This is a genomic window from Melghirimyces thermohalophilus (assembly GCF_900102685.1).
Classification (GTDB): Bacteria; Bacillota; Bacilli; order Thermoactinomycetales; family DSM-45169; genus Melghirimyces; species Melghirimyces thermohalophilus.
The window spans coordinates 1-55,863 of record NZ_FMZA01000022.1; the positions used below are offsets into that span (position 1 = coordinate 1).

Annotated in this window: 56 protein-coding genes and 3 pseudogenes; 38 read left to right on the forward strand and 21 right to left on the reverse strand. The window is 51.4% G+C overall.

Annotation, left to right across the window (positions count from 1 at the left end):
- The coding region (locus tag BLP91_RS14220; RefSeq protein ID WP_143003524.1) for an IS3 family transposase at positions 1-205 on the forward strand (205 nt) is incomplete at its 5' end.
- A gap of 190 nt (positions 206-395) precedes the next feature.
- Here BLP91_RS14220 and BLP91_RS14225 read toward each other — a convergent pair.
- The 3 genes from BLP91_RS14225 to BLP91_RS14235 all read right to left on the reverse strand — a co-directional run bounded on the left by BLP91_RS14225 (position 396) and on the right by BLP91_RS14235 (position 3,599).
- A complete protein-coding gene (locus BLP91_RS14225; protein ID WP_091572643.1) occupies positions 396-1,625 on the reverse strand; it encodes an aminopeptidase in 1,230 nt (409 codons plus the stop codon).
- Positions 1,626-1,695: 70 nt separating this feature from the next.
- On the reverse strand, positions 1,696-3,162 hold the full coding sequence (locus tag BLP91_RS14230) for a nicotinate phosphoribosyltransferase (RefSeq protein ID WP_091572511.1): 1,467 nt from the start codon (positions 3,160-3,162) through the stop codon (positions 1,696-1,698).
- A 5-nt stretch (positions 3,163-3,167) separates the two neighbouring features.
- Entirely contained in the window at positions 3,168-3,599 is a 432-nt protein-coding gene (locus BLP91_RS14235; protein WP_176758001.1) for a M67 family metallopeptidase, read from the reverse strand.
- Between the two features lie 151 nt (positions 3,600-3,750).
- Between BLP91_RS14235 and BLP91_RS14240 the strand changes: the two genes are divergently transcribed.
- From BLP91_RS14240 to BLP91_RS14285, 11 genes and pseudogenes are all read left to right on the forward strand, one after another.
- A complete protein-coding gene (locus tag BLP91_RS14240; RefSeq protein ID WP_245662284.1) occupies positions 3,751-4,629 on the forward strand; it encodes a DUF72 domain-containing protein in 879 nt (292 codons plus the stop codon).
- Between the two features lie 120 nt (positions 4,630-4,749).
- Positions 4,750-5,142 (forward strand): NUDIX domain-containing protein, encoded by a 393-nt coding sequence (locus BLP91_RS14245; protein WP_176758002.1) that lies wholly within the window; start codon positions 4,750-4,752, stop codon positions 5,140-5,142.
- Between the two features lie 169 nt (positions 5,143-5,311).
- On the forward strand, positions 5,312-6,136 hold the full coding sequence (locus tag BLP91_RS14250) for a sulfite exporter TauE/SafE family protein (RefSeq protein WP_091572521.1): 825 nt from the start codon (positions 5,312-5,314) through the stop codon (positions 6,134-6,136).
- Positions 6,137-6,149: 13 nt separating this feature from the next.
- Positions 6,150-7,619 (forward strand): bifunctional metallophosphatase/5'-nucleotidase, encoded by a 1,470-nt coding sequence (locus tag BLP91_RS14255; RefSeq protein WP_176758003.1) that lies wholly within the window; start codon positions 6,150-6,152, stop codon positions 7,617-7,619.
- Positions 7,620-7,720: 101 nt separating this feature from the next.
- Entirely contained in the window at positions 7,721-7,978 is a 258-nt protein-coding gene (locus BLP91_RS14260; protein WP_091572526.1) for a DUF6154 family protein, read from the forward strand.
- A gap of 133 nt (positions 7,979-8,111) precedes the next feature.
- Positions 8,112-8,414 carry a YunC family protein gene (locus BLP91_RS14265; RefSeq protein WP_091572529.1) on the forward strand — a complete coding sequence of 101 codons (303 nt, stop codon included), beginning with the start codon at positions 8,112-8,114 and terminating at the stop codon, positions 8,412-8,414.
- A 135-nt stretch (positions 8,415-8,549) separates the two neighbouring features.
- The gene (locus tag BLP91_RS14270; RefSeq protein WP_091572532.1) at positions 8,550-9,365 is read left to right on the forward strand and encodes a ZIP family metal transporter; all 816 of its coding nucleotides are present in this window, start codon (positions 8,550-8,552) and stop codon (positions 9,363-9,365) included.
- Between the two features lie 43 nt (positions 9,366-9,408).
- Positions 9,409-9,573: a hypothetical protein gene (locus BLP91_RS16815; RefSeq protein WP_176758004.1), complete on the forward strand. Its 165-nt coding sequence runs from the start codon at positions 9,409-9,411 to the stop codon at positions 9,571-9,573.
- Positions 9,574-9,611: 38 nt separating this feature from the next.
- The gene (locus tag BLP91_RS16820) at positions 9,612-9,788 is read left to right on the forward strand and encodes a hypothetical protein (protein WP_176758005.1); all 177 of its coding nucleotides are present in this window, start codon (positions 9,612-9,614) and stop codon (positions 9,786-9,788) included.
- 323 nt (positions 9,789-10,111) lie between these two features.
- Positions 10,112-11,578 (forward strand): annotated as a pseudogene (locus BLP91_RS14275) (amidohydrolase).
- A gap of 164 nt (positions 11,579-11,742) precedes the next feature.
- Positions 11,743-13,083, forward strand: a complete 1,341-nt coding sequence (locus tag BLP91_RS14285) for a helix-turn-helix transcriptional regulator (RefSeq protein ID WP_091572540.1) — start codon at positions 11,743-11,745, stop codon at positions 13,081-13,083.
- A gap of 55 nt (positions 13,084-13,138) precedes the next feature.
- Here BLP91_RS14285 and BLP91_RS14290 read toward each other — a convergent pair.
- From BLP91_RS14290 to BLP91_RS14295, 3 genes and pseudogenes are all read right to left on the reverse strand, one after another.
- Positions 13,139-13,885: pseudogene (locus BLP91_RS14290) on the reverse strand (RluA family pseudouridine synthase); the annotation flags it as partial.
- A 15-nt stretch (positions 13,886-13,900) separates the two neighbouring features.
- Positions 13,901-14,062, reverse strand: coding sequence for a hypothetical protein (locus tag BLP91_RS16825; RefSeq protein ID WP_176758007.1), 162 nt, complete (start codon positions 14,060-14,062; stop codon positions 13,901-13,903).
- Positions 14,063-14,154: 92 nt separating this feature from the next.
- A complete protein-coding gene (locus BLP91_RS14295; protein WP_091572546.1) occupies positions 14,155-14,706 on the reverse strand; it encodes an MOSC domain-containing protein in 552 nt (183 codons plus the stop codon).
- A 155-nt stretch (positions 14,707-14,861) separates the two neighbouring features.
- Between BLP91_RS14295 and BLP91_RS14300 the strand changes: the two genes are divergently transcribed.
- From BLP91_RS14300 to BLP91_RS14320, 5 genes are all read left to right on the forward strand, one after another.
- A complete protein-coding gene (locus BLP91_RS14300; RefSeq protein ID WP_176758008.1) occupies positions 14,862-15,611 on the forward strand; it encodes a DsbA family protein in 750 nt (249 codons plus the stop codon).
- 15 nt (positions 15,612-15,626) lie between these two features.
- Positions 15,627-16,043: a disulfide oxidoreductase gene (locus BLP91_RS14305; RefSeq protein ID WP_091572551.1), complete on the forward strand. Its 417-nt coding sequence runs from the start codon at positions 15,627-15,629 to the stop codon at positions 16,041-16,043.
- 187 nt (positions 16,044-16,230) lie between these two features.
- Positions 16,231-17,283: a VOC family protein gene (locus BLP91_RS14310; protein WP_091572553.1), complete on the forward strand. Its 1,053-nt coding sequence runs from the start codon at positions 16,231-16,233 to the stop codon at positions 17,281-17,283.
- A 472-nt stretch (positions 17,284-17,755) separates the two neighbouring features.
- The gene (locus tag BLP91_RS14315) at positions 17,756-18,307 is read left to right on the forward strand and encodes a GNAT family N-acetyltransferase (protein ID WP_245662285.1); all 552 of its coding nucleotides are present in this window, start codon (positions 17,756-17,758) and stop codon (positions 18,305-18,307) included.
- 140 nt (positions 18,308-18,447) lie between these two features.
- A complete protein-coding gene (locus BLP91_RS14320; protein ID WP_425412235.1) occupies positions 18,448-20,142 on the forward strand; it encodes an alkaline phosphatase D family protein in 1,695 nt (564 codons plus the stop codon).
- Between the two features lie 122 nt (positions 20,143-20,264).
- On the opposite strand, the gene BLP91_RS16830 is transcribed toward BLP91_RS14320, so the two are convergent.
- The 4 genes from BLP91_RS16830 to BLP91_RS14340 all read right to left on the reverse strand — a co-directional run bounded on the left by BLP91_RS16830 (position 20,265) and on the right by BLP91_RS14340 (position 24,497).
- Complete coding sequence (locus BLP91_RS16830) at positions 20,265-20,411, reverse strand: hypothetical protein (RefSeq protein WP_176758009.1); 147 nt, start codon at positions 20,409-20,411, stop codon at positions 20,265-20,267.
- Positions 20,412-20,607: 196 nt separating this feature from the next.
- Positions 20,608-21,468 carry a formyltetrahydrofolate deformylase gene (gene purU, locus BLP91_RS14325; RefSeq protein WP_091572556.1) on the reverse strand — a complete coding sequence of 287 codons (861 nt, stop codon included), beginning with the start codon at positions 21,466-21,468 and terminating at the stop codon, positions 20,608-20,610.
- Between the two features lie 141 nt (positions 21,469-21,609).
- Entirely contained in the window at positions 21,610-23,070 is a 1,461-nt protein-coding gene (locus tag BLP91_RS14330) for a catalase (RefSeq protein WP_091572558.1), read from the reverse strand.
- A gap of 365 nt (positions 23,071-23,435) precedes the next feature.
- The gene (locus BLP91_RS14340; protein WP_091572565.1) at positions 23,436-24,497 is read right to left on the reverse strand and encodes a tartrate dehydrogenase; all 1,062 of its coding nucleotides are present in this window, start codon (positions 24,495-24,497) and stop codon (positions 23,436-23,438) included.
- A gap of 209 nt (positions 24,498-24,706) precedes the next feature.
- Here BLP91_RS14340 and BLP91_RS14345 point away from each other — a divergent pair, with 209 nt between their 5' ends.
- Entirely contained in the window at positions 24,707-24,898 is a 192-nt protein-coding gene (locus BLP91_RS14345; RefSeq protein WP_091572568.1) for a PspC domain-containing protein, read from the forward strand.
- Between the two features lie 104 nt (positions 24,899-25,002).
- Here the strand turns inward: BLP91_RS14345 and BLP91_RS14350 are convergent, their stop codons facing one another.
- Positions 25,003-25,506 carry a hypothetical protein gene (locus BLP91_RS14350; protein ID WP_091572571.1) on the reverse strand — a complete coding sequence of 168 codons (504 nt, stop codon included), beginning with the start codon at positions 25,504-25,506 and terminating at the stop codon, positions 25,003-25,005.
- Positions 25,507-25,697: 191 nt separating this feature from the next.
- Between BLP91_RS14350 and BLP91_RS14355 the strand changes: the two genes are divergently transcribed.
- The 5 genes from BLP91_RS14355 to BLP91_RS14375 all read left to right on the forward strand — a co-directional run bounded on the left by BLP91_RS14355 (position 25,698) and on the right by BLP91_RS14375 (position 29,530).
- Positions 25,698-26,387 (forward strand): DUF3891 family protein, encoded by a 690-nt coding sequence (locus tag BLP91_RS14355; RefSeq protein WP_091572575.1) that lies wholly within the window; start codon positions 25,698-25,700, stop codon positions 26,385-26,387.
- Positions 26,388-26,968: 581 nt separating this feature from the next.
- Positions 26,969-27,646 carry an HAD family hydrolase gene (locus BLP91_RS14360; protein ID WP_091572578.1) on the forward strand — a complete coding sequence of 226 codons (678 nt, stop codon included), beginning with the start codon at positions 26,969-26,971 and terminating at the stop codon, positions 27,644-27,646.
- A complete protein-coding gene (locus tag BLP91_RS14365; RefSeq protein WP_091572580.1) occupies positions 27,646-28,032 on the forward strand; it encodes a VOC family protein in 387 nt (128 codons plus the stop codon). The genes BLP91_RS14360 and BLP91_RS14365 overlap by 1 nt, the downstream gene beginning before the upstream one ends.
- A gap of 86 nt (positions 28,033-28,118) precedes the next feature.
- Entirely contained in the window at positions 28,119-29,030 is a 912-nt protein-coding gene (locus BLP91_RS14370; protein WP_091572583.1) for a TIGR01777 family oxidoreductase, read from the forward strand.
- Positions 29,031-29,059: 29 nt separating this feature from the next.
- On the forward strand, positions 29,060-29,530 hold the full coding sequence (locus tag BLP91_RS14375; protein WP_091572586.1) for a TspO/MBR family protein: 471 nt from the start codon (positions 29,060-29,062) through the stop codon (positions 29,528-29,530).
- Positions 29,531-29,597: 67 nt separating this feature from the next.
- On the opposite strand, the gene BLP91_RS14380 is transcribed toward BLP91_RS14375, so the two are convergent.
- Complete coding sequence (locus BLP91_RS14380) at positions 29,598-29,831, reverse strand: hypothetical protein (protein ID WP_143003566.1); 234 nt, start codon at positions 29,829-29,831, stop codon at positions 29,598-29,600.
- Positions 29,832-30,062: 231 nt separating this feature from the next.
- Here BLP91_RS14380 and BLP91_RS14385 point away from each other — a divergent pair, with 231 nt between their 5' ends.
- The 4 genes from BLP91_RS14385 (at position 30,063) to BLP91_RS16835 (ending at position 31,717) form a co-directional block, all read left to right on the forward strand.
- Positions 30,063-30,497 (forward strand): GNAT family N-acetyltransferase, encoded by a 435-nt coding sequence (locus tag BLP91_RS14385; protein WP_091572591.1) that lies wholly within the window; start codon positions 30,063-30,065, stop codon positions 30,495-30,497.
- Positions 30,498-30,610: 113 nt separating this feature from the next.
- Positions 30,611-30,838 carry a DUF3179 domain-containing (seleno)protein gene (locus BLP91_RS14390; protein WP_091572594.1) on the forward strand — a complete coding sequence of 76 codons (228 nt, stop codon included), beginning with the start codon at positions 30,611-30,613 and terminating at the stop codon, positions 30,836-30,838.
- 3 nt (positions 30,839-30,841) lie between these two features.
- Positions 30,842-31,486 carry a DUF3179 domain-containing (seleno)protein gene (locus BLP91_RS14395; protein WP_342670312.1) on the forward strand — a complete coding sequence of 215 codons (645 nt, stop codon included), beginning with the start codon at positions 30,842-30,844 and terminating at the stop codon, positions 31,484-31,486.
- A gap of 84 nt (positions 31,487-31,570) precedes the next feature.
- Positions 31,571-31,717, forward strand: a complete 147-nt coding sequence (locus BLP91_RS16835) for a hypothetical protein (RefSeq protein ID WP_176758011.1) — start codon at positions 31,571-31,573, stop codon at positions 31,715-31,717.
- Between the two features lie 169 nt (positions 31,718-31,886).
- Here the strand turns inward: BLP91_RS16835 and BLP91_RS14400 are convergent, their stop codons facing one another.
- Positions 31,887-33,503, reverse strand: a complete 1,617-nt coding sequence (locus BLP91_RS14400) for a M14 family metallopeptidase (RefSeq protein WP_245662286.1) — start codon at positions 33,501-33,503, stop codon at positions 31,887-31,889.
- A 246-nt stretch (positions 33,504-33,749) separates the two neighbouring features.
- Between BLP91_RS14400 and BLP91_RS14405 the strand changes: the two genes are divergently transcribed.
- Entirely contained in the window at positions 33,750-34,721 is a 972-nt protein-coding gene (locus tag BLP91_RS14405) for an LLM class flavin-dependent oxidoreductase (RefSeq protein ID WP_425412236.1), read from the forward strand.
- Between the two features lie 415 nt (positions 34,722-35,136).
- On the opposite strand, the pseudogene BLP91_RS17580 reads toward BLP91_RS14405, so the two are convergent.
- Positions 35,137-35,436: pseudogene (locus BLP91_RS17580) on the reverse strand (phosphoheptose isomerase family protein); the annotation flags it as partial.
- A 199-nt stretch (positions 35,437-35,635) separates the two neighbouring features.
- On the opposite strand from BLP91_RS17580, the gene BLP91_RS14415 reads away from it, so the two are divergent.
- From BLP91_RS14415 to BLP91_RS14430, 4 genes are all read left to right on the forward strand, one after another.
- On the forward strand, positions 35,636-36,007 hold the full coding sequence (locus BLP91_RS14415) for an iron chaperone (protein WP_091572605.1): 372 nt from the start codon (positions 35,636-35,638) through the stop codon (positions 36,005-36,007).
- A 395-nt stretch (positions 36,008-36,402) separates the two neighbouring features.
- Entirely contained in the window at positions 36,403-38,547 is a 2,145-nt protein-coding gene (locus BLP91_RS14420; RefSeq protein WP_091572607.1) for a BglG family transcription antiterminator, read from the forward strand.
- A gap of 16 nt (positions 38,548-38,563) precedes the next feature.
- The gene (locus BLP91_RS14425; RefSeq protein WP_176758012.1) at positions 38,564-38,836 is read left to right on the forward strand and encodes a PTS sugar transporter subunit IIB; all 273 of its coding nucleotides are present in this window, start codon (positions 38,564-38,566) and stop codon (positions 38,834-38,836) included.
- A 37-nt stretch (positions 38,837-38,873) separates the two neighbouring features.
- On the forward strand, positions 38,874-40,130 hold the full coding sequence (locus BLP91_RS14430; RefSeq protein WP_091572653.1) for a PTS ascorbate transporter subunit IIC: 1,257 nt from the start codon (positions 38,874-38,876) through the stop codon (positions 40,128-40,130).
- A 135-nt stretch (positions 40,131-40,265) separates the two neighbouring features.
- Here BLP91_RS14430 and BLP91_RS14435 read toward each other — a convergent pair whose 3' ends face one another.
- Entirely contained in the window at positions 40,266-40,622 is a 357-nt protein-coding gene (locus tag BLP91_RS14435) for a YmaF family protein (protein ID WP_245662287.1), read from the reverse strand.
- A 494-nt stretch (positions 40,623-41,116) separates the two neighbouring features.
- Between BLP91_RS14435 and BLP91_RS14440 the strand changes: the two genes are divergently transcribed.
- From BLP91_RS14440 to BLP91_RS14455, 4 genes are read left to right on the forward strand one after another with little or no spacing between them, the layout of a single operon-like run.
- Positions 41,117-42,355 (forward strand): ABC transporter substrate-binding protein, encoded by a 1,239-nt coding sequence (locus BLP91_RS14440; protein ID WP_091572612.1) that lies wholly within the window; start codon positions 41,117-41,119, stop codon positions 42,353-42,355.
- 47 nt (positions 42,356-42,402) lie between these two features.
- Positions 42,403-43,302, forward strand: a complete 900-nt coding sequence (locus BLP91_RS14445; protein ID WP_176758013.1) for a carbohydrate ABC transporter permease — start codon at positions 42,403-42,405, stop codon at positions 43,300-43,302.
- A 16-nt stretch (positions 43,303-43,318) separates the two neighbouring features.
- A complete protein-coding gene (locus BLP91_RS14450; RefSeq protein WP_091572618.1) occupies positions 43,319-44,149 on the forward strand; it encodes a carbohydrate ABC transporter permease in 831 nt (276 codons plus the stop codon).
- A gap of 26 nt (positions 44,150-44,175) precedes the next feature.
- Positions 44,176-45,438, forward strand: coding sequence for a Gfo/Idh/MocA family protein (locus BLP91_RS14455; RefSeq protein WP_091572620.1), 1,263 nt, complete (start codon positions 44,176-44,178; stop codon positions 45,436-45,438).
- A gap of 413 nt (positions 45,439-45,851) precedes the next feature.
- Here BLP91_RS14455 and ppsA read toward each other — a convergent pair whose 3' ends face one another.
- On the reverse strand, positions 45,852-48,464 hold the full coding sequence (gene ppsA, locus BLP91_RS14460) for a phosphoenolpyruvate synthase (protein WP_091572622.1): 2,613 nt from the start codon (positions 48,462-48,464) through the stop codon (positions 45,852-45,854).
- Between the two features lie 96 nt (positions 48,465-48,560).
- Positions 48,561-48,749, reverse strand: coding sequence for a hypothetical protein (locus tag BLP91_RS16440; RefSeq protein WP_143003568.1), 189 nt, complete (start codon positions 48,747-48,749; stop codon positions 48,561-48,563).
- 376 nt (positions 48,750-49,125) lie between these two features.
- On the opposite strand from BLP91_RS16440, the gene BLP91_RS14465 reads away from it, so the two are divergent.
- Complete coding sequence (locus tag BLP91_RS14465; RefSeq protein WP_176758014.1) at positions 49,126-50,241, forward strand: esterase/lipase family protein; 1,116 nt, start codon at positions 49,126-49,128, stop codon at positions 50,239-50,241.
- Positions 50,242-50,638: 397 nt separating this feature from the next.
- On the opposite strand, the gene BLP91_RS14475 is transcribed toward BLP91_RS14465, so the two are convergent.
- The 3 genes from BLP91_RS14475 to adhP form a co-directional block, all read right to left on the reverse strand.
- Entirely contained in the window at positions 50,639-50,959 is a 321-nt protein-coding gene (locus tag BLP91_RS14475) for a hypothetical protein (RefSeq protein ID WP_091572630.1), read from the reverse strand.
- Between the two features lie 4 nt (positions 50,960-50,963).
- Positions 50,964-51,167 (reverse strand): helix-turn-helix transcriptional regulator, encoded by a 204-nt coding sequence (locus BLP91_RS14480; RefSeq protein ID WP_091572634.1) that lies wholly within the window; start codon positions 51,165-51,167, stop codon positions 50,964-50,966.
- 965 nt (positions 51,168-52,132) lie between these two features.
- A complete protein-coding gene (adhP, locus tag BLP91_RS14490; protein WP_091572659.1) occupies positions 52,133-53,146 on the reverse strand; it encodes an alcohol dehydrogenase AdhP in 1,014 nt (337 codons plus the stop codon).
- 201 nt (positions 53,147-53,347) lie between these two features.
- On the opposite strand from adhP, the gene BLP91_RS14495 reads away from it, so the two are divergent.
- Positions 53,348-55,219 carry a sigma-54-dependent Fis family transcriptional regulator gene (locus BLP91_RS14495; protein WP_091572639.1) on the forward strand — a complete coding sequence of 624 codons (1,872 nt, stop codon included), beginning with the start codon at positions 53,348-53,350 and terminating at the stop codon, positions 55,217-55,219.
- A gap of 160 nt (positions 55,220-55,379) precedes the next feature.
- On the opposite strand, the gene BLP91_RS14500 is transcribed toward BLP91_RS14495, so the two are convergent.
- Positions 55,380-55,863 (reverse strand): aldehyde dehydrogenase family protein (locus BLP91_RS14500; protein WP_143003558.1); only part of this gene is annotated, 484 nt, incomplete at its 5' end.

Genomic DNA, 55,863 nt, shown 5'->3' on the forward strand with positions numbered 1-55,863 from the left:
GAGAGGCAATTGCTTTGACAATGCCTGCATCGAGAGCTTCTTTTCCCACTTGAAAGCAGAAGCTCTGTACCTCCATGGTATCCAAGATATTACTGAAACGCAAAGGTGTATTGAGGAGTACATTCAATTTTACAATGAACAACGGATTCAACGGAGATTAAAAAAGTTGACGCCTGTGGAATACAGACGCCAACTTGTCGCTTAATCCGGGTTTTTTCCAAGAGTCTACAAAATGGGGGCTTGACCAACTGTGAGGTGTCGGAGTTTTTTGCGGAAGGGTCTTACCGGATGCGAGCTTCCAGTTTGGCCCGGTCAGAACGAACCCGGTACAATGTGGCAAGGTGTTTCAGGTTAAAAAATCCCCTCCCGGTCGTTATGAACTGGGAGGGGATTTTTTAAAAGGCCCAGTTACCCTGTCGGAAGATCGGTATCCGGGATCCGTCGGCGGTTTCGCCGTCGATGTCCAGCTGGTCGCTGCCGATCATGAAGTCCACATGGGTGATGCTGTCATTCAGTCCTATCTCGGCCAATTCTTCCTCTTTCATAGAGGAGCTGCCCTCGACGCAGAAGGAGAAAGCTTTTCCGAGGGCCAAGTGGCAGGAGGCATTCTCGTCGAACAAAGTGTTCAAAAAGATGAGATTGGTATTGGAGATGGGGGAGTCGTGGGGGACCAGGGCGATTTCACCCAGGTAACGGGCCCCTTCATCGGATTCCAGCAGGTTTTTCAGGGTATCGTAACCTTTTTCTGCTTGGAAGTCGACCACCCGTCCTTCTTCAAACCGCAGGGTGAAGTTCTCGATCAGGTTGCCCTGGTAGCTTAAGGGTTTGGTGCTGGTCACCACCCCGTGGGTTCCGCTTTTTACCGGGGAGGTGTATACCTCCTCGGTGGGGATATTGGCGTTAAACGGGACACCTTGGTCGTTTTCGGAGGCACCGCCGCTCCAGAGATGACGGTCTGGCAGTTCGACGGTCAGATCGGTGCCGGGAGCCCGGTAATGAAGTTTCTTCAAGCGTTTGCGGTTGAGCAGAGAGACCTTCTCATGGAGGGTGGCGTTATGCTGACGCCAGTTGTCCACAGGGTTTTCCCGGTTGACCCGGGTCGCTTGGAAAATGGCGTTCCAAAGGGCGTCCACCGCTTCCGACACCTCTTTATCCGGGAACACTTTTTGAGCCCATGCCGGGGAGGCGGCACCGATGATCGACCAGCTGATTTTGTCGGAGACGATGTAGGACTGCCACTTTTTCATCGCTTGCCCTGCCGTTTTAGAGGCAGCGGAGATCCGTTTGGGATCAACGCCTGCGAGCAGCTCCGGATCGTTGGAATCCACATGGAGAAAAGCGCCTCCCTCTTCAGCCACCTTCTCCCTGGCTTGCACCTTCCATTGGGGAAATTCCGAAAAAGCTTCATCTGGAGCCAAGTCGTACTTCAGACGGGTGACGGTTTCATCGTTCCAGTCGACATAGACGTGTTTCGCACCGGCCAGATACGCTTTTTTAACAATCAGCCGGACCAGCTCGGCGGTTTGGATGGAGGCAGTGACCACCAGCGTCTGTCCGGGTTGCACATTGACCCCTGTTTTGACGGCCAACTCCGCATACTTTTCAAGTTCGGATTGAAAAGACATAAGCCCCTCCTTTGATTCGTTTTCTCTTTTCTTTTGATCATATGAAGCACTTTCCTGCTTGCCGGGTTTTTCACTTTCCGTTTTCTTCACGGATTTGCCGATAGATGTTCTGAATCAGCTCCTGTTTGGTTTCCCACAAATCCTTGGAGAGGTCGACAGGATACTCCTCGGGATTTAATAGACGCAAATATTCTTCCCAAAACAGGGAACGTTGCTGTTGGTGATAACGACGGGCTTCCTCCAGTGTGGGCAGATCCTTCTGCCGTTGTCCCTTTTGGATCACAGGGGTCAAAAGCTCCACCGCTCGGAAGTGGTGCACCTTTTTCTTGCGGTAGGTGTGGACCGGGTGAAACAGGGTTAAGGGCCGTTTCTCGTCCAGCCCTTTGTGGGCGGGAGTGATCAGATCGCCTCTGGCTTTGCCGGTGTCCCGGTCGATGATACGATGCACCGTTTTGACTCCGGGAGTGGTCACCTTTTCAGGATTGGAGGAGATTTTGATGGTCGGCTGCCATTGGCCATCGACGTCTCTGGCGACCAGCTTATAGACCGCCCCCAAGGATGGCTGGTCATAAGCGGTGATCAGCCGGGTTCCGACTCCCCAGGAGTCGACGCGGGCCCCCTGGGATTTAAGATTGAGCAATGTGTCTTCATCCAGATCGCTGGAGGCAACGATCTTGGTATCCGTCAGACCGGCTTCGTCCAGCATTTTACGGGCCTTCTTAGAGAGAAACGCCAGATCTCCGCTATCCAGCCGGATACCCGCCAGGTTGTGGCCTTGTTTCTTCAGTTCTAGTCCGACCTGAATGGCGTGAGGGACACCGCTTTTCAGTGTGTCATAGGTATCTACCAAAAGTATGGCGTTATCGGGAAAAGCTTTTGCGAAGGCTCTAAAAGCGTCTAGCTCACTCTCAAAGTCCTGAACCCAGGCGTGGGAGTGGGTGCCGCTGGTTGGGATACCGAATTGCTCGCCTGCTTTCAGATTGGAGGTTCCGTCAAATCCGGCCAGGTAAGCGGCACGGGCTCCCCAGAGTGCAGCATCGGTCTCCTGGGCACGGCGGCTACCGAATTCCAACAAGAGGTCGTTCTCCGCCACGGTGCGCATCCGGGCGGCTTTGGTGGCGATCAGGGTTTGATAACCGATAAAATTCAACAGAGCGGTCTCAACCAGCTGCAATTCCATGACCGTTCCCTCCAAGCGCAAAAGCGGCTCATTGGGAAAGGCCAAGGTTCCTTCCTGCATGCTGTATACATCCCCTGTAAAGCGGAACTCCCGGAGCAGATCCAGGAAGGAAGGGTCGTAGTGCTCCGGTTGGTCGGCGAGATACCGGATATCCTCTTCGGTGAACCGGAGGTTCTCCAGGTATTGGATGGCTCGCTCCAAGCCGGCAAATACAGCGAAGCCGTTTCCAAAGGGAAGTTTGCGAAAATAAAGGTCGAAGGCTTTTCGCTTGAGGTGGGATCCATTTTTCCAGTGAGCGTACATCATGGTAATCTGATATTTATCGGTGTGGAGTGCCCACCCCTGGTTGGTTTGCATCAACTTCACTCCATTCGGTCTGAGGAACCGTCTTTGACAAGGTAGATCACCGGGATAACCTGTCCATCCCGAATATAATAGGCGGAAAGCCTGGGCTGGTCTCCTTTGAGAGACAGGATCCAACTGATCAATTGCGGATAATGCCATTCCCGGATATCCCGTGTAGACGGGTGTGGATCAGTGCAGGGATGGGAATGGACGATTCCCAGCAACTCCAGTTGCTCCTGCCGAACCTGTTTCAAAGTGCTCAGATAAGCCCGCGGTTCAAATGAGAAGGAATGGGGACTCCGATCACGGTTGGGAATGGGAAAAAAACGGGTGATCCGATTCCCTGAACCGGCCAATATCCCGCATCCTTCAAAGGGTTTTTCACGCAGACAGTGAGCTTCCAGCTCACGGATCACATCGGCGCCGATGGTGATCGTCGGTATAGCCACCGCTTCCACCTCTTGGTTTCAATCTGGAAGTCCGGTTCCTCCAGTTGGGTTTTGGACTTCGAATCGAGGGATTTCTTTTTTATTGTACTCTCCCCACCCGGATTTGTCAGCTTCTGTGATACAATGTCGGCAATGTAAGGGGGGATATGCGTTGACCCAATCAGCGGGGTCGGCTAATCCAATTCAAATCGGTGTCTGCGGTTGGGGGGATCATGATCTCTACCCGCCCGGTACGGCGTCCAAGGATAAGTTGAATCTTTACGCTGGGCATTTCCCGGTGGTGGAAGTGGACAGCACCTATCACGCGATCCAGCCCCGCGAGCGAATGGCTCGGTGGGTGGAGGCGACGCCGGCTTCCTTTCGGTTTGTGGTGAAAGCCTACCGGGAGATGACTGGACACGGGCGCCGGGAGGGGGCGCCAGTCCGGTCCATGAAAGAGATCCTTCGTGATTTTGTCGAGTCAGTGACACCGATGGCGGAGGCGGGAAAACTGACCGCCGTTCTGTTTCAATTTCCACCTTGGTATGACTGTACTCAAAAACATGTCCGGTATATCCGAAGCTGTCGCCAGGCGATCCCCGATCTTCCCCTGGCAGTGGAATTTAGGAATCGCACCTGGTTTGAACCCCGGTATCGGGAGGGAAGTTTACGTTTTTTGGAGGAGGAGAAGCTGATCCATGTGGTGTGTGACGAACCCCAGGCAGGCATGGGCTCCGTTCCTGCCGTTCCCGTCGTCACCCATCCGGAACAATCACTGATTCGCTTTCACGGCCGCAACACTTCCGGTTGGCGCAAAGTGGGGCGTTCCAATGCCCATTGGCGGGATGTCCGCTATGCTTACCGTTATTCGGAAGAGGAACTGACGGAATGGGTGGAGCGGGTTCGCCAAATGAAGCGATCCGCCAAACAGATTACCCTGCTCTTCAACAATAATTCGCGCGGGGATGCGGCGGATAATGCTAAACAGATGGCCCGTCTGTTGGGAGTGGAGTCGACCGGATTGGCCCCGCGTCAGATGGAGATGTTCTGATCCTTTTATACCACTCTCCTTTGTACAAAAAAAGGTGGCGGATGAGCTGGTGAGAAAATAAGAATGGTAATAGGGGGCCGAAGGCAGATCAATACGGATCTTATTGTTCAGGAGGGTCTCATGGGGATTTATCGTTTGCCGGTATCGGTGAAAGGTGTCTTGCTCGATGCGGCGGATCGGGTATGCCTGTTGAAAAATGATCGAAATGAATGGGAACTACCCGGAGGCAGGCTGGAACCCAGAGAATCGCCGGAGCAGACCCTGGTCAGAGAGGCCGGGGAGGAACTGGGGATTCAGGTGTTGGTCGGCTCTCTGCTGGATGCCCAGGTGGCGGAAGTGATTCCCGGTCGGGAGGTGTTTCTGGTCACCTATCGCTGTTTTTGGGATGGGGAAGGTCAAATTAGAAAGAGCAGCGAACACGAGGATGTGGGATGGTTCTCAGCGGAGGTACTCTGTTCCCTCAAAATCTCCGCTTGTTACACTCGGGCGATCAAGCGCAGTCTGGACGATTGATCAACCGGTTGACGCATGAAAAAGGGAAGTCCGCAAGGTCCGGGGCCGACAAGGAGGTCCCGGATTTTTTGACCTTTTTTCCACAGCTTCTGTTGCTGCCGGTTCTTTGGTAGGATAATAAAATAGAATACATAACGGCTGGTGTTGTTGCCGTTTGCGGGAGGGTAACATGTTATCGGAGTGGTTGTTGTTCTTACTGATCGGTCTGGTGTCGGGAACCGTAGGAAGTTTGGTCGGTCTGGGCGGCGGAATCGTCACCGTGCCGTCGCTGCTATTCATCGCTTCCTTATTTCCGGACTTAAGCCATATCACCCCGCAAGTGGCAGTGGGAACCTCTTTGGTCGTGGTCATGATCACCGGCCTATCATCCACCCTTTCCTTTTCCCGGCAAAAACGGGTTGATTGGCACAGCGGTCTTATCTTCTTCCTCGCCAGTGGACCAGGAGCGATCTTTGGGGCATACCTGACCCGCTTTTTTGAAGTGGAAGGGTTTTTTGTCGGTTTTGGTTTGCTGATGATCCTGGTGTCAGGATTGCTTACCTTTCGCGATCGTTTGCAGAGCCGAACGGTAAAATGGACTGTCAAGAGGGAAATTATCGGCCCCGATGGGAATTCATACCGATATGGTTACAAACGTTCCACCGCATGGGCCGGTTCCTTCGCCGTCGGCATCATTTCCGGGTTGTTCGGGATTGGCGGAGGGGCGTTACTGGTGCCGATGATGGTTTTACCCTTCCGCTTTCCGCCCCATGTGGCGACAGCCACCTCCATGTTTGTGATTCTGCTGTCGGCAGTACTGGGTTCCATGACGCATCTAGCACAGGGAAATATCGATTGGCTAGCGGTGTTGCTGATCGCACCGGGAGCCTGGATTGGAGCGAAAACAGGTGCCTGGATTTCCCGGAGGATGAGCAGCCGTGTGCTTCTGATCGCACTGCGGTTGGCGATCGTCGTCGTCGCTATTCGCATGATTGTTGAAGGTTTTCCGGGTTAGGGGGAGGATGGAGTTGAACCGAGCCAAACGGATACATCTTTTACATACCAACGATCTCCATAGCCACTTTGAAGCCATGCCCCGGGTTCATCGGGTTTTGCACGAGCTTCAACAGCGGCTGGAAGACTCCGGTGAAACGGTCATCCCTGTCGATCTCGGCGACCATATGGACCGTTTCAGTGTGGAGACAGAAGGGACGCAGGGATTGGCCAACCGGGCGGTGATGGAAGCGGCGGGTTACCAATTGATCACCCTCGGCAACAACGAACTGCTCACCTTCTCTAAGGAGGAGCTTCACCGCCTGTATATCGACGCGCCCTTTGAAGTATTGGCCACCAATGTAGCCGATGCTGACGGAGGCCGCCCTTCCTGGATCCAAACGGAGTCCATTCGGGAGGTCCAGGGGTTTCGCATCGGTTTTCTCGGGGTGACCATCCCTTTCCAAAACTTTTACCGCCTGTTGGGTTGGCATGTCTCCGATCCCTTTGAGGAACTGACATTGGCGGTGCCCCGATTGCGGAAAAAAGCGGATGCGGTCGTGATCCTGTCCCACCTGGGCCTGGGCAATGACCGGCGATTGGCCGAGGAGATTCCCGGGATCGATGTGATTATGGGAAGTCACACCCACCACCTGCTGGAGGTGCCGGAACGGGTCGGCGGTACCTTGATTGCAGCGGCGGGAAAGTTCGGCGGCCATGTGGGCCATGTAGTGTTGGAGCCAAAGGAAAAAGCGGACGGGCTGGAGCGGGTGGAGGCCGGCTGTGTCGCCGCCGCCGGTGCAGCGCCTGATCGGGGGCTGGTGGAAAAGATCCGCTCCTTTCGAGACCAGGCGGAACACACTCTATCCCAACCTCTGTTCACCTTAGATCAATCCTTGCCCATCAGTTGGTATGAGGAATCTCCCCTGGGCAACTTTTTGGCCGATGGATTGTTGGACTGGGTTCCTGATGCGGAATGTGCGATGGTAAACGCTGGCCAGTTGTTAGAAGGCCTAAAGGCTGGGCCGGTCACCCGAGGGAAGCTCCATCGGATCTGTCCCCACCCGATCAATCCCGCGCAGATGGTGCTAACAGGCGAACAGATCCGCGGCATTCTGGAGGAAACACTGATCCGGGAAAATCAGGACCAGGAGATTCGCGGTTTTGGCTTTCGTGGCAAAAAACTTGGGGTATTAAACCTCGCAGGCATGACGGTAGAATATCGGCCGGAAGCCCCGCCGGGAAAACGTCTGATTCAGGTACGGATTGACGGAGGGCGCTTGGTGCCCGAGAAAGAGTATCAGGTGGCTACCATCGATATGTTCACCTTTGGTGTGGGCTACCGAGAGTTCCGACGGGGTGACCATCAAAAATATTTTTTGCCCGAGTTTCTACGGGATGTCTTGGCCCACCACTTGCAACAGCCGGGTGCGGTGGAGCGCTGCCATCAGGTGCGCTGGCATCGGCGGAGTGAAAAGCAACCTCCCGGCATGTCTTGTTCCTGAAACGGAAAAGTTATACAGGGATGGTTGTTGTTTTGTCCCGCTTCCGGGTTCCATCAACTCTTTTGATAGGGTAGAATAGCTGGAGAAGAAGGAGGCTCAATATGCGATTTGTAGACGACCTGTATTCCTTATACCGGGATCAACTGGGTGAAGACGAAGAAAACGCTGTATCGGTGGTTCTTAATATACTGGAAGATCAGAGCCGAAATGATGTCCTGAAACTGATTCAGGAGATGAACGATGAAGAAGTGATCCAGATGATGGGCGTCTACCTCGTGGAGATGCTGAAGATGAAGATGGCCCAGGAGGGGCAGCTGAACGACTGGGAATCCCCCCTCAACCGTCCTCGGTATCACTGAAAGGGTTCAGGTGACGCTTCCCACTCGTTTAGAGAAGATCAAATCATGATTTTCATCTGGCAGCATCGGGACCACACCTCTCTCCCTTTTCCGACATAAGGTATATTGTCAACTGAAAAGGGGGGAGAAGTCCTTGGTCCGGCTTGAACCGATTGATCTGGATGGGCAGCAGGTGCTGGGAGTGGAAGTGAAACTGCCCAAAACCGATTTGTTAGTGATCACTACCGGTAAAGGGTATATCATGTGCGGAGCTCTCGATGTGGGTCTCTTAAATGAAAAACTGGCCGATCGGGAGATCCTGGCTGGTCGTGCCGTCGGCGTCCGCTCCTTGCAAGCCCTATTGGATGCACCTTTACAAATGGTGACGGTCCATGCGGAACGACAGGGGATTCACTCCGGTATGATCGGGCGGGAAGCGCTCCTTAAAATGATGTGAGGACACCGGGAGGGTGTCCTTTTCCTGTAGGGGGAAGCTCCGCAGAAGTTTTTATCGAGAGTGGGGATCCGCGGCGGCCTACTACATAGACTGATGGATGAAGCGACTGAATCGGTTTAGAAAGGAATGGACGGCATGTTCGACTTTTTTATCCAGCTACATCCCGTAGGGCAGGCATTCATCATCACCCTGTTCACCTGGGGGATGACGGCTTTAGGGGCCGCATTGGTCTTTTTTACAAAAAACATCACTCCCAAAATCTTGGACGGCATGTTGGGCTTTGCAGGCGGTGTGATGATCGCCGCCAGTTTTTGGTCGCTCTTATCGCCAGCGCTGGAGATGGCGAGTCAGTCTTCGGTTCCCAATTGGCTGCCTGCCGCTGTCGGCTTTATGCTAGGGGGAATTGTTCTGTCGCTGGTGGATAAAATTCTCCCCCATCTGCATCCCAACATGCCGAGAAGTGAGGCGGAAGGTCTCCGCACCGGGAAGCGACGTCGGAGCACACTCTTGGTTCTAGCCATCACTCTGCACAACATTCCCGAAGGGTTGGCGATCGGTGTTGCCTTCGGAGCGGTTTTAAGTGATTTTCATTCCGCCTCCTTGGCCGGGGCGATCGCTCTCGGCCTCGGGATCGCTATCCAAAACTTTCCCGAAGGAATGGCGGTCTCCTTTCCCTTGCGACGGGACGGCATGTCCAGGAAAAAAAGCTTTTTTTACGGTCAATTATCGGGGGCGGTGGAACCGATCGCCGGCGTGATCGGAGCCCTCTCCGTCCTCTTTATCAAACCGATCCTGCCCTATGCGCTAAGTTTTGCCGCCGGGGCGATGATCTTTGTTGTGGTGGAAGAGGTGATCCCCGGCTCCCAGGAAGAAGGGAACACCGATTTGGCCACCATATTTCTCATGATCGGTTTTGTGGGGATGATGATACTAGATGTGGCATTGGGTTGACGGTTGAACCAGAGCTTTTCCCGCTACGTGGGGAGGCTCTTTTTTGATGCGAAAATCTGTTCAGACGGATTTAGTGGGAATCGGAGAAAAGTCCGCTTTCCGGTTTTGGGTGGCCACCATTTCTCCCTATGTTGCGACATTTGTTGTCGATTCTGACAAAATAAAAATATTTTTGCAAAATCGGGAAGGAATTTGTCGTTTTATGTAAAAGAAAGTAACTAACCCTGATTGGAAGGAGAGATGGTTATGAAGCGGATGGGTGTTTCGGTGATGGTGTTAGGTGTGGTTTTTTCTGGGTGGGCAGCTACAGCCGATACGATCTGGGCTGCAGATGAGCCCAAAGGCACGGTGATCACGCCGGAAGTGGATGAACCCAAAGGCACAGTGGTGACTTCGAAAGCGGATGAGCCTAAGGGTACGTGATCATCGTAAGCAAAGAGACGGAGAAAAGGAATAAGAAGAGAGGAGACCCTTGCCCATTTAGGTGAGGGTCTTTTTTGGGTGGTTTCTTACGATGGGTTTTATTATTAAACCTTTCCTAGCCTCCGGTTGTTTCGGGTTGGAGGTGAAGATGCGCGCATTATAAAAAATAACGTCTCTTGTTGGTTTCATTCTACTGATCCTCGCTTTTTAAAAAAAGATATCATTTGTGACTTGTTGTCCTAAATACGGCGATGGTCGTCCGGGATGGGCGGATTGTGTGGGTGGGAGAAGAGGCGGGTTTACAAGGGTGGACTGGGAAGTGGATGAATCTGCAGGGGCGCCGGGTGCTCCCAGGCTTGATCGATGCCCACATGCATCCTCTTTTTTTGGCGGATACGGCTAGACAAATTTCCTGCACACCGCCCCTTATTCATTCCATCGAGGATTTGGTGACGGAGATCCGCCGTCAGCGGCAAAGTGGGGGAGCTGATGCTTGGATCAAGGCCTGGGGGTATGATGAAGGAAAATGGTCCGAAGGGCGGGCGCCGACACGTTGGGATTTGGATCGAGCCGCCCCCGATGTTCCCGTTATTGTCTACCGCACCTGCAGCCATATGGCGGTGGTAAACAGCGTGGCCCTCGCCATAGCTGGCATTAGCAAAGAGACCCCCGACCCGCCGGGGGGAGAGATCGTGCGGGATTCCGACGGGGAACCGACGGGCTTGTTGCGGGAGAATGCCAAGGCGTTGGTGACTCCCTTTATACCGGTTCAGACCATGGAGGAGAGCGCCACCGCACTGGCGGAGTTGAGTCCGCAGCTCCTCGGGCACGGTATCACGGCCATCACTGATTTGATGGCCCGAAGGGAGCCGGAGGATGATTTGGATCTTTATCGAAAAGCCCGGGAGCGAGGATTGCAGCCACGGACGGTGCTGTACTATTTATGGGAACATCTACGAAAGCGGCCGGTGATCGACCCGAGTATAAGATCCCGTCAATCTCCGGTTCATGTCGGAGGGATTAAGTTGTTTGCCGATGGCAGCATCTCCGGGCGGACAGCATGGATCGACCCGGTCTATAGAGGGAATGAGGTGACCGGGGGGATGGCCACCACTTCTTGGGAGGAATTGTTGGCCGCCGCAGAGGCCGCTAAAGAGAATCAAGTTCAGTTGGTGATCCACGGGATGGGCAATCGAGCGATCGATATGATTGTGGACACCTTCCGCGGAACAAAAGGTTGGTTGGCCGATATGCCTTCCATCCGCATCGAACATGCGGCGCTGCCTTCCCCCAAGGCGATTCAAGGCGCGGTGGAAACGGGGATCGCCATCGTTTTCCAACCGATTTTTTTGTTTGCGGAGATTGAAAGTTATCTGCACAATATCGGCCGGGAGCGGACCCGAGGGGCTTATCCGGTGCAAACCATGTTGGAGTGAGGGGTGTCGGTGGCCTTCTCCTCCGATGCACCGGCGACGACATGGGCGGATCCTGTCAATCCCTTTGTGGGCATCCAGGCGGCAGTCACGCGCAAGGCGTACGATGGAACGGACATCGGCGGGGGTCAAGCTGTGGATGTAGCTACAGCTATCACGCTGTATACCCGGGCTGCCCAGCAGATCACGGGTATTCCCGCCGTTGGCCAACTGGCTCCCGGTTATCATGGGGATTTTATCGTGCTGGATCAAGATATCTTTGAAGTGGAAAAGGAAAAGATTCACCAGATTCGTGTGGAGGAGACCTACATGGGTGGCCTCCAAGTCTATCAAAGAGGTGTTGAAGTGAAAAAATAAAATGATCGGTGATCACCAACCTCCTGCGAAGAGCGGGAGGTTTATCACTTGTTCGCCGTTTTTTCACAGTTAAACATCAAAATTATATTGAAAAATCAATCCCTTTATATTTCCATTGCAGAAAATATCTTATAAAATATATATGAAACAGGGAGGTGAATGAGATGCAGGCGCAATTGGAACCTAATGAGATGGGCGAAATTATTCGAAAGGTCAGAAAACAAAAAGGTTATCGCCTGGAAGACCTGGCCGATGGGAATGTGTCACCGGCTACCATCAGCAATATCGAACGGGGTGTTCCGCCTATCAACCAGACAGAAGCGTTATATTTGTTGGACAAGCTGGGAATCCCGACGGAACAGATCCCCCATCTCTTGCTCGACGAGCAACAACAACTGGTCAAACTGGAGCGGACCTTGTTAGTGCTGGAGTCAAAACTGGAGGTGGGAAAGGCGCGCGAAGTTTTACACCGGCTGGAATCCCTGAAGATCGATGATTCTCATCGATTGGCTCCTCTCCTTTATTATCTGCGGGGGAAGAGCTGGATCGGTGTCAATCGCTTGGATCAGGCGGAACGATGCTTCAATATGGCGATTCGTCTCTCTGCTCAGCAGGGGAGCACTTCCAATCTAGAATCGGCTAGTTTTGGGGAGTTAGGCCTGTTATATTACCGAAAAAACGATTTGGAGGCGGCCATTCAGTATACCGACAGCGGAATCGATGCTTTTGATTCCAAGGGAAAACGACAGCACGTCTGGTACATCCTGCACATGAACAAAGGGCTGTTTTTAGAACGGATGAATCGGATCGGTCCCTGCATCCAATTGGTTGAAGAGGTCTGGGAGTTTAAAGAACGGATTGCCGATAGTTATGTGTTGTCTGTCTTTTATTGGCTGAGATCGGAGATGTATTACCGGACGGGAATGTATGAGGAGGCGATTGATACCGCTTCAGAAGGTCTTGATCTGGCGCGACGGGGGAAATTATACCGTCTTATTTGTGCTTTGAGCACGGTGATCGGCAGTTCTCTGATCCGAATACAGCAGCTGGATTCCGCGGAGGAGTTTTTTCAATTGGCCCTGACCTGTAAGGGAAAGATGGAGGATGATCGGTCCTTGACCAACGTCTATATCCGGTTGGCACTGTTGTATAAAAAACAACATAAACCTCTGAAAGCGACCCAATGTCTGACAGAAGCGATTCGAATTGCGGAGACGTGTCAAGATGTTCCGCGCTTGGTCCGTTCATGGATTCTAATGGGAAGCCTGTTGCAGCAACACAACCGCGAGGCTGCGATCGGGTATTTTGAAAAGGCGGCTGACACCGCCCAGGAATACGGATTGGCAAAACAAGCCCATGAAGCGACGGTAAAGCTGGCTCAATGTTGGTATAAGCAAAATGAACAGCAGTTTCAGAAATATATAAAACGAATGTACGAAATCCAAGCCGCCGAGATCGACCGGGAAGAGAAAGACTGGGTGGAGGAGATGGGAAGGAAGGAATAGCTTCTTCTTTGGCCGTTTAACCAGGCGGATGGATGGTGCGTGCCATGTCCACCGCTTATTTAGCTTCCCAATCCAATTTCAGCTCCCGGGCCAGCCGGTTGAGATCCTCGGGAAGGGGGGAAGTGATCTGGAGGTTTTCGCTCCGCAACGGATGGTGAAAGGTGAGTTCACAGGCATGGAAAGCTTGCCGGCTAATCAGGGAGCTCTTTCTCCCGTAGAGGCTGTCTCCCAACAGAGGAAAGCCTAAATGGGCGAAGTGAACCCGGATCTGATGGGTGCGGCCGGTATCCAGTTCCACTTGGACCTTGGTGGCCTGATTGGTTTCGTCGATGATGCGGTAATGGGTGATGGCCGCGTCTCCCTGCGGTGAAACGCGGCGGCGCAGGGGATGATTCCGTTCTCTTGCAATTGGGGCATGGATCGTACCTGTGACCGGATGAGAGAGAGATAATCTTCCTTTCAGAAACGCAAGGTAAACTCGCTTTAACCGTTTTTCCCTGAGTTCCCGATCCATGAGCTGGTGGGCGTAGGCGGACTTGGCCACCATCAACAGGCCGGAGGTGTCTCGATCCAACCGATGGACCGGCCGTACTTTTCCTTCCCCGCCCTGTTCCTTCCAATGGTGGACGATTCCGTGAGCCAGAGTGCCCCTCTCCCCGGAGCGAACCGGGTGAACGTTCACCCCGGCGGGCTTGTCCACCACCATGAGATCGATGTCCTCATACCGGACCTGAAAGTTGACCGGCTCCCCCTCCAGATCGGCCCGCTCCCGAGGGCGAACCGCCACCTGAAGCCGGTCACCTTCCCGGACCCTGCGCTATAGCCAAGGCATGCTCCCGTTGAGACGGATTCCCCGACTCCGCGTCAGCCGGCTGATCATCCGATTGGACAACAGGAGCGGCCCTTTTAACACCTCCTGCACGGTTCGTTTGTTCCACTCCCCGGGCACCCGATAAGTGATCCACTTGTTCTCCTTCATTTACAGTTTCCCCCCGTTTCCCACTTATCGTATCTTTTATTGAATCTTTATTCGGATCATCCAACCGAATCTTATGGTAAGAAGAGACTTCGTCAATCTTCAAGGACGAGGTCCGCCTGATCCCCCTTCTTCATCTTACCCGGCCTCTCCACCACACAGACAATTCCCCGGAGACCAAAAGCTGCTTTGACAAAGCGGGAAGGGAGTCGGGGCTGATCGGGAAACTGTTTTTGGATGATTTCTCCCGGCTGGATGCAAGGAAGGTTTTCTCCTTCGCAGAGGAGACCGGATCCGTCCGGGAAGATGATCCGGCTTCCGGGAGGAAGAAGGGTCAGTTTCGGATATCCGCTGATGGCCAGATTGGCCCCCAACCAGGAGGGTAAAATCTGTTTAACCCCCAGGTTTTCAGCGATGCGGGCGCACTCCTCCATGGAGACGACGGAGATCTGCCTCCGGTTAAAAATTTCAGTCCCCCAAAGGTACATCGGTTCCCGGGATCCGGCTTGCTTCGTCAGTCCGAAGTGAAGGTCCCCCGGGATGCCGCCGTATTGCAACTCAGCTGATTCAACCGGCCGGGTGACAAAGCTGTCCCTTCGATCTGCGATGTAGACCCCTTCGATCCTTACCGGATGCTTTTTCCTCATCGATCATTCCTCTCCTTTTGCGGGTTTCTTTTACACTAACGACAGCGAAGACGACTTTTGTCCACAGGGTATCGGGTTTTGATGCTCACCCCGCAAGGTATATTCATGGTATAATGGCAAGTACTAGAATGGAAGATGGGAGGGATAGAAACCAGATGGGAAAGAAAAAGAAAGGTCAGAACCAAAAACAAAAAAGGAAACAGGCTCAATCCGGTTCCAACCTTCAGACACTGACTCTGGTGACTCTGCTGGTGGTTTTCCTCGGGTTGGGCGTTTATGCCATCGTAGATACATTTACTGGTTCAGAGAATGCGGATCAGGCTCATGAACAACCGAACGCCGTCGATGAGGAGCTGTTCGCCTACGACCAGCAACCGGTGCAGGGAGATCGGGAGGCTAACGTGAATATCGTCGAGTTTGGCGATTTTAAATGCCCAGTCTGTAAGGAGTTCGAGAGGGAGATCTTTCCGAAGTTGAAACAGGATTATCTCGATAACGGCCAGGCCGGATTCTACTTTATCAACAACCAGTTTATTGCTGAGGATTCCGTTACGGCGGGAATAGCTGGTGAAGCGGTGTACAAGCAGGATCCGGAAGCTTTCTGGAAATTTTATGATGCAATCTATGAGCAACAAGGTCCCGAACACGAACATTGGGCGACCAAAGAGTTTTTAGTCGATCTGGCCAAGAAAACAGTCCCCGAAATCGACCATCAAAAGCTGGAGCAGGCGATTGAAGATCGGAAATACGAAGATGAGGTGCGCAAGGATAAGTCTATTGCCACCCAAGCGGGAGTTACCTCGGTGCCAGTCTTGTTTATTAATGGAAAACCGGTGCCCACGAATAAAACTTTCGACTATAACTATATCAAGCAGATGATCGAAGAAGAATTAAAGAAACAATAACAGATCAGTCTGGAGGTGCCCCTGATCCGGACCTATAGTTTATATTTCGCCTGGCTGGTGGCCTTGGCCGCTTTGGTCGGCAGCTTGTGGTTCAGCGAAGTGGCCGGGTTTATCCCCTGTAAACTGTGTTGGTTTCAGCGCATTCTCATGTACCCGTTGGCTGTGGTTCTGGGAATTGCCAGCTATCGGAGCGACCGCTCGATCGTGCTTTATGCTCTTCCCTTCAGCCTGATCGGGATCGGGGTCTCCCTCTTTCATTACGCACAGCAAAAAATACCCGGATGGGCTGATGTGGCCGGCTGTTCCCAAGGCGTTCCCTGTAGCGGCCAGTATATCAACTGGTTTGGATTTATCACCATTCCATTTCTAGCATTGATCGCTTTTATTCTTATCTCCGTTTTTTTATGGGTCGGACGCAATGAGTCGGCTTGAGCCTGGGGGTGCCTTGAAGGGGAGGCACTCTTTTGTATAGAAAGAATCGCCTTCCATTTTATTGAAAACGTAAGGGTTTTTGTTGCTTGATGGTTAGCACTTTGATACATTAATTTCGATTCAAACAGGACCCTCTGAGGGTTGATGTAAACGATTCGGGATTCATATGGCAAAGGAGATGTCGCTGGTGAGTGGCAGGATGACGTTAAATGTGTTGCGCGTCACCGATCTGAATAAATCCTTAACCTTTTACCGGGACAAGTTGGGTTTTGAAGTAGATTGGGAGGACCCTGCCTTGCATTCCCTTCGTCTGCGGTCACCGGATGGTCAATCCATTTTCCTGACGACAGACCCTGAATTAGATGTGCAGGCGATGTATGCGCCGCAAGCAACGGAGTCGGAGTCCTTCCCGACTGATGATCCGGTCCCGGTACCGGAAGAAGTGGAAGATGATGCTCCGATTTTGGATGGACAGGGGAAAACCGAGGACAACGAGGTGGAACGCTCTGAAGCGGAGCCAGTGGACCCACTGGCGGAAGAAGGGCAGCCCACTGCAGAGTCGGAAGCGTTTTCCTCAAAACCAGAATATGAAGTTCGGGAAGTGAGCAAGGAAGAGGGGCTTCAGTTTCCGGGGGAAGACTTGGAGGTGTTCCAAGAACGGCTGGAGGCCTTCGGAATTTACGATCTATTGCTGGAAGAGACCCCTGGGGTGGAGCAGGTACTCAAGATGCGAGATCCGGACGATTACCTGATATCTCTTAGGGAAGAGCTGCGCATGAGCGATGAAGAAGTGTTGGAACTCTACCGAAAAGGTCCGGATCTCCTGGAAGGGGCTATTCTGGGACTGGAAGAGGAAGATTTGGATTGGGAGACCGCGGAAGGGCTTACGATCCGTCAGATGATCCTGCAGATAGTCGATTTCGATCTGGAAATGATGCAACGAGTCAAATGGGCGCTGGCCGAAAACGGACGGTCCTATAAGATTCCGTTGTTTGATCCCGATGAATGGGGGGAGCGCCTCCATTACACACAGCGGACCATTCATGTGGAAGTGAATCTGTTTCGGATGCTGCGGGAGCACCTTTTAAACCAGCTCTATGTCGTTGCTGATGGCATGGGACATTACCTGGTATCCGATCAGGGCGAAGTGGAAGTTCGCACTATGATTCAAGTCGCGGCGGAGACTGTCCGTGAACAGATCCAGATCATCATGGAGGCAAGGCGTCACTACGGAAAATAATCTTTTTTAGGTAAAAAAGCATGGACCAGACTGCGGCAGCCGGACCATGCTTTTTGTTTAACCCATTTTTCAGATTCATTATACAATTTGATATGCAATTCAAGAGAAGAGGTGAGATCGTCGTGAGATGGATGGGGGCCCAGCGGAGCCCCCTGGGTGTCATCACCGTGATTACATCGAGCATCTGCCGGGTGTGAAGCAGTGAAGAATGCCACCGGTATATAAAAGGGCGTTGTGGACTGCGGGGGTGCAGGATCACAATGCTTTCTTGTGTTAAAAGGCTTTCAGAAGTTTGAATAAGACTCGGAGGCCGCCAGGTTGTTCATCGTATATAATACATAGGAGGATCAGTATTACCACCACAACCAGAGCCATTCGCATATAAGGTTTGCGCCAAACTTTTTTCATTTCATCTACCTCCAACCCTTGTCTTCGGACGGCATGGATCGATGGAGAAGGGAGATTCCCGGGTATGAACAAAAAAATGATGGGCGACCGGCTGTATCTGCGCAGGCCGGAGCTGGACGATGCGGCGGCGTTTTTAACCCTTCGCAGCAACAACCGAAGCTTTCTCCGCCCCTATGAGCCCCACCATCCGGAGAGAACCTACACCCTGGAGGGGCAACAGGCGTCCATTCGAAGAATCATTCACCAGTGGGAGCAGGGGACGGGGTTTGCCACTGGGATTTTCCTTCATCACAGCGATCAGCTGATCGGCCGGGTCCATCTCAGCAATGTAACCCGAGGCGCCTGGCAGAATTGCACCATCGGATATTTCCTCGACCAGGAGTGTCAGGGAAAGGGATATATGACCGAAGCCGTTCGACTTGCGGTCTCCTTCGCCTTCCGGGAGGCCGGGTTGCACCGGGTGGAAGCTTCCGTTCTTCCCGCCAACATTCCGTCCATCCGGGTGTTGGAAAAGGTGGGTTTCCGCTACATCGGCTTGTCACGGGCCCACTTGAAAATCGATGGGGCTTGGCGCGATCATCTTCTCTATTCTCTCACATCGGAAATGGAGGTTTAACGTGTCCAGCCTTCCCCTCTCTTAACATCTTCTCAACCCTTCTTTCTGGGAAAGATTATTTTTCATTAAAGTGAGATTAAACTTGGAATTCCATAATACCAGAGGTGAGGATGTTTTCAGAAGGAAGTGGGGGATGATCGGTGAGTGGAAAAGATTGGGGGAAGATGGATCGACGGGCGTTTTTGCGAGAGACCGGTCGCTTGGCGATGATGGCGGCGGGAGCAGCCATCGCTGGCACGGTGCCCTCCCGAGAGGTGGAGGCGGCTCCGGTCTTCAGCAAGTATCCCTTTACCCTGGGCGTCGCCTCAGGCGATCCGCTGCCGGAGGGTGTGGTGTTGTGGACGCGTCTGGCACCGGAGCCCTTAAAGGGGGGCGGCCTGCCAGCCCGGGATTACCCTGTCCAGTGGGAAATGGCTACAGACCGGGATTTTACCGAGATCGTGCGCCAGGGGACAGCTGTTGCCCGAGCCGATCTGGGTCATTCCGTCCATGTGGAAGTGGATGGCTTGAAGCCGGGGCAAACCTATTACTACCGGTTTTACGCTGGCGGTCAAAAGAGCCCCATCGGAAGAACCAAGACCGCACCGGCGGCGGGGGCTTCTTTGGACTCCTTTACCTTTGCCTTTGCTTCCTGCCAACAATACGAGCACGGTTATTACACCGCCTATCGTCATATGGCCCGGGAAGAGCTGGATTTGGTGATCCATCTGGGAGATTACATATACGAATATGGGCCGGATGAATACGTGGCCAAGTCGGGCAATGTTCGACAGCACAACAGCCCGGAGATCACCACGCTGGAAGGTTATCGGAATCGCTACGCCCAATATCGCTTGGACAAGGATTTGCAGGCCGCCCATGCCGCCTTTCCCTGGGTGGTCACCTGGGACGACCACGAGGTGGAAAACAACTACGCCGACCATATCCCGGAAAAGGGTCAGGATCCGGAAGCCTTTATCCAACGGCGTGCAGCGGCCTACCAAGCCTATTACGAGCATATGCCCCTGCGCCGTTCTTCTTTGCCCCAGGGGCCGGACATGCAGCTATATCGTCGCTTGACCTTCGGGGATCTCGTGCAGTTTCACGTATTGGACACCCGTCAGTACCGGGACAATCAAGCCAATGGGGATGGTTTCAAAGAACCTAATGACGAGTCTCTCGATCCAAATCGGACGCTGCTGGGGAAGGAGCAGGAGGAGTGGCTTGTCAGCGGGTTAAAAAATTCTCCCACTCGTTGGAATGTATTGGCCCAACAGATTTTCTTCGCGGAGATGGATATCCAGCCCGGCCCGGGAAAAAAGTTAAACATGGATGCCTGGGATGGCTATGCTGCATCGCGCAACCGACTGCTGAAGTTGTTTGCTGGGGGCAGGATTTCTAACCCGGTGGTCATCACCGGGGATGTCCATGCCAACTGGGCCAATGACCTGAAAGCCGACTTCGACGATCCGGATTCACCGATCGTCGGTGCCGAATTTGTGGGCACTTCGATCACCTCTGGCGGGAACGGTTCCGATCTGCGGGAGGAAACCCCGTCCATTCTGGAAGAGAATCCCCACATCCGTTTCTTTAACGACTACCGGGGGTATGTCCGCTGTACCGTCACCCCCGATCGCTGGCAGACGGATTACCGGGTGCTCCCTTATGTCAACCAACCGGGTGCCCGCTTATATACTCGAGCCTCCTTCGTTCTGGAAAGTGGAAAACCCGGTATGAAACAGGTGGTAGACCAACCGGTTCCCGGCGGCCAAGCTCGCTCCACCGATGTGGAAATCGGCCGCTTCCAGGCCCAGGATAAAGCCCATGCCCGCCGTCTGGAAAAGAGCAACCGGTGATGTAGGTTCCGCCCCCTCATGAAAGAGGGGGCTTTTGCTGTTTTTTCCATGGCCATTACATTCACCGTCGACCGTCCTGCGAACGTTGGGGCTGATGACACTCAATTCCAGAAGCCTGTGTTTCAGTTTACCACTGCTTGATCATCGAGATGAAAGCGCCGGGTCAACTCGTCGTGGAACCATTTTAACGTGGTCGGATTGACGGAGTAGTCATGCCGCTTTCCCTGCTTCCGCTCGTACCAGGTGATTGATCCTGCCAGTGATCTCACCGCCCTCATTCAGCGTAAAGTTGAGCGCGGTTCATCCAGATCGAATTTCGCATAGCCGGGGTGTACTTTCGTCGGCTCTTCTCCAAACAGATGGCGGTAAAATCGAATGGAAGCATCCAATTGATGTGTCAACATTCCAAAAGGGGGAGGAAATAAAAGTGGAGAGGCGAGTCGCGTCGCCTCTCCACTTCGACAGTCAGGATAATATTACTGTCTTATGGCCGTTGAGGAAAATCTGGTCATTGAGATGCCAGCGGATCGCCCGGGCCAGCACCACCCGCTCCAAATCGCGGCCGATCCGTTTCAGGTCCGCTACCTGAAAACGGTGGTCGACACGATAGACATCTTGTTCGATGATCGGACCTTCGTCCAGTTCTTCGGTCACATAGTGAGCGGTGCCTCCGATCAGTTTCACACCGCGGTCGAAAGCTTGCTGATAAGGTTTGCTGCCGATAAAGGCAGGCAGGAAGGAGTGGTGAATATTGATCATTCGGTTTTTATAACGCTCGATGATCCGGGAAGGCATGATCTGCATGTACCGGGCCAACACCACGGTATCCACCTTTCCCTCCATCAGTTCCAGGTGCTTCTCTTCCGCCTCCAACCGCGTATCCTTGGAGACGGGCACGTGGTGGTAGGGGATATCGAAGGACTCTGCGATCGGTCGCATATCCGGGTGGTTGCTGATCACCATGGCGATATCGGCATTCAGCTCTCCGGTGCGCCAGCGAATCAACAAGTCTTGGAGACAGTGGTCCTCCTTGGAGACAAAGATAGCCAACCGCTGTCGTCGGTCGGCGGAAACCATCTTCCACTCCATGGAAAATTGCTGAGCGGTCGTTTGAAAGCCTTCCTGCAATTCCGGAAGCCGCTCTGTCAATTGTTCCAGTTCAAATTCAAAGCGAGCGAAGAGGGTCCCTTGATTCGGATCGGTCGAATACTGATCCAATTTGGTGATGTTGGCGTTGTGGTCGTACAGGTATTTTGAGACCGTTGCGATCACCCCGGGTCGGTCCGGACATGTGATCAGAACACGGCCTGTGTTGGAATGTGACATACGTTATTCACCCTAACCTATAGAAGTTGCAGCCTTTCCTATTCTAACCCAAAACATTGATCAGGTCTTTCCCTTATTTTAAATAATAAAGCCGATTCCCCCTTTCAGGGAAATCGGCTTTTTGGTGAAACCCAAATGTGGTTACTTGACACCGGCCGGGACCGACAGGCCTAACAGTTCAGCCACTCTTTCGCCAAATTCCGGGTCGGCTTTATAGAAGTGACCGATCTGACGCAGCTTGATTTCGTCGCTTTCCACCGGGCGCATATGATCGGCGAAGTTTTTCACCAGCCGTGCTCTTTCGTCTTCGCTCATCAAGCGATAGAGATCCCCCGGTTGGGTATAGTGGTCATCGGAATTATAGGCGACGCTGTCAGCTTCACCGTAGACCTCGAAGGCGGCCGCTTTCTTGGCGGCATCCTCCACCGGGCCGTTCAGGCTGTTCGGTTCATAGTTGGGGGCACCGCCGCCGTTGCCGTTCACCGTCATGTAACCGTCGCGCTGGTAGCTGTTGACCTCCACTTTCGGACGGTTGACCGGGATCTGTTGATGGTTGACCCCGAGTCGATAACGATGGGTATCTCCGTAGCTGAAGATACGGCCCTGCAGCATTTTGTCCGGGGAGGGCTCGATGCCGGGGACGAGGTTTCCGGGGGTAAAGGCGGATTGTTCCACTTCCGCAAAATGGTTTTCCGGGTTACGGTTCAGCACCATCTTGCCAACTTCAATCCGCGGATAATCCTTCTTGGAAACCGTCTTCGTCACGTCGAACAGGTCCCATTTGTAGGTTTTATAGTCTTCGTAAGGAATGATCTGCACATACAGCGTCCAGGAAGGATAGTTGCCTTCTTCAATGGCATTGAACAGATCCTGCCGGTGGTAATCCGGCTGTTCACCGGCTAGTTTGGCGGCCAGATCGGTGTCGAGACCTTTGACCCCTTGATCGCTGATGAAGTGATACTTCACCCAGAATTGTTCCCCTTCAGCGTTCACCCATTTAAAGGTGTGGCTGCCGTAACCGTTCATGTGACGGTAGGTGGCCGGAATGCCCCGGTCCCCGTGCAGGTAGGTGATTTGGTGCAGGGATTCAGGGGAATTGGACCAGAAATCCCAAACCATGTTGGGGTCTTTGAGACCGGTTTTCGGATGACGCTTCTGTGTATGAATGAAATCAGGGAATTTGATCGCGTCCCGAACGAAGAAGATCGGGGTGTTGTTACCCACCAGGTCGTAGTTTCCCTCATTGGTATAAAACTTCAAGGCGAAGCCCCGGGGGTCACGAACGGTATCGGCGGAGCCCAACTCACCGGCAACGGTGGAGAAGCGGGCAAACATCTCGGTCCGCTTTCCTTTTTCGCTCAGGAAATCAGCTTTGGTGTATTTGGAAATTTCATCGTTGGTGACTTCAAAATATCCGTAAGCGCCGGTACCCTTCGCGTGCACCACACGCTCCGGAATGCGTTCTCTATTAAAATGAGCCAGTTTTTCAAGCAGATGGAAGTCCTGGATCAACACCGGACCACGGGATCCGGCCGTGATCGAGTTTTGGTTATCCCCTACCGGAATACCCGCGCCTGTGGTCAGGGTTTTTCTGTTACTCAATGAAATCCCCTCTCTTTTCATGATTTATAGTCTAAGTTAATTATAATACAACTCAACTGAAAATCAATGTTAACTTACAACCATTATAATTTGCTATTAATCTGACAAGTCAGTATGCGGGAAATCGGTTAATCTATTTCGATGGTGAGGGATGGATGTTTGATAGGGAGTCTTTCGATTTATTGCAGGTGTGATCGATGGTTTCTTTCTCACGTTCGACTCGTGTCTTCAATCGGCAGCAAAGATCCAATGTTAAGAAAAAATGCATGGGAACGGACAAGCTGATCCTATCTATCAAAAGTGTAAAGAAAGGATCCTTTGCCAGTTTGTGGGGCAAGGATCCTTCCATCTCTGATCTCGATATTTCACTGTTTCGCTTGTAGCCTTGCGATCACCTCATCGGTGACCTCTTTTGTCGTTGACTGTCCGCCTACATCCGGTGTTAAAAAACCATCCTTCAATACGCTTTCAACAACATCCAACAACACCTCGCCCAGCTCTTCCTCGCCAAAATGATCCAACATCATTTTGGCTGTCCAAATTTGGCCGATCGGATTGGCGATCCCCTGACCGACAATGTCCGGGGCAGAACCATGCACTGGTTCAAACATGGAGGGATACTTCCCATTCACATTGATGTTGGCTGCCGGAGCAATACCGACGCTCCCCATAATCGCTGCCCCAATATCTGTTAAAATATCGCCAAACAAGTTGCTACCGACAATCACATCAAATTGCTCCGGGCGGGTAACGAAAAAAGCGGCCAGAGCGTCGATGTGTTGCGATTCGGTTTTCACATTCGGGTAATCCTTTGCTACATCTTCAAAAACTTCGTCCCAAAAAGGCATCGAATGATAAATACCGTTGGATTTGGTGGCACTGGTCACATGCCGATTCCGCTTTTTCGCCAACTCAAAGGCAAAACGTATCGCCCGCTCCGTTCCCTTTCGGGAAAAGACACCATTTTGGATGGCAATTTCATCTTCCCCTTGATAGATTCTGCCCCCGATGGAGCTGTACTCTCCCTCGCTGTTTTCCCTAACGACGATCAAGTCGAAATCTTTTGGGTTGGCCAGGGGGGACTTCACACCATGAAACATCTTGGCCGGCCGGAGGTTAATCACCTGTTCAAATTCACGCCGAATCTTGATCAACAATCCCCACAGGGAAATATGATCGGGAACCAATTTTTTATTGCCCACTGCTCCCAGAAAAATCGCATCATAGGGTTTCAGTGTTTCGAGGCCGTCTTCCGGCATCATTGATCCATTTTCTAAATAATAGTGGCAGTCCCACGGGAAGTCGGTAAACTCAAATCTCAGACCACCGTGGATCTCGGCCAACACTTCCAGCACATGTTTAGCAGCTGGGACCACTTCTTTGCCGATTCCATCTCCTGGTATCGAAGCGATATTGAATACTTTCAACGGAGTGCCCTCCCATCCGGATCAGTATATAGATTACAGTGACCGCATCGTATCAAGCCCATGCTAGCAGGTGAAAAGAGTTGAGGCAAATTTATCTATTGGGAATACTATGGAAAGGGCACAACATTCGAAATGGGGGTTAAAAGGAGGAGAGGACGGATAAATATTATGTAGAGGCCATGATGCCACGATCATAAAGGGGGAGAACTGTGAAAAAAATCTATCGCAGTCGTTCCGATAAAAAACTTGCCGGCGTGTGTGCGGGGCTTGCCCGGACGTTGGGGATTGGCCCTTTGTGGGTTCGTTTGGGAACGCTCCTGCTGTTGATCTTTACCGGCTTTTTCCCCGTCGGGTTGGTCTATATCTTGCTGATATGGCTTCTCCCGAAAGAACCGACGTAAAACGGCCCCTGTAATGAAACCCGCCTGATCCCGAATGGGAATGAGGCGGGTTTTCCGTCCAGACAAAAACCTCCGGAGAGACCGGAGGTGTTCATCCCATAATGTCACCGTCGGTCACGATCGCGGTCGCGATCGTGGTCGCGATCACGGTCGGGGCGGTAAGGCGGTCGGTAGGGCGGTTGATAGGGCGGTCGGTAGGGCGGATAGTGAGGCTGACGGTAGTAGGGTGGATAGGACGGGGGGTAGCTCGGCGGAAAGTAGGGTGGATAGCTGGGTGGATAATAGGGCGGATAAGTGGGTGGGTAGTAGTAGCGGAACTGACTGGTGTCCATTCCGCCGCCGTCTCCTGGATAGAATGATGTCTGGGCATAGGGGGGATGGGTGTAAGTGTAAGTAAAAGCATAGGGGTCCCACCCCCACCCCCCGTAATATGTCTGTTGCGGGTCACCTCCCTCTGGACTGTAGCCGTATTGGTTGACAGTCGGCTGGTTCCAGTCGTATCCGTAGGGATAAGATGGTCTGAATTCCCCCTGGTTTTCCTGTTCCCGGCCCAAGGTTTCGGCTTCCGGCTGGTTTTTCTCCCGCTCGTTTTTTCGTTGATCGGACAACCTGGCTCTCCTCCCTTTCACCTGTTTAGGCTTACATCAAAAATGTATGTGAGATCGAGCGTTTTTTGTTTGTCCAGGACAATTTTAATCATGAAACGGAAGGCCAATCTTAAAGGGTTTTTTCTTTTCAGTGTAAAACAGTATCTATTAGATCCACCCCAGGGTATCTGTTAGAAGAAGGAGTGGCCTGAATGATGATTGTCAGGGAACAGCAAGATCGGTATGTTTTGATCCGTCAGCACGATCATGCCTGGATCTCCGGCGATTTTGCCGATCATTGGAAAGTGATGCCGCCTCCCTCGACCCGAATCGGGATCCGTTATCACGATGTGGGGTGGGAAAGATTGGACGACGAGGTGAAGTGGAATCCGGAGACGGGTCAGCCTTATTCCTTTGTGGACTTTCCGATCAAAGAAAAGATCCCCGCTTATACCGCGGGGGTCGATGAGGTGGAAGCGATGGACGCCTTTGCCGCTTGTCTCTGCAGCATGCATTACGTCTCCTTTTTCAGCGGCCGAAGGGATGCGGAATCCCTCCGATTTATAAAAGATGAACAGGAGCGGCAACGTCGGCTGATGGACGAGATGGACCGGGAGAAACGGAGCCGTTTGGAAGAGGATCTCCGTTTATTAAAGCTGTGTGATGATCTGTCCCTCTTCATTTGCCTCAACGAGCCAGGAGTGAACCACCATCCCTGGTACCGGGAAGGATTCCGTTACGGTGATCGTCACTTGCGACCGGTGTGGGAGGCGCCGGATAAGCTGCGGATCGAACCGACTCCCTTTCGCACCTCCTTTGAAGTGACGGTGCCTTACCGGTTGGTGGACCGTACTGGCTGCTCTGTAGCGGAGGGTCGTCAGCAAATCCGCATAGGAAGATGAGCTGCGGTTTCTTTTCCTCCGATGGGGAGAGTAGGATATACTGGGGATAAGGGACCCGTCGGCCTCGGGTGTCTCTTCCGGAAATGTTTATCTTATATTGAAAGGGAGACGGTCGTGTACCCCCGAAGAGACCTTTTGCACCACAGGCACTACAAACAGAGTGGGCTTACGCCCGGTGAATATAGGATGCACCACAGGCACTACAAACAGAGTGGGCTTACGCCCGGTGAATATAGGATGCACCACAGGCACTACAAACAGGGCGGGCTTACGCCCTGAAACATGGGTTGCTACCCGGCCCAGCGGAGAATCAGTATGCAAGGGCGTTTAGAGGCAACTCTCATCTTCGAATTCACTTACCAAAGGGCGCCCGAAGCAGGATGAATTCGGAGCGGACCATCCTCCCATCTATGCCGGTTGGCATAGCGAGACCGGAAACGGAGTGACCTGAGAGACTTGTGCCCTATGGGTGCAACAGAACGTGGCACGATCTCCCCCAGATAGCGTGACTAAGTGGCACAAGGTTATCTGAAGAGGCACTAGTCGGAGGAGCCGTCGGAAAGAAAGGGTGGAGGAATCGGATGATCCGAGCGGTGATTTTTGATTTTGACGGATTGATTTTGGATACGGAATCGGCGGAATTTCGCACGTTTGTGGAGATGTATCGATCATACGGCGCGGAATTGCCGGTAGAATCCTGGGCCCGGGTAGTCGGCAGTTCCGACAGCGATTTTGATCCCTATGCCTATTTGGAAAGCTGTGTCGGACAAAAGTTAAACCGGGAAGATCTGCACCGAAAGCGCAAACAGCGCCATCTCGCCTATATCGAGGAGGAGGAGGTGCTTCCCGGCGTGGTGGAGGTGTTGGAGCAGGCCCGCCAGTTGGGGTGGGGGATCGGCTTGGCCTCCAGTTCTGATCGCCAATGGGTGGAAGAATACCTGAACCGTTTTCATCTCCGAGAGTATTTCACATGTATTCGCACCCGGGAGGATGTGAAGCGGACGAAGCCGGATCCAGCCTTGTATCTGCAGGCCGCAGAATGCCTGGGTGTGGACCCGGCGGAAGCGGTGGCGCTGGAGGATTCGCCGAACGGCGCCGTCGCTGCCAAGCGGGCGGGGTTGAAATGTATTGTCGTGCCCAATTCCGTCACCCAGCATTTTTCCTTCGGAGAGATCGATTTGCGTCTCGATTCTTTGGCGGAACTGGATTTACAGACATGGTCGGAAGGGTTGGCGGAGAAATCCCAGGGGGAAGTCTGATGAAGGTGACTGGTTTTAATCATGTGACCATCCGTGTATCTGATCTGGAAACGTCCCTCGACTTTTACCGGGATGTTTTAGGCATGGAATTGGTCCACCGAGGACGGATCGATGCTTATCTGGAATGGGGAAATGCCTGGGTCTGTTTGGTTGAGCGGGAAGGTGAAGACGGAGAAGCGACTCTGGGAGTGGATCATGTGGCTTTTTCCATCGAGGAGGAGGACTTTGACGAGGCGGTGGAGATACTCAGAAATCACCGCGTTTCCGTTATTCGGGGACCGGAGGCGCGGGGTGGCGGCCGGGTGATCAACTTTCTCGACCCCGATCATACCCAGCTGGAGTTGAACACCGGCAATCTGCATGATCGGATGAAGGTTTGGGTGTAATTCCTCGAATCGCAGCATTCCGCTTTTTCGCAGCATTCCGCTTTTCGCATCGGAGTGACGGTGATACCGTCGGGAGGAGGATCAGCATGCGAATTGCGATGACAGGTTCCACAGGACTGATCGGCAGCCGGTTGGTACGCCATCTGACCCAATCCGGTTGCAAGGTGACCCGGATTGTCCGCGGACCCACTCCGGAAGGGGTGAACACGCGTGTCCTCCGCTGGCAGCCCGATTGCGGTTGGATCGATCGTGACCGCCTGGAGGGGCATGATGTCATCATTCATCTGGCGGGAGAAAATATTGCTGCCGGCCGCTGGACAAACAGGAGGAAGCAGCGGATTCTCTATAGTCGGAGGGAGGGGACCCGGCTGCTCTGTGAAGCCCTCGCGGGGTTGAAGCATCCCCCGCAGACGCTGTTGTCCGCCTCTGCCGTCGGATATTACGGGAACAAGGCCTCTGGGCAAACGGTGACGGAGGCTGATTCGGCGGGAGAGGGTTTTCTCGCACAGGTGAGCCGGGAGTGGGAGCAATCGACGCTTCCGGCACAGGAGGCCGGTATCCGGGTGGTTCAGCTTCGTTTTGGCATGGTGTTGAGCCGGGAAGGAGGAGCGTTGGCCGCGATGTTACCGGTATTTCGGTTGGGCATAGGCGGCCGACTCGGAAGGGGCGATCAGATGATGAGTTGGATCGCTCTCGATGAGATCCCTTCCGCAGTAGATTTTATTCTGAAGGAGGAACACTTATCCGGGCCGATCAATATGGTGGCTCCCCATTGTGTAACCAATAGGGAGTTCACCCGCGCTCTGGGTCGTGTGCTCCGACGTCCCACCCTCTTCGCCCTTCCCGCTCCCGTGGCCCGTCTGGCTCTGGGAGAGATGGCAGAGTCCTTGTTGCTAAAAGGCTGTCCAGTGGTTCCACAGCGGCTAACCGATGCGGGGTACCGGTTTCGGTGGCCTGATTTGGAAGCAGCGCTCCGCCATCAGTTGAAAGCGGAGTAGATGCTGAATAGAAGAAGGGGGGTGGGGGCATGAAGCCGAAGTGGCTCTCATTGACCATCTTTTTTGCCCTGTGTTTTGTCTTGGCGGGATGGGGAGGATTGATGGCAGAAACCGGACCGGGATCTTGGTATGACGGGTTGCAAAAGCCGCGCTTCTCCCCGCCAGCGTGGATATTTGGTCCGGCGTGGTCCTTACTCTATATCCTGATCGGGGTCTCCGGTTGGCTCGTCTGGCGGGGAAGAGATGTGACCGAACGGAGGATCGCCCTTCTGTTTTGGGGAGTACAGCTTTTGCTTCATCTGATCTGGTTTCTGCTGTTTTTTGCCTTTCACCTGCCAGGTACCGCTCTCTTGGAAAGTTTACTCCTGTGGTTTTTTATCGGGGCGTTTATTATCGCCGCAGTCAAAGTGAGCCGTCGAGCGGCTCTGCTGTTTCTCCCGTATTGGGCCTGGATCACACTGATCGCCTTTTTCAATCTCAACATCTGGTGGCTCAACTGAAGTTTTCTTTTAAAAAACCCCCTCCGCGGCTGCATCGCCGGGTAAGGGGGTTGGGGTCCTCTACCTGCTACTCGATAAACAATGTTAATCGCGACGGATTGTGGGGGTCAGCCCACAGATTGATCACCGGATAGGCGGTCCCGTCCTCGTCTTCAAACTCGATGTAGAGCTCCTTGCGGGAAAAGGCGTCGTTGATCGCTGCTCTCTGAGGGGCTTCAAGGTGATATAGTTCCATGCTGCGCCCCATCCCCGGCAGTGCTGTCGGATTGAGCAACTGACGGGGTAGCTTGATCATTTTCATTGGTGAAAACTCCTTTTTATCTTGATTGTTTTCGATGCTTTGGAAAGTCCCTTCCCTATTTCCTCCGCCCTTAATCCCGATTCCGGAATAACCCGCAAAAAAGAGACGATCTTCTTCCATCGCGATAGACCTGAATCAACATGAAAAGAGCCTGCTATGCTGAAATTGCACCTCTGATGCCTGAGGATTTTGATCCATTTGATCCGTTAGACGGATTCGCCGGAATGTTTAATGCAGTGTGCGGGACCCCTTCCTCTCGATGAAGAACAACTGGCACGTCATCTTCAGGGGAACGGTGGGGAAGAGCCGGAGCGGATTAATTTTAAGGCTATCGATACCGACACCGGGGAGATGATGGTCCATATCGAGTGGAACCGGATCGATTGGAACAATGGCTCCACCACCTTGTCCCGGGTCCTTCCCGCAGAAGTGAAGGGTTGGGAACGGCGATGGTTTCGTGAGGCAGTTCGTTATACCTTTGACCCTCTTCATCTTCACCTCCTCGACCTGTATGTGTTCGACTTCAATCATTCTGTCATTGGTGCTTATGAACGGGGCGGATTCCGGCAAGAAGGAACGCTCAGGGAAGCCTGGAAAAGGGGAGACACCTACTGGAGGTTGTGTGTGATGAGCTTGTTGGACCGGGAGTGGCGTGGATCCAGATAATGGGCATGAGGCGGAGAGGTTTTTGCGGTTTTTGGTGAAAAGGGTTTATTTTCTATGCTAAATTAAGATTATGATTCGATTATTATATAATCGTAGAGGGGAGGGAAGAAGAATTGGAATTGGACTTTAACCGGTTTTCAAAACAATCCTTTCAACCCTTTCCCGTGGAGAGTACCGAACCGCTAAAAAATGCGGTGGGTCGTCGGGAAATCAAAAAGGATGACACGGTGTTGGTGGTGGGGCGCGGCGGGGAACGCCTGGCGTTCTGGATGTACCAGATGACCTATCACCATGTGGCTCAGGGAAAGTTGGCCGGGGAGCCTTACATCGTCAACTACTGAGCGATCTGCCACAGTGGAACCAGTATGGTTCCCGTCATTAACACTGTAGAGCTTCATTTTTTCTGTATCGGGGTACATAATGGAATCGCCGTCCTCCAGGATCGGGAGACCGGCTCCTACTGGAACCACATTACCGGGGAATGTATCCACGGTCCGCTGAAGGGAAAGAAGATGGAGTCGCTCCTGTTGGGGCAGATGACCGCGGAACAAGCTCTGAAGCGTTGGCCTGACCTGGAGCTGGCCTTGTCGAAACAGACTCCCTTTCAAAAATGGGTGCTGCAGCCAGTGATGAACCTGTTCGGCCGTTTTGGCATCTATCCGCCGGGGTTCAGAAAAACCATGGTGAAGCGGGACAACCGTCTCCCGGATATGACTAGCGGCGTCGGGATTATCACCGACGAGGTGAAGAGGTTTTATCCCATCGACACCATCGTAGCCGCCGGCGGAGAAGTGCGGGATCAACTGGAAGGCCGTCCGGTCATCGTCTCTGTCGATGAGGACGGGTTTCCCGACGTCGCGTACGGCGACACCGATGATTGGGAAGATGTGCCCCAATACCTGTACACCCGATGGTACGGTTTTGCGCTCACCTTCTGGGGCTGTGATATCTTTGAGCCGAAGGCGAAGAAACAAGTTTCCGCCTCATAGGAAAAGACCGCTCTGGCGGTCTTTTTTGTTACATGGAAGGAAGCGGAGCATAAGCCGAAAAAGAGGGGAAGAGGGGGAGAGGAATTGAAAGAAAAAGTAGGGGTCTGTATCGACTGCGGAAACACGGTGTTTTGTCTGGCGGGCTTTTTGAACGGGGTGGTGTTGAAGGAGGGACGGCTGCGGTGTTTCGATTGTGATCGGGAAGCGGAAAAAAAGGACGAGTCCCGGTAGAGCTCGTCTTTATTGTCATGCGGATCAGTACCTGACGGAGTCCTAGGCGTGGATTCGTTCGTACCGCCAATAAATGCGCTTACACACGGGTCCGATTGATACGGATCGGGTGAATTCAATATAACCCCCCACCGAATCAAACGGTAGGGGGTTAAAATAGCATCGTCGCTTACCAGTCGCGTTCTTCCATATATCGATAAATCGGCAAGGTCTCCCCTTCTTTCGACGGGATGAAGCCAAAGGTGACGTAACTGTCGGTCGATTCCGGCTCCATCGCGAGCGCGGCCAAGTTGGCGGTCGGTTGGTCCATGGGGATCATCCAACTTCCTTTTGGGAGGGTGATCGTTTGCTCGATGATGTCGGTGGTCACCTCGTGCTGCGGATGGCCCTCATAGGGTTGGTCGGCGGTCTCTTTGGATGTGACGGTGTAGGTTTCCACCGGGAGGGTGGTCTCCTTTTTCAACCGCTTCACGTTGACACCGGCGTTTTTCAGTCGCTCGACGGCATCCTGCTGTTCCGGCTCAAGGAAATAAGCGGTGGGTCGCTCCCGGGTGAGGGTCGCTTCCCCGTCGCTGTGGCTGAAAAAGCGAACAGGAATCTGTTTTATTTTCGCCTCGGCGATATCCACTACCGGCAAGGTGCTGTTGGGAATCTCCTTCGCCTCGCTTTTGACGATCAGTTCGTCGTCATCTCCAGCCGTTCTCCCTTTATCAACCAGGGATTGACGGGCGTCACCGACCATTTCTTCGATCTGGTCAGCGTGAGCGGCCGCGCTTTCCAGCAAGCTCTGATGGGTGGTCACCTGGGCGCTGACCCGGCGAAGGAAGTTTTCCCGTCCGATTCCGATTCCCCGAGTTTCCACGAGAAAGGAGAGGCTCGGTTTGAGCGCCAAGTTGTTGCGACCGATGCGCGGATCGGGCCCTCCCTCGGTGATCTCCAGTTGTCCGTTCTTGTTGGCGGCCGTGTAATAATCCCCGCTGGAGAACCCTTTTTCGGTCAGCGTTTCCTTGGCGTTGGCTACCATCGTCTCATCGGCGAAGGTGCGAATCTCATCGGGGATGTTCAGGTTTTTTCCGGAGAGGATCAACAAATCATGGTACTTGAGGGCTCCTTCTTTTCCCACATCCCGGAGCAGTTTTGGATCCGGGTTATACTCGTGGGCATCGATCGTCACTTCCGGTTGCACGCGGTTGTAAAGGGAATGGAGCGCCTGTACTTCTGGGGTGTCGAACTTCATATGGTCCCGGTTGCCGTCCAGATCATCAGCCATGTGGCGCTGAAAAGCATAGGAGCCGTCGGGATTGACCCGCGGGACAACGACGACGTTGATGTGGTTTAAGAGCTTCTTCCCTTCCGCTCCTGCCAGTCTTTTTGCCGTTGCCAGCACCGCTTCGCCAGCGGCGGGTTCATTTCCGTGAATTTGCCCTTGGAGCCATACCGTCGGTTTTCCCTTGCCGCTTCCTTTTTGGTAGAAGAGAGCGGGTAGCGCCCGCCCGTCTTGGGAATGGCCAAAGATGGTCAACTTCGTCCAAGGAGTTTTTCGATCCAGCTTATGTAAGTACGCGAGCATTTCTTCCTGGCTGGTGAAGCGCTGTTTCCCGGAGGTGAAAGCCGGTGTATCAAACCGCTGGTCCGGATCCGGATAAAGTGCTTGTACCTGCTCTGTCTGAGAATAATCCTTTCCGTAATATGGAGTCTCCGGCGCCGCTTGCACGGTGGGGGTGACCAACATACTGGCTGTGACGAGTACCGTCATCCATATGAACCATCCCTTCGAGCGAATCATCAAACTCCTCCTATCTTTCAGGATATATAAAAAATATTAACGGAAATGAGAGAATTGGGCAACGATTATGCCATCCCGTATCGACCTTGTCTCCGCCCGCGCTCTCCACTCCATTTCAGTCTACGGTAGGGGTGTTCCTTTAAATAAAATGTCTGCTTCATTAATGTGGAAGGATCATTACTTTTTTGGGCTTATATGTTTCGTTGAAAAGTACAATTGGGGAGATTGGAGGAAAAGGAGTATTGGATAATGAAGTTAGGTGTTTTAGATCAAATGGCGCAACCAAAAGGTATGACTGCAGAAGAGACAGCTGCCCGAACGATGGAGATGGCTCAATATGTAGAAGAGTTAGGGTATGAACGCTATTGGTTTGCTGAACATCATGCAACGAAGGGACTCGCATCAAGTTCCCCTGAAATCATGATGGCGGCAGTCGCAGCTAAGACGGTCAAATTGAAGGTTGGCAGTGGTGGCATCCTGCTTCCACAGTATAGTGCATATAAGATAGCTACCCAGCTATCTCAATTACAAGCCCTTTTTCCCGGAAGAATAGAAGCAGGTGTCGGGCGCTCACCTGGAGGAAATGAAACGATTCGATCGTTGTTGGCCGATGGCAAGCAGGATCAATTAGCTGACTACCCCGATAAATTGAGAGACCTCATCACTTTTCTAAGTAAAGAGGGTAAAGTTCGTGCCGCACCACGAACGGAAGACGCCCCGAACTTATTCTCGTTAGGTTTGGGGGAAAACAGTGCTAAACTTGCAGCGGAACTGGGAATTGGCTATGTATACGGTCATTTCATTAAACCGAATCGAGGAAAAGAGGCCCATCAGACATATCGAGCTCATTTTAGACCCGGATATTTGGATCATCCAGATACGCGTTCTGCCATTTTCGTTATCTGTGGAGAAACGGATGAACAGGCGGAAGAGCTGGCCATTAGCCAGGATGTTTGGCTGCTGAATGTAGAAAAAGGTCTTGATAGCCGGGTCCCTAGTATCGAAGAAGCAAAAGCGAAAATCTGGAGAGTGAAGGAGATAGAACAGATACGGGAAAACCGGAAGCGGATGATCATCGGTGGACCGGGAAAAGTAAAAAATGAACTGCTTCACCTGTCTGAGCGATATCAATGTAACGATTGGCTCATTCTTACAAATATTTATGACTTCCATGAGAAGCAACAGTCGTATCGGCGGATCATGGAATTGTTTTCGTAACAAGGAAGTTATGGAAATAGATTTTTCGAGCGTTTAAGAGAACGGCTGTCCCGTTGAGGACAGCTGTACCAAAGATAGAGGAGATGGAGGAGCCGGTTCTGCAAAGAGACCTCCTGCTTACCCGCACCATATTACCGGTAATGCTCTTCAAATGAATGTGAAGGGAACAAAGCCCCCTTCAATTTCGACTTTCTCATCAGGGACAATCCGTTGTTGCTTAAAACAGCTGGCCGTTTCTAATATCGAACACGGCAAACAGACTCCCCGCCAGAAAGCGGGGTTTTTTATACAAGTCATTGGATACAACACAGATCAGTGACCGTTTAACAAAGAAATACCGGCTGATTAGCCGGTATTTCGGAATCCATCCTCGGTCTCAGGGGATTTGTATATCGGTTCGCGTAAGAGGCTGGATTTAACATAGATTCGGGATTCTTTGTTGATATTGGGATACCAAACGATGGTTGTGTTCGTCCGTTCCTTCCATATTTCCACTTAACAAGATGGGAGGAGTGATCCCCTGCTCAGCAAGGAATTGAACAGCTTCTGCAAACATCCCCTGTAAAATAGCCGATCCCAATACCGTTGAAGCCGAACCGAAGGGGACTGTCACTTGTGGGTGTTTTAAGAGCGCGTCCCCTTTGGGGACATGGTTGTCAATCACGAGATCCACACATTGATATAGTCGTTTTCCACTTTTGTGTCGAGATGTTTCCTGGGCGTAAGCCGCGTCGATCACCGACCCCTTTGCTGCAATTCGTTTAGCGGGCCGTCTGTTGCATGACGGCCGATATGTGGAAGACCGTTATGTAGAGGCGATGCTGACCGCTTATGAACAGGCAAGTGTGTTTGAACGACGAATAGGTATGAGGGATTTCTTTGAATGACATATTTTTATTTAAGGAGGAGTCAACATGGAAATTTTTGCGGAATACTTAGCGCGTATTGATAACCCGCAACATCGGGCCCGAACGGAAGAGGTTTTGAGTTGGGTATCTGAGAAATTCCCAAATTTAATGCCAGTAATGAAGTGGAATCAGCCGATGTTTACCGATCATGGCACATTTATTATCGGCTTTAGTGTAGCCAAACATCATTTGGCTGTTGCCCCTGAAAGGGCAGGGATTATTCATTTTTCTGATGAGATTGTGCAGGCTGGATATCATCATAGCCAGCAGCTATTACGTCTCCCATGGGATCGCCCGATAGATTTCTCATTACTTGAGAGAATGATCGAATATAATATTTTGGATAAGGCGGATTGTTCGACTTTTTGGCGGAAATAAAAAATAGGATGGCCTTTAGAGGTGACCTGCTGGGGGGGTGGTAAAAAGTTAGAAAGCTAAAGGGAAGCGTGATCGCAATACATTTTGGTGTTAGGCAGAGACTGACTTTTTGCCGGGTCTCGGGTATTGCGGACCGTTCCCCCGGGTTTTTTAACTTCAATTTACCGCATCTTTCCCCTTTGTCGTCGCATCTCGTTCGCGCAGACGCTCTTTCTTCCTCTCTGTGTACCTTTCCTTCTCGCCGCTAGACGGCTTTTCGTGTTGCGGGGGAATATATTCATACAATATTGCCACATTGAAAGCGGAAACATTTTACGCGTGATTCCTTTCGAATCCGCGTGATAATCTTAAAGTAAGGTTCGTTCATTCATCTTTGCAGCAATGGGGGAGCGGTGATGGAACAGACGTTGACCCCAAGGCAACGGTCCCTCGGGCGTTATTTACTGAGTCGAAAGCAATATGAAACGGTTCGGTCTCTTTCAGCTCGCTTTGATGTCAGCCCGCGAACGGTTCGCTATGATCTGGACCAGTTGGAGGACTGGTTTCAGGCCCATGAGTTGGAATTGGAACGGCGACCCCGCCGGGGCGTTAGGGTAAACGGCGTCGATTCCGCCCGTCAGTCAGCGGAGGAAGGATTGGGAGAGATTCGACCGCCGGCGGTGGTGGCCTACTCCAAAGAAGATCGGTTGCGGCACCTGATTATTTCTCTGTTGCAAAGGCCTGAAAAACTGACGGTGGATGAACTGGCTCAGGAAATCGATGTGTCCCGGGGGACATTGCTAAAAGACTTGAATGAGGCGGAAGCTTGGTTGGCCAACCATGGTGTTTCCGTGATTCGGGTGCCGGGGTTCGGCATTCGGCTGCAAACCGATGAGTTTCACTGGCGTCAAGCGGCGGCAGCTCTTATGTCGGAATCCTGGACCCACGGCGAGGTGAAGGCATACTTACGCAAGCATCGGGAAGAAGTGGGTCGCACGGAGGGTTCGATACGAGAGTGGTTGTCGAGGGAGATGATACGAGAGGTCGAATCCGTTCTCTTTCAGTGGGACAGTCCAACCATCCAAGCATTATCTGATCTGGCTTATCAAAGCCTGGTCGTCCATATCGGTCTGGCTGTCCTCCGGTTGCGTCAAGGGAACAAGATTGTGATGCCAGAGGTGGAATTGTCTGAACTCATGGGCTTACCCGAGTTTGAGGAAGCGAAACGATTGACCGCTCTCTTGGGTCGCCAGTTTGACGTGTCTATTCCGGAAGACGAAATCGGATATATCGTCCTTCATCTGTTGGGAGCCCAACGGATGCGGACGTCAGTGGACATGAAAGCTTCGCCTCCACTCGAGCATTATGTCGATTCTGTTATCCATGTGGTGTCGGAGACCCTGCAGTTGCCCCTGAGCCGGGATCCGGAGTTGCGGGAAGGTTTGATGATCCATATGAAACCGGCTATGGCCCGCATTCGGTATCATCTTTCCATCGACAATCCGGTTCTTTCCCAAGTCCGGTCCCGTTACCCCCGGGTATACGCTGCCTGCCAGAAAGCCGCCTTCCAGTTGGAAAAGGAGATCGGCGCTCCGATCCCGCCGGGTGAAATCGGCTATATGGCTATGCATGTAGGAGCGGCGGCCACCCGTCTTCACAAGAATTCAGTTACGGTGAAACGGGGGTTGTTGGTATGCGCATCAGGCGTAGGGACGGCAAAAATGTTGCAATCCCACCTGCAAAAGGAGATACCCGAAGTGTCATGGGTGGGGGTCTATTCGGTGATCGATGTGGAAGGGGCTGTCAAACAAACAGGGGCCGATTTTGCGGTCAGCACGCTGCCCTTAGACGCATCGGTTGCAGGCATCCCTGTCTTTATCCTTTCTTCCGTACCGGGGCATTGGGAACTGGAACGTTTACGTGAAGAACTTCTGCTCGGTTCAACCGGGCTTGGCCTATCTGTGGACGAGCTGGTAAAGAGAGTGGAGGAATATGCGACCATCCATGACCCTGATGGTCTGAAAAAGGCGATTCAACAATCCCTCATGCAACAGCAGCGAAAGCCACCTCCCACCTCCCATCTTTTCCAGGAAAGGACGGGTGACGACCCGATGTTGGATCAATTGCTGAAAGAAGAGACCATGATGTTGCGCCGTTCTTGCGGAGATTGGTGTGATGCTCTTCGCCAGGGTGCAGCCCCTTTGTTGAAAAGGGGAATGATCGAGGCTCGCTATGTGGATCAGATCGAGCGGAACTTGAAGGAACACGGTGCCTATATGGTGATCGCTCCAGGGATCGCGCTCCTGCATGCCCGTCCGGAGGATGGGGTCAACGCCGTGTGTATGAGTTTATTGACGCTAAAGGAGCCGGTCTGCTTCGGCCATCCGCAAAATGATCCGGTCCAAGTGGTGATCACCTTTGCCACCTTGGACAACGACATGCACTTGACGGCTTTGTCTCAACTGATGGAACTCCTCTCCGACGAACAGAGCCTGAAGAAGCTTCGGGAAGCGGAAACCAGACAGGATGCGGTTCAGGTAATCCAAAAATTTATCCCTTGAAGGAGGATGGATGTTCATGAAGAAAATCCTGGTCGTTTGCAGCAATGGATTGGGCAGCAGTTTGATGTTGAAGTCCAATATTCAAAAAGTGCTTGGAGAGAAGGGTATTCAGGCTAAGGTGGACCATTGTGATCTAGGATCGGCTCGTGCAGCTGCTTCCGACGTGGATTTGGTTGTTACCTCAGCCATGTTGGCGCAAGAGCTGGAGGACTTACAGACTCCAGTGGTGACCATCCTCAACTTCATCAGTGTACAGGAGATCGAGGAAAAAGTGGTGGGTCAGTTATAAGTTCATCGGGTAAAAGGAGGCCCTGCTGATGAAAGGCATCCTTGACTTTTTGGTGCATGACGTACTGAGCCAACCGGCGATCATTGCCGGCTTAATGGCATTACTCGGTTTAGTTTTGCTGAAAAAACCGATCCGGGAGATCTTAACCGGCACGCTGAAAACCATCATCGGCTTTCTCGTGCTCGGAGTCGGGGCCGATGTGGTGGCCGAATCGCTCAATCCTTTGGGGACGATCATCCAAAAGGGCTTTGGCGTGCAGGGGTTGATCCCAAACAATGAAGCGATCGTAGGGGTGGCTGTCAAAACCCTCGGACAACAGACAGCCATCATCATGAGCTTGGGATTTGTTTTTAATCTGTTGTTTGCCCGTTTTACCCCCTTCAAATATATCTTTTTGACCGGACATCACACCTTTTTCATGGCTTGTCTGCTCTCTGCCGTCATGATGGCCGCAAATATCGAAGGGGTTTGGGCTATTCTGTCAGGGTCAGTTCTGCTGGGATTCCTGATGGTCGCCCTTCCTGCATTGGCACAGCCCTTTGTTCGTCAAATTACAGGAGATGATAACTTGGCCATCGGCCATTTCGGAACCATCGGCTATCTGTCTGCGGGATGGGTCGGAAAATGGCTGGGGAACAAACAGAAATCAACGGAGGATTTGAAGCTGCCCCAAGGTTTAAGCTTCCTTCGTGATACCACCGTTTCCACTGCACTAACCATGGTCGTGATTTATGTGGTGGTCACCTTGGCGGCAGGGCCCGCGGTGACGGCGGAGGTAGCCAAGGACCAGAATGGGATTATGTTTGCAGTGATGCAAGGTTTGCTGTTTGCCGTCGGACTGTATGTCATCCTTGCTGGGGTGCGGATGATGCTGGCGGAGATCGTACCCGCTTTCCAAGGCATTGCCGAGAAGCTGGTCCCCGAGGCAAAACCTGCTTTGGACTGCCCGGTGATGTTTAACTTCGCCCCTACCGCTGTGATTCTCGGTTTTCTGGCAAGTTTCCTCGGGGGACTGATCGGGTTGGTGATCTTGTCCCTCGCATCGTTGCCGATCATTATCCCCGGTTTGGTTCCCCATTTCTTTACCGGGGCGACAGCTGGTGTCTTCGGAAACGCCGCGGGCGGAAGAAGAGGAGCCTTTTTTGGTGCCTTGACCAACGGGTTATTGATCAGCTTTCTGCCGGCATTTTTGCTCCCGATCCTCGGTGATCTCGGATTTGAGAACACGACCTTCGGCGATACCGATTTCAGCGTGGTCGGTATCATTTTAGGCTATCTCATCCGTCTGTTCTAATGACAACCGCGTCAGCTTCCGGTGGGAGCGTGACGCGGTTGTTGATTTAGGCCCACTTGGCTTTAAGACTTGGCTGCAGCCCCGTTCATGCGATCATCCGCTGCCGCTTAAGACGACCTTTTCGGGAATGGGTCTTTACTCCGCCACTCCTTCATAGGTGTGGGTGTGGGGGATGGCTCCCCCTGAGGTGGTCTGCCCCCAGATCTGGTGGTAGTGTCTCCCGTCAGGCAAAGGGATCGGGGGGCCAGTCACCCCGGAGAAGGTATGGACATGGCCGTCGTCAAAGGTGGTGGTTCCCTGGTATGGGTGGACATGGTCCGGAGTGTGGGGAGCCGGACCGGTCACCCCCGCCAGTTGGTGCCGATGGCCGACATCGAAGGAGGTGACGCCTCGGTATTGATGGGTGTGCATCTGGTGGATCCAATACTCTCCTCCGTGATGAAAAAAGAGTTGGAACCGATGCTCGTGATCCGACGGATTTCCCGTGTTCAATAAAACCGCCCCCTTTCCAATCTCCCTGATATATATGAAAGGGGGCGAGGCTGAATTCGGTGATCCTCACCTGGTTGGGGGGATTACTTCCACATGGTTAACAGGAAGTTCATATCCATCGGATATGTTGTGAGATGACTGCATTTCTATGTGCTTCTTCAATCGTCAGACATTCTAAAAATCAAATTCCCTTTTCGCCTTTCTCCTCTATCCTGATGGAGAAAGTATGGAGACCATGCTGGAGGTGCGATTTTTAGCGCCTCCGGTTACCTTGGATTGAGGTGGCAAGTGACAAGGTGGAACCCCTTGTAAAAAGTCTCGCACTCCTTCTCCTGTTTTCGATGCTACCGGTGAACGCCCGATCGCCGATGCGCTGTTTTCAAAAAAATTCACCCCCGACTCCATACAAAGTCGGGGGTGATCTTTTTGTTCGGCCCGGCATACAGGCCCCAGTGGGAGGAATAAAAATGGGATAAGCAAGGGGGTGTGGTTTGATGAAGAGAAGAGGCTTGATGTTGTCCATCGTCTTGGTGTTGGTTCTTGCCGGGTGTATGCCCCAAGGTGAAAGTGGTGATGGGCCGGCGCAGATTACGTATTTTCATCCAGGCTTGGAGCAGCCGGAAATGAGGGAAATGATTGACGAGTTGGTGCAGGAGTTTGAACAGAAGCATCCGGACATCGATGTCAAGGTGCAGTCGGTAGGCTGGGATCAGTCTTATCAGAAGCTGGTCTCCGGGTTTAACGCTGGGGAAGCGCCGGATGTGATTTACGGGGGATCCCGTTGGATCGCCTCCTTTGCCGCTATGCAGGCGATTCAACCTTTAAACGCTGAGGGAGAGAAGCGACTCGCTCTCTATCCGAAGCCTTTGCAGAAGGCGGCTCGCTATCAGGGGAAAGCGTACGGCATCCCTCGGGGATTCTCCTCCCGTACGCTCATCTACCGCACCGACCTGATCGAGGAGCCGCCTCAGACCTGGGAAGAGCTGGTGCAGGTAGCGAAAAAGGTGCAACAGGAGCATGAGGGGATTTACGGGTTTGGTGTCGCCGGTGCGAAACACGTCTCCACCACGACGCAATATTTCAACTATCTCTTCCAAAACGGCGGCCAAGTGTTTGATGAGAAGGGAAATGTGAAGCTGAACTCACCGGAGGCGGCGGAGGCCCTTCAGTTTTACGCCGATCTGTACCGGAAGCATCAGGTGGTGCCTAATCCTTTGGAGTACAACCGGGAGCAGCTTCCGATTCTATTCAAAGAAGGGAAGATCGCCATGTTTGTCTGCGGTCCCTGGGCGAGGCAGATGATGGCTCGGGCACCCGACAACGAGAAGACTCCCTACAAAGCGGCTCCCCTTCCCAAGGGGGGGAAGATGGCTAACACTCTGGTCTCCGACTCCTTAATGATCTCTGCCCAGACGGAGCACCCGGAGGCGGCTTGGACTTTTATCCAGTACATTACCTCTCCGAAAGAGCAGACCCAGTACGATATCGAACGGAATACGATTCCACTGCAAACCAAAGAGGCGGAAGATCCCTTCTTCCAAAATGACCCCTATGTCCGGGAGTTTGTCAAGATGATCGATTACGGAAAGCCGCAACCGGCGCCGAAGGCGTGGGAGCCCTTTGAGGAAATCGTCACCCAGGCAGTCCAGCGGGCGCTGAACGGGGAGAAGGCGGAAAAAGTGCTGGATGATGCTGCCGCCCAAATCAAAAAACAACAGCTGGAGCCGAAATAATTTCGGGGAGCGGCGCTCTTACATGGCTTCATAAGGAGGGGACGATGTTGAAACCGTTGCGACGCTTCACCCTATCCCCAGAAAAGTCCCCGTTTTTTTATCTGCTTCCGGTGTTGCTGTTTATGTCGGTGATGGTGGCCTACCCGATCGCACGGGTCCTCTATTTTTCCTTCACCCAAAACATCCTGACCCGTCCCGACCTGGGCGTCACCTTCGTCGGCTTGCAAAACTATGTCACCCTGTTCCAATCGGCAGAGTTTTGGGCGACGTTCACCCGAACTGCTCTGTGGACGGGGCTGTCCGTGGCGGGGAAGAGCTTGATCGGCTTTTTACTGGCCTGGCTGTTGGCGAAGGAGATCGCTTGGAAGCGGTTTTATATGGCCCTGCTCCTGATACCCTGGGTGACGCCGATGGTGGTGGCGGCAATCGCCTGGCGATGGGTATACGACGGGGAATTCGGGATGCTGAACTGGGTGTTGACGGAACTGCACATGCTGTCCGACCACTATGTGTGGTTGGGACACAAGTTATCCGCCTTTGTGGCCACCGCCGTCACCGATATGTGGTTGGGGATCCCCTTTATGGCCATGCTCTTTCTGGCCGGATTGCAATCGATCCCCCGAGAGGTGCTGGAGTCGGCTGACATCGACGGCGCCTCCTCCTTCCAGCGGCTGCGGCTGATCATTCTGCCCCTGATGAAGCCGGTCATCCTGGTGGCCACCACCTTATCAGCGATCTGGACCTTCAACTCCTTCGGGGTGATCTGGCCGTTGACCAAGGGGGGGCCGGTCAACGCCACCACAACCCTGGTGGTGGAAGCTTATCAGCGTTCCTTCGGCGCCTTTGACATCGGCATGGGCTCCACCATCGCCATCGTCATCTTCGTTATCCTGATGTTGTTCACTCTCGTCTACTACCGAGCCTTGATGCGGCGGGAGGAACTATGATGGGAGGGGGTTTGCCGTGAACAAACGCGGAAAGCATCTATGGGTTCATATTCTGCTGCTCAGCATATTCGCCGTACTGTTGTTTCCGGTGGCGGTGATGGTTTCCACTTCCCTGAAAACCTTTGCTGGCATCTTTTCTTGGCCTCCAACCTGGATTCCGGACCCACCCCAATGGGCCAATTACATTCAGGTGTGGTTCGGGCCCTACCAGTTTTCCGCCCCCTTTTTCAACAGCTTGTTTATTGCGACGACGACAGCGTTGATCACGGTGGTGTTGGCCTTTCCCGCCGCCTATGCCTTGACCCGATTCTCCTTTGTCGGGCGGCGGTCGCTTCTGTTTCTGATGTTGATGACCCAGATGTTTTCCCCCGTCATCCTGATCGTGGGGCTGTACCAGATTGTTCAGTCCCTGCAACTGCTCAACACCTTTACCGGGATCATCATCACCAACTGCGCCTTGACCGCTCCGATGGCGGTCTGGCTGCTGCAGGGCTATTTGCGCAATGTGCCCCTCGCTCTGGAACAGGCCGCTTATGTGGACGGGTGTTCCCGGGTGACGGGGATCTTGCGGATCATCCTCCCCCTGTCGGCTCCAGGGGTGGCGATGGCCGCCATCTATTCCTTCATCTTCGCCTGGAATGAGCTGTTGATTCCCTTGATCTTCATCTCCGACTCCCAGCTGCGGCCGGCCAGCCTCGCCCTGACCGATTTTGTCGGCCAAAATGTGGTCTACTGGCATGAGATGATGGCGGCCAGCGTGATCACCACCTTGCCGGTGGCGATCTTGTTCAGTTTCGTGCAGCGCTTTTTTATCCAAGGATTTATGAGCGGGGCGGTCAAAGAGTAATCGGTGAGGTTTAAAGGAGGGATACAGTGAAACAGGTGACAGCGATCGTGTTGGGGGCGGGCGACCGGGGGACCCGCGCTTACGCCCCCTATTCGCTTCAGTTTCCCCATGAGTTGAAAATCGTCGGAGTGGCGGAGGTGAACGGGAAACGACGGCAGCAATTTGCCCAGATGTACCGTTTAGAGGAGAAGGCTAGCTACAGCCGGTGGGAAGATCTATTGCAAAAGCCACGAATGGCGGATGTGGCCATCATCACCACCCAGGACCGCCTGCACTACGCCCCGGCGATGAAAGCGTTGGAAAAGGGGTACCATGTGCTGCTGGAGAAGCCGATGTCCCCTGATCCGGAAGAATGCATCCGCATGGAGCGAAAAGCCGCCGAGACGGGGCGATTGCTCACCATCTGCCACGTCCTGCGGTACACCCCCTTCTGGTCAGCGATCAAAGGGGTGATTGACCAGGGGAAGATCGGGGATGTGGTGTCGATTCAACTAAACGAAAACGTCGGCTATCAGCACATGGCCCACAGCTTCGTGCGGGGAAACTGGCGGCGGAGTGACCGCTCCAGCCCGATGATCCTGGCTAAATCCTGTCACGATTTGGACCTGTTGGCCTGGCTGGTCGGGGCTCCCTGCGAACGGGTCAGCTCCTTCGGTTCCCTGACCCATTTCACCGAGAAAAACGCGCCAAAAGAAGCTCCCCATCGCTGTCTCGACGGGTGTCCGGCGGAACCCCATTGTCCCTATTACGCGCCCCGTTTTTACTTGGGAGAGGGGCGGGACTGGGCCCGGAAAATTACCGAAACTGACACCGAGGAGGGTATCCTGGAAGCCCTTCGCTCCGGCCCCTACGGACGCTGTGTCTACAGAAGCGACAACAATGTGGTCGACCATCAGGTGGTCAACATGGAGTTTGCCAACGGAGCCACAGCGACCTTCAGCATGTGCGGCTTTACCCAAGATATCACGCGGATCGTACAGATCATGGGCACCAAGGGGGAGATCCGGGGCAACCTGATCCACAACCGGTTCACCCTCTACGATTTCCTCACCCGGAACATGAGCGAAATCCGGGTCCATGCCCCCGGAGACAGCCACGGCGGCGGCGATTACGCCGTCATTCGCCACTTCCTGCAACAAGTACGGCACCCCGATGGCCAGGAAAGCCTCACCTCCGCCAAGGCCTCCGTGCAAAGCCACCTGATGGCCTTCGCTGCCGAAGAATCCCGCCTCCACCAGGGGAAGGTGATCGAACTGGAAGACTACGCTTCCCGGATGATGGGAGGGTAAGGGGTGAGGGAGATTTGATTCGACACTCCCCGGTTACAGTAGAGACAACCAGGGAGGGATGCGTTTATCTTCCTAATAAGTCCACAAGTTCCACTGATGGGGGAAGGGGCCATAAACCGACCTGCAAAAAACGGATCGACCACGCCCAACGGATGGAGCAAGTCAGAAGCCCCTGGACGGCAAGCTGATGAAAGCTAGCATCGCAACTGTCTAAGACAAGAAAACAACCACCCCCGGCCGAATAGAAGGTCGGGGGTGGTTGTCCGTATACAAACGATTGTTCCCTAGACCATAACATCATGATGCAAATGACCTCTTCATTCAAAATGATCCCTTTCTGAAAAATCCATGCGATTTAAAAATAGTTATTCGGATGGGGGAAGAACCATATTCTATCTGGATGTATCTAGGGATCACAGTATTTCGATATACCCATCGGTTCCATTGACTCGGATCCGTTCTCCATCTTTAATCAGCTTGGTGGCATTTTCTACACCGATAACTGCTGGCAAGCCATATTCACGTGCGATAACTGCTCCATGGGTCATCAGTCCACCCACTTCGGTGACTAGGCCTTTAATGGATACAAAAAGTGGTGTCCAACTAGGGTCGGTAAAGGCGGTGACTAAGATATCTCCATCTTCTAGATCAGCATCTTCCATGTTTAAGATGACACGCGCTCGTCCCTCTATGATCCCAGAAGAAACAGGTAGACCTGCAATCGCTTCGGCTGGGAGATTTTCTCGTTTGTACTCACCCGCAATGATTTCACCATCAGACGTGATCACACGCGGGGGAGTGAGTTTTTCATAGAATTTGTACTCGCCTTTTCGACGGCTTACAATCTGGTCATCCAGTTTATTTGTGCGTACGACTTCACGAAGTTCCTCAAACGTGAGATAGTATATATCTTCTTTTTCATGAATAACCCCCTCTTGTACGAGTCTTTCGGCTTCTTTCAGTAAAGCCTGCTTATAAATGAAATAGCGATGAATCATACTGTATTTGGGATATTCCCTAAACCCGCTGAAATTCCGGATGAGGTCGATCATTCGCTTTGTTTCCTTGGCCTTTTGTTCACCATCCGGTAATTGCTTCAATCGATCGATTAACTCTTGCTCTTTTTTCAAAGCAACACGTCGCCCGTGCTCAAATTTTCGCTTGCTTTCACCAGGCTCGAAGTTTTTGATGTTACTGAGTATCATGGGGACAAGTGTAATCGGTTTTTCGCTCCAACGGGGTCTAGTCATATCGATTTCTCCGACACATCGCATTCCGTATTTGTTGAGATAAGCTATGATGGCATCTCGGGCTTTTTGTCCACCCTCAAACTGAACCAGTTCATCCAAAAAATGATCCTCTTTTACATGTTGTAAATAATCAACGACTTCCGGATAAGGACGAATCGCATCGGCGACATCCAGAAGCTCAAGACCCATTTCCGAAGTGATATTGTTTGGTACGGATTGAGAAAGTGTATCTGCTACGTTTTTTTCACCTAACCACTTTTCCATTTTTTCATTGATCCATGATGAAGCTTCCATCGCATCCATAATCACACCCATATGTGGGTCAAATAAAAACTTTTTTAATTGCGGGATATCTTCTTTGATAAAATCAATTAAATCTGATCCCGTTTTCGTTTGGATGTTTTCTTTTAGCTCTTCTATCGATGCTTGACTACTCTTAATCGATTCAGAAACAACTTTTAGGTTGTTTTCGATTTGTGCTTCAAAATCCGAAGACGACATATCCTTATTCCGTTTACCGGGACTCTGTTCTTCCTTATCATCCGGTGACGATTTGATAAAATCTCCTCGCTCTACGATGGTCATAAGTGCGTCTTTGATGAGCGGATCAGATTTCCCCAATTTATCTATTATTGTTTTTCTACCGGCAGGCGAAGCCAGCATATCTGTAACATCAACAAATAATCTTCCGCCCGCTTTGCGCATGGGGGCAGGAGTCGTTAACAGGAAAAAAGACAATCCCAATGGTTTCATGGGGTCGGTCATCATTTGTTGATGACCAACAGATACATAGACGTGATTTTCTTCGTCATTCGCTTCAGGGATGGGGTATAAAGTCGTGATGGGACGACTCTGGACAATATAAAATGTATCATCAACCAAACACCATTCGATATCTTGTGGCTGGCCAAAATAAGTCTCGATCTGTCTTCCGATGCGTGCCAGTTGTAAAATCTGTTGATCAGTAAGTGTCTGTGTCTTTTGCTGATCCGGATCGATCTGTTGTGTCTCTGTTCCGCCTTCTTTTCGTCCATAGATAGCCAATTTTTTGGTTGCTATCCTCTTATCGACGATTTCCTCTTCCTGTACTTTATAACAATCGGCAGAGACCAAGCCTGAGACCAGTGCTTCTCCAAGTCCAAAACTGGCATCGATGGATAGCAGTTTTCGGTTAGAAGTAATCGGATCAGCGGTAAATAAAATCCCTGATGTCTGTGGGAAAACCATCCGTTGAATGATGACGGATAAATAGACTAGGCTGTGGTCAAATCCATTTTGCATGCGGTACATCACGGCACGATCCGTAAATAGGGAAGCCCAACATTTGCGGATATGCTGCAAGATGGCTTTTTTTCCGATAATATTTAAGTAGGTGTCTTGTTGACCAGCAAAAGAGGCATGTGGTAGATCTTCATGAGTCGCACTGGAACGCACTGCATAAGCATGTTCATCTCCAAACTGGGAGAGATAGTGAGCAACAGCGTTCACCACATCAGAAGGAATCTCTACTTCCATAATGATTTTTCGAATTTTCCTGCTGATTTCACCAATCTGCTCTCGATCCTCTATGGTTAGCATGGTTAGTTGATCCAACAAAGCTTGAAACGTTTCGTTTTGTTCGATGGCTTTTTGATAGGCTTCTGTCGTAACACAAAATCCTTCAGGCACTTGTATTCCGTGAATCTTTGATAGTTCTCCTAAATTCAACCCTTTTCCTCCGACAAACAAAAGTTGCGTTTTATCGATCTCCCGAAAACTGACAACATAAGGGCTCATTTCAATTCTCCCTTTCAATTATCAATATATGTATAAATTCTAGAACTTAGCACTTAGAATAAACAGTCTATATCTTATCCTATTTATATTTTATACTTAAAATAGGAGATACGTATTTACATTGTTCGTAAGTAACCCCGTCGTTTCCCGATACCTGGTGACTCCTCGCAGGACCAATAGCCTGCGGCGGCCACAGTTGCTGGCGGCGATCATCGGATCTGCCCCCCTGGGGTGAGCCAGCAGGCGGCGGCAGTCACCGGTGGCGGTCTCTAGGGTGGCAGCCAAGGTACTGACAGCCGATCATCGGCGGCGGGCCCGGGATGGCGGCCGCTGCCGACAGCGATCATCGGTAGCGTAACTGGCAGGATTTTGGATTTGAATGTTGAAATCTTAGGCGAGGAACTACATCGGGGTTGGAACGGCCTGAGGCGGAGGCGGCGACCCTCCTTTTCTGCAGTTAGGGTTCCGCAGAAAGGAGGTGATGCCGATGACGGAAACAATCCCATTGCTTGTGCTAATCGTGCAAGTGGTTCATGTGGTTGTGTACGTTATGTCACAAAAAAGTGATCCGCCCAAAGGGTTGTAAATCTATCATCGGCCATGATAGGATATGTTTCAATAATATTCTTAATCTTTTGCTCGGGAAGGAGGTTTTCTGCCAGTGCGTCTAAAACCATTGATCGTCGCTTTACTGACGCTCTTTGCTTTAGCGCCTTTATTAGTGAATGTTTCGGAAGCAAATGAAAAAAAGGATTTTGATCTAGGAGCAGAAGGTGCCGCTGAATTTTTGAATGCCCAAGGCCTCCCTCCACCGGGTGCAAATGACCCGGAGTGTACATTGGAGGAAGGGAAGAACCCTATAATTCTCGTGCCGGGTACATTTGAAAGAAGTTCGTATAACTTTCTCGCTTTATCCCCTGAACTTGCAGACAGAGATTATTGTGTTTATGCCATGAATTATGGTCAGACATTATTGGGTCCTTCCACAGGACCTATCGAAGAATCTGCCCAGGAGTTACAAGCGTTTATTAATAATGTCCTTGAACTCACGGGGTCCGATCAAGTAGATATCATAGGCCATAGCCAAGGCGGAATGATGCCAAGATACTATATGAAGTTTATGGAAGGCGATGAAAATGTGGACGACTTGATTGCCTTCGCTCCATCGAATCACGGGACAGATGGATTACTAGGTTTTAGAAGGCTCACTGGATTAGTAAGTTTAATCACTGATATTGAAGCAATCCAGCAACAGCTTGCTGGTTCCGATTTTTTGGAAGAACTGAATGAAGGTGAGGAAACACCTGGAGATGTTTCATATACGAATATCACTACTAAGAGAGATGGCATTGTTACGCCTTATACGAGAGGCTTTCTTGATGGACCGGAAGATCAGGTATCCAATATTACGATTCAAGATCATTTGGGAGGCGTAGGACCAGGGCATATAGGGATTGTTTATCATAAGCCATCATACCTCTTTGTATTGGATGCCCTTGAAAATGAGGGACCTGCAGATCCCCGAAGGGCAGTGACTTCCGCACAGGATGATCTCACAATCTTAGAAGAAGAAGCCCCCGTAACCATCAGTGAAGAGGACATTGCAGAAATCAACCAGGAGATTATAGATGATGAGGAGAAAGATGCGGTCCAATTGGCGTATGACCGTTTATCAACTGAAGAACAGGAACAAGTACTTAAGGATTACATTGAAAATGGACAGCATGAAATCGCCCAGTACTTGGACCCGGAGCTATTCGATGAAATGGAAAATTAGACAGATCAAAGAGGCGCGTCGGAGTTTTTCTCCTGCGCGTCTTTGGAACGTGCACAAGGCAATTCAAATAGGGGCTCCCCGGGGACTATGTTTTCCGTTCTCGAAAGGGCGGAGGACCAATCAGCCGGCCTTGATCTAACAAACAACCAAGAGATCAAACCGGAGGAAATACAGAAACTTTGGGATGAGAGAAAATCAGCCAAAGATGATGAAGTCAATACAATGGCTGACTGCGTAACATATGTATCTACAATGTGTGGTTCATGGCCGGTCATGGGATAAGTAGTGTTTGTGCTATGTCCTTCTTTGCTGGAGGACTCCCTGGTATAGGATGTGCTGTTATTTACGCAGCAATTGCTAATTGTGCAAATGCTATCGATCTGTTCTGTTAAAATGATTAAGAGGGGAAATTTTCCCCTCTCCCTATTTTTTTGGCTAAAAAGGAACATATACTTAGAGCAAACATGGTAGCCAATAAGTAAATCCAAATGTAACTTAAGGGAAGACTTTGATAGCCCATAATGTCAAAGGTGGCCAAAAGAATGACACCGACTGATCCACTTCCAATCAGCGTACGTAGTATATAGACTTGAAACAAGTTTAAAACACGTTCATCCACTTCTGGAGCTTGGGACCTTTGTCTTTTTTTCTTAAAGATGAAAGACACCGATGCAGAGCCGATGAACGCGATGAAGAACAAAATCCAAGCAGTATCCATTTCATCAATCCTCCTTTGTGAGAGTGAAAATTTGATCAACCGGTAGATCGAAATAATTTGCAATTTTCAATGCCAACTCCAAGCTTGGATTATAACGGTTTCCCTCAATTGCGATGATGGTTTGTCGTGTCACTTGCAGATCCAGTGCCAATTGTTCTTGCGTCAGTTTTCGAGTCTTTCGCAGCTCGCGAATTCGGTTTTTGACCAATTTACTCCCCCTTTTATGGTAAAGGGATCTTTACATTAGTATATTGTCCTTGGCTCGAAATGTTAAGGATTCTTTATATAATAATCTGTCTAGAGATGGGTCCCAAAGCAACTAGAAGATCGCTTTCCACCACCACGGCATAAGGGATCCGATTGAATAACTGAAGCCTTTCCAAAAATAGACCCCACCTTTACTGCGAAATTAGACTATTGTATAACATTAGAAATCTTTAATGGCAAGGTTTACGGCATTTCAACTCGAAGGGGTTTTTGATTAACATAGTGGGATATAAAGAGCCCCCTGGACTTTAAAAGGCCGGAGGGCGTTTTAGATTAACGTAGTGGGACTAAGCAAAGAATTTCAACATATCCTCGCCAGATGGCGAGGATTTTTTAGACAAGTAATTAAGACACGTACAGGCTCTATGATATCAAGGCTAAGGAATATCCCATTTAACTGTACCCTAATGAGATAAAACTCCTTACATTATCGAAGGCTTTTTAAGGAATATTTTATTGTGGGTGAAGGAGGGATCCAAAATGAAATCAAAATTTGGAGAACAGAAAAAAACGAACAAACAGCAAAATTGATACTGCATTAAAAAGAGGAGGCTTGTTTATCGGGGTTAAAAAATGAGCCATTAATAAAGGGCACTGTCATTAAGCTCGACAGTGCCCTTTATTTGTACAGGTATTCCATGTTTGAATGGCAAAAACAAAGTCAATATGATCCTGTCACCAAGACCGGAAGGCCCTCTAACTCCCCGAATAGGACATCCTCGGAACCGGGTTGATATTTTTGAAACGACAACATAAGCGGGGATTGATTTAACTCAAATTGATGCAAAAAAGGGTCCGTATAAGATTTTGCCCAATTATAAATATAACATTTTGCTTTTTCAGAAGCTGTTACCCGGGGAATAAGGGATTCCTTCATCTTGACCTCCTTGGCCTAATTACATTGAATTACATCTCAAAAACTAGCCTTGCCTTGGCTTTTCCTTCTTCCACTTCTTTCAACGCCTCGTTGACATCATGCAAATGCCGTTTTTCGTGAACGACTCGGGTTTTTCCGGCCGCATGAAGTTCAAATACTTCCTTTAGGTCCACCCTTGTCCCAACAATAGATCCAAGAACTGAAACTCCATTAAGAACGGTTTCAAAAATGGGCAGTCTTACATCATTGTCTTTTGGAAGAGCCACAAAGACAACTTTTCCACCTCGGCGCAAGGAGTGATAAGCTTGTTCAAAGGCTTGGGGTGCTACCGCCACACAGATGGCTTGGTCGGCCCCTCCCAGTTTTTTGATTTCCTCTACCGGGTCTTGGGTTCGGGCATTAACTGTATAATCCGCCCCGAGCTCTTTTGCCAAACTGAGTTTCTCTTCAAATAGATCGACCGCAACTACAGATGCTCCAGCTATTTTGGCATATTGCAAAGCCAGATGACCCAGCCCACCAATTCCAAAAACTGCAACCAAGTCTGAAGGGCGTGTGCCAGCCACCTTTACCGCTTTATATGTGGTGACCCCCGCACAAATTAGAGGGGCTGCTTCCATCGAGTCGACGCCTTTCGGTATTTTTACTACTTGATCAGCGTAAGCGTTGGCGTATTCCGCAAAGGTCCCATCGATCGCATAACCAGTATTTAATTGATCTTCACACAAAGTTTCCCATCCAGATGTGCAGTACTCGCAGTAGCCACATGCATAACCCAACCATGGAATGGCCACCCGATCCCCTTCTTTAATTCCGCTTCTAACATTTTTCCCTAAGCTTTCGACGATGCCAACTCCTTCATGCCCGGGAATTAAGGGGAGCTTCGGTTTGATTGGCCAATCTCCATGAGCAGCATGGATGTCCGTGTGACACAATCCTGAGGTTTCGATCTTTACGCTGGCTTGGTTAGCGAGAGGATCCGGCAAGTCCACCTCTTCTACACTTAAAGGCTTTGAAAAATCGTGAACCACGGCAGCTTGCATCTTTTTACCCATAAAATACTTCCTCCTTATATGAGAAGTTACCCTAAAGGTTTGCAAATAACATGCCAAATGGGATTCTTACTAGTATTGCGTATATTCAAAAACACATATTGGCCATTTACAGAACAACGTTACAATTTGTTACACTTTTGTCCGTTCAAAGATTGGGAATTTATAATGTAGTGGTGAAGGAGGGGTTCTATGTTTCCTGATCGTCATCAACCAATCAAACAGTCTTGGGAACGAAGTCGTGAACTTGGAGTTGAACGACATCGTGCTGTAAACGATATTCTTAAAGGAGGAGAGTTAAAGGATCGCCAAGACAACTTGAGAGAGTTTTTTCAAGCTACGGATGACATTCTCGAGCACCTTTTTCTACAATTTAAACAATCAGAGTTCATGGTGATTGTCTCGGATTCCGATAGTTATATTGTTAGTGCTTGGGGAGAGCCTCCTTTTTCTGAACGAGCTAAAAACGTTTGGTTAGATACAGGAGCAAATTGGGATGAGAGTGTCAAAGGAACCAATGCGATTGGGACAGCTATTTTTGAAAAAAAACCGATCAGTGTCGTGGGGGACGAACACTTTTGTAAAGAAAATCACTTTTTATCCTGCTACGCGGCTCCTATATATTCACCGACGGGAGAACTGCTTTGTATTTTAGATGTTAGTGGAGATGCACGGTCTCATCATCCCCACACCTTGGGAATGGTGGTTGCTGCAGCACAAGCATGTGAAGCCAGATTGACCCTTCAACAGACAAAAAATGAGCTTACCTTAGCTTTGAATGAAAATAATCTGTTATTAAACGAACACCACCAGCCTTTGCTATCGGTAAATCAAGACGGCGTCATAACAAGGTTAAATAGACAGGCTGCCAAAATGCTAGGGCAGTCGATACAGGAGTGCATAGGGAAACCATTATCCAACTGGTTTCAAGAAGAAACCGATGAAATTTTGTCCTCCAACGGTTACAGTTCTAGGGTCGTGTCGTTAAAGTCTGTAGAGAATGATAAACAAACCAAGTGGATGGTCCATGCAGTTTTAGACAATCGAAAAAGATTATACCACGGAATGGTAAAACCCATCCCCCGACGAAAATCCAAAAATGAAATTGATTCCCATTTCGTTAGTGAATGCGAAAAAATGAAAAAAGCATTAAATATTGCTCAAGCGATCGCTCCAACCAAAGCTACCGTCTTAATCCAAGGAGAAACTGGTTCGGGAAAAGACTGGGTGGCTCGTACCATCCATAACTCGGGCGGAAGAAATGGGCCTTTCTTAGTTGTAAATTGCGGAGCGCTCCCAGAGAATCTTATCGAATCTGAGTTGTTCGGGTATGAAAAAGGAGCGTTTACTGGGGCACATAAAGAAGGGAAAAAGGGAAAGTTTGAGGCAGCCGATCAAGGAACTCTTTTTCTCGACGAAATCGGGGAACTCCCCTTAGCCTCACAAACGGTTCTACTAAGAGTTTTAGAAGAAAAGCACGTCACCCGGATTGGCGGTCACCGTCCGCGTCCAGTCGATGTTCGCATCGTAGCCGCGACGAATCGGGACCTTCCCGTCGAGATTCAGAAGGGGACCTTCCGATCTGATCTGTATTATCGTTTGTGTGAGTTTGAGATACGGATCCCCCCTCTTCGGGAACGGGAGGATATCCCGCAGATGATCGACTTTTTCCTAGAGGAAATGGCCAATGAGTTGGAGGCCGACTACCTTTACCTCGACGATTTGGGGATGAAAAAATTGACGATGTACCATTGGCCGGGGAATGTGCGGGAGCTGAAGCAGGTTGTCCGGCAAGCCTGTTATAACGCCTTTATATTACGGAAATCCAGGGTAATTTCGGCCAGTGACATTGATCATCCTCAAATGAACATGAAGCAAGGTTTTTTATTAGAAAACCAAGAAGAGAAAACGATACGCGAGGTATTGGAGAAAACCAACTGTAATATTTCCGAATCCTCCCGGCTGTTAGGGATCAGCCGTACAACCCTTTATCGGAAAATAAGTCAGTATGAATCGTTAAAGAATTTAAAGAAAGAGATGAAGAGAAAAGAAAAAAAGAAATGACCCGCCTCATGACAGTGCGGGCCATTTTTGTTTCTTAAACCTTGTATCGAGGAGTCTCCAGTCGATTGTAAAAGGTCGGGAGTGGATTTATGAACCGAAGACTCAGGAGGAAATTCCAGTGAAAAGGAGGTCCCCTCCCTCATGTCCCCCCTTTTTCGGATCAGAACAACCCGGTGGGGTTTTGATCGTAGGAGATGAGGAGATTTTTCGTCTGCTGATAGTGTTCCAGCATCATCTTGTGAGTCTCCCGGCCGATACCCGATTGCTTGTATCCGCCGAAAGCGGCGTGGGCGGGGTACTGGTGGTAGCAGTTGACCCAGACCCGGCCGGCCTCGATTTGACGAGCGATCTGGTAGGCTTGGTGCGTATCCCGAGACCAGAGCCCAGCACCCAGCCCATACAGGGTGTCGTTGGCGATCTCCAAAAGCTCCTTCTCATCTTTAAAGGTGGTGACCGAAACCACCGGTCCGAAGATCTCTTCCTGGAAGATCCGCATTTTATTGTTTCCTTCGAAAACGGTGGGCTGCACATAAAACCCATCCGGATATTGTTCGTTTTTAAAAGCCTGACCACCAGTCAGCACCTTGGCCCCTTCCTGTTTGCCGATATCCAGGTAGCTCATGATCTTCTCAAACTGATCCCGT

What these genes read in the sequence shown, in the direction of transcription:
- BLP91_RS14225 (WP_091572643.1), bottom strand. Translation starts at nt 1,625, where the DNA reads ATGTCTTTTCAATCCGAACTTGAAAAGTATGCGGAGTTGGCCGTCAAA.
- BLP91_RS14230 (WP_091572511.1), bottom strand. Translation starts at nt 3,162, where the DNA reads ATGCAAACCAACCAGGGGTGGGCACTCCACACCGATAAATATCAGATT.
- BLP91_RS14245 (WP_176758002.1), top strand. Translation starts at nt 4,750, where the DNA reads ATGGGGATTTATCGTTTGCCGGTATCGGTGAAAGGTGTCTTGCTCGAT.
- BLP91_RS14250 (WP_091572521.1), top strand. Translation starts at nt 5,312, where the DNA reads ATGTTATCGGAGTGGTTGTTGTTCTTACTGATCGGTCTGGTGTCGGGA.
- BLP91_RS14260 (WP_091572526.1), top strand. Translation starts at nt 7,721, where the DNA reads ATGCGATTTGTAGACGACCTGTATTCCTTATACCGGGATCAACTGGGT.
- BLP91_RS14270 (WP_091572532.1), top strand. Translation starts at nt 8,550, where the DNA reads ATGTTCGACTTTTTTATCCAGCTACATCCCGTAGGGCAGGCATTCATC.
- BLP91_RS16820 (WP_176758005.1), top strand. Translation starts at nt 9,612, where the DNA reads ATGAAGCGGATGGGTGTTTCGGTGATGGTGTTAGGTGTGGTTTTTTCT.
- BLP91_RS14285 (WP_091572540.1), top strand. Translation starts at nt 11,743, where the DNA reads ATGCAGGCGCAATTGGAACCTAATGAGATGGGCGAAATTATTCGAAAG.
- BLP91_RS16825 (WP_176758007.1), bottom strand. Translation starts at nt 14,062, where the DNA reads ATGAAGGAGAACAAGTGGATCACTTATCGGGTGCCCGGGGAGTGGAAC.
- BLP91_RS14295 (WP_091572546.1), bottom strand. Translation starts at nt 14,706, where the DNA reads ATGAGGAAAAAGCATCCGGTAAGGATCGAAGGGGTCTACATCGCAGAT.
- BLP91_RS14300 (WP_176758008.1), top strand. Translation starts at nt 14,862, where the DNA reads ATGGGAAAGAAAAAGAAAGGTCAGAACCAAAAACAAAAAAGGAAACAG.
- BLP91_RS14315 (WP_245662285.1), top strand. Translation starts at nt 17,756, where the DNA reads ATGAACAAAAAAATGATGGGCGACCGGCTGTATCTGCGCAGGCCGGAG.
- purU (WP_091572556.1), bottom strand. Translation starts at nt 21,468, where the DNA reads ATGTCACATTCCAACACAGGCCGTGTTCTGATCACATGTCCGGACCGA.
- BLP91_RS14355 (WP_091572575.1), top strand. Translation starts at nt 25,698, where the DNA reads ATGATGATTGTCAGGGAACAGCAAGATCGGTATGTTTTGATCCGTCAG.
- BLP91_RS14360 (WP_091572578.1), top strand. Translation starts at nt 26,969, where the DNA reads ATGATCCGAGCGGTGATTTTTGATTTTGACGGATTGATTTTGGATACG.
- BLP91_RS14365 (WP_091572580.1), top strand. Translation starts at nt 27,646, where the DNA reads ATGAAGGTGACTGGTTTTAATCATGTGACCATCCGTGTATCTGATCTG.
- BLP91_RS14370 (WP_091572583.1), top strand. Translation starts at nt 28,119, where the DNA reads ATGCGAATTGCGATGACAGGTTCCACAGGACTGATCGGCAGCCGGTTG.
- BLP91_RS14375 (WP_091572586.1), top strand. Translation starts at nt 29,060, where the DNA reads ATGAAGCCGAAGTGGCTCTCATTGACCATCTTTTTTGCCCTGTGTTTT.
- BLP91_RS14380 (WP_143003566.1), bottom strand. Translation starts at nt 29,831, where the DNA reads ATGAAAATGATCAAGCTACCCCGTCAGTTGCTCAATCCGACAGCACTG.
- BLP91_RS14385 (WP_091572591.1), top strand. Translation starts at nt 30,063, where the DNA reads ATGCAGTGTGCGGGACCCCTTCCTCTCGATGAAGAACAACTGGCACGT.
- BLP91_RS14400 (WP_245662286.1), bottom strand. Translation starts at nt 33,503, where the DNA reads ATGATTCGCTCGAAGGGATGGTTCATATGGATGACGGTACTCGTCACA.
- BLP91_RS14415 (WP_091572605.1), top strand. Translation starts at nt 35,636, where the DNA reads ATGGAAATTTTTGCGGAATACTTAGCGCGTATTGATAACCCGCAACAT.
- BLP91_RS14420 (WP_091572607.1), top strand. Translation starts at nt 36,403, where the DNA reads ATGGAACAGACGTTGACCCCAAGGCAACGGTCCCTCGGGCGTTATTTA.
- BLP91_RS14425 (WP_176758012.1), top strand. Translation starts at nt 38,564, where the DNA reads ATGAAGAAAATCCTGGTCGTTTGCAGCAATGGATTGGGCAGCAGTTTG.
- BLP91_RS14440 (WP_091572612.1), top strand. Translation starts at nt 41,117, where the DNA reads ATGAAGAGAAGAGGCTTGATGTTGTCCATCGTCTTGGTGTTGGTTCTT.
- ppsA (WP_091572622.1), bottom strand. Translation starts at nt 48,464, where the DNA reads ATGAGCCCTTATGTTGTCAGTTTTCGGGAGATCGATAAAACGCAACTT.
- BLP91_RS14475 (WP_091572630.1), bottom strand. Translation starts at nt 50,959, where the DNA reads ATGGATACTGCTTGGATTTTGTTCTTCATCGCGTTCATCGGCTCTGCA.
- adhP (WP_091572659.1), bottom strand. Translation starts at nt 53,146, where the DNA reads ATGCAAGCTGCCGTGGTTCACGATTTTTCAAAGCCTTTAAGTGTAGAA.
- BLP91_RS14495 (WP_091572639.1), top strand. Translation starts at nt 53,348, where the DNA reads ATGTTTCCTGATCGTCATCAACCAATCAAACAGTCTTGGGAACGAAGT.